Source organism: Methylocystis sp. (genome assembly GCF_046349115.1).
GTDB lineage: Bacteria > Pseudomonadota > Alphaproteobacteria > Rhizobiales > Beijerinckiaceae > Methylocystis.
Genome location: NZ_JAXMCX010000002.1, coordinates 636,442 through 690,811, shown reverse-complemented (window position 1 = coordinate 690,811; position 54,370 = coordinate 636,442). Strand labels below are relative to the sequence as shown.

General features: G+C 61.2%; 56 protein-coding genes, 2 tRNA genes and 2 pseudogenes (2 of these 60 running past the window's edge). 40 read left to right on the top strand and 20 right to left on the bottom strand.

The window, feature by feature from the left end; genetic code table 11:
- On the bottom strand, positions 1-354 hold the beginning of the coding sequence (locus U1E20_RS09245; RefSeq protein ID WP_409980297.1) for a TOBE domain-containing protein. Its footprint begins 438 nt before the window's first position; 354 of the gene's 792 nt are visible here — the first part of the coding sequence; it begins with the start codon at positions 352-354; the stop codon falls past the left edge of the window.
- A gap of 532 nt (positions 355-886) precedes the next feature.
- Between U1E20_RS09245 and U1E20_RS09240 the strand changes: the two genes are divergently transcribed.
- Genes U1E20_RS09240 through U1E20_RS09230 form a run of 3 tightly spaced genes read left to right on the top strand, consistent with a single transcriptional unit; the run spans position 887 to position 5,711 of the window.
- On the top strand, positions 887-2,188 hold the full coding sequence (locus tag U1E20_RS09240) for an ABC transporter substrate-binding protein (protein ID WP_409980296.1): 1,302 nt from the start codon (positions 887-889) through the stop codon (positions 2,186-2,188).
- On the top strand, positions 2,185-3,480 hold the full coding sequence (locus U1E20_RS09235; RefSeq protein WP_409980295.1) for a di-heme oxidoredictase family protein: 1,296 nt from the start codon (positions 2,185-2,187) through the stop codon (positions 3,478-3,480). Before U1E20_RS09240 ends, U1E20_RS09235 begins: the two co-directional genes overlap by 4 nt.
- Positions 3,481-3,497: 17 nt before the next feature.
- A complete protein-coding gene (locus U1E20_RS09230; RefSeq protein ID WP_409980294.1) occupies positions 3,498-5,711 on the top strand; it encodes a TonB-dependent receptor plug domain-containing protein in 2,214 nt (737 codons plus the stop codon).
- Between the two features lie 130 nt (positions 5,712-5,841).
- On the opposite strand, the gene U1E20_RS09225 is transcribed toward U1E20_RS09230, so the two are convergent.
- On the bottom strand, positions 5,842-6,738 hold the full coding sequence (locus tag U1E20_RS09225; protein ID WP_409980293.1) for a hypothetical protein: 897 nt from the start codon (positions 6,736-6,738) through the stop codon (positions 5,842-5,844).
- Positions 6,739-6,840: 102 nt separating this feature from the next.
- Positions 6,841-7,341 carry a hypothetical protein gene (locus U1E20_RS09220; protein ID WP_409980292.1) on the bottom strand — a complete coding sequence of 167 codons (501 nt, stop codon included), beginning with the start codon at positions 7,339-7,341 and terminating at the stop codon, positions 6,841-6,843.
- 157 nt (positions 7,342-7,498) lie between these two features.
- On the opposite strand from U1E20_RS09220, the gene U1E20_RS09215 reads away from it, so the two are divergent.
- Entirely contained in the window at positions 7,499-8,077 is a 579-nt protein-coding gene (locus U1E20_RS09215; RefSeq protein WP_409980291.1) for an HdeD family acid-resistance protein, read from the top strand.
- Positions 8,078-8,430: 353 nt separating this feature from the next.
- Here the strand turns inward: U1E20_RS09215 and U1E20_RS09210 are convergent, their stop codons facing one another.
- The 3 genes from U1E20_RS09210 to U1E20_RS09200 all read right to left on the bottom strand — a co-directional run bounded on the left by U1E20_RS09210 (position 8,431) and on the right by U1E20_RS09200 (position 9,429).
- Positions 8,431-8,637, bottom strand: coding sequence for a hypothetical protein (locus tag U1E20_RS09210; RefSeq protein ID WP_409980290.1), 207 nt, complete (start codon positions 8,635-8,637; stop codon positions 8,431-8,433).
- A 64-nt stretch (positions 8,638-8,701) separates the two neighbouring features.
- Positions 8,702-8,778 (bottom strand) — tRNA-His (locus U1E20_RS09205).
- A gap of 84 nt (positions 8,779-8,862) precedes the next feature.
- Entirely contained in the window at positions 8,863-9,429 is a 567-nt protein-coding gene (locus U1E20_RS09200) for a DUF721 domain-containing protein (RefSeq protein ID WP_409980289.1), read from the bottom strand.
- A 62-nt stretch (positions 9,430-9,491) separates the two neighbouring features.
- On the opposite strand from U1E20_RS09200, the gene U1E20_RS09195 reads away from it, so the two are divergent.
- Entirely contained in the window at positions 9,492-10,553 is a 1,062-nt protein-coding gene (locus U1E20_RS09195; protein ID WP_409980288.1) for an A/G-specific adenine glycosylase, read from the top strand.
- A gap of 26 nt (positions 10,554-10,579) precedes the next feature.
- Positions 10,580-10,846: an Imm74 family immunity protein gene (locus tag U1E20_RS09190; RefSeq protein ID WP_409980287.1), complete on the top strand. Its 267-nt coding sequence runs from the start codon at positions 10,580-10,582 to the stop codon at positions 10,844-10,846.
- Between the two features lie 6 nt (positions 10,847-10,852).
- Here U1E20_RS09190 and glpK read toward each other — a convergent pair whose 3' ends face one another.
- Positions 10,853-12,349: a glycerol kinase GlpK gene (glpK, locus tag U1E20_RS09185; RefSeq protein WP_409980286.1), complete on the bottom strand. Its 1,497-nt coding sequence runs from the start codon at positions 12,347-12,349 to the stop codon at positions 10,853-10,855.
- Positions 12,350-12,445: 96 nt separating this feature from the next.
- Between glpK and U1E20_RS09180 the strand changes: the two genes are divergently transcribed.
- The 3 genes from U1E20_RS09180 (at position 12,446) to bfr (ending at position 13,867) form a co-directional block, all read left to right on the top strand.
- Complete coding sequence (locus tag U1E20_RS09180; RefSeq protein ID WP_409980285.1) at positions 12,446-12,832, top strand: hypothetical protein; 387 nt, start codon at positions 12,446-12,448, stop codon at positions 12,830-12,832.
- 292 nt (positions 12,833-13,124) lie between these two features.
- Positions 13,125-13,361, top strand: a complete 237-nt coding sequence (locus U1E20_RS09175) for a bacterioferritin-associated ferredoxin (protein WP_409980284.1) — start codon at positions 13,125-13,127, stop codon at positions 13,359-13,361.
- A 26-nt stretch (positions 13,362-13,387) separates the two neighbouring features.
- On the top strand, positions 13,388-13,867 hold the full coding sequence (gene bfr, locus U1E20_RS09170; RefSeq protein ID WP_409980283.1) for a bacterioferritin: 480 nt from the start codon (positions 13,388-13,390) through the stop codon (positions 13,865-13,867).
- Positions 13,868-13,921: 54 nt separating this feature from the next.
- On the opposite strand, the gene U1E20_RS09165 is transcribed toward bfr, so the two are convergent.
- Positions 13,922-14,539: a helix-turn-helix domain-containing protein gene (locus tag U1E20_RS09165; RefSeq protein WP_409980376.1), complete on the bottom strand. Its 618-nt coding sequence runs from the start codon at positions 14,537-14,539 to the stop codon at positions 13,922-13,924.
- A gap of 248 nt (positions 14,540-14,787) precedes the next feature.
- Between U1E20_RS09165 and U1E20_RS09160 the strand changes: the two genes are divergently transcribed.
- The 3 genes from U1E20_RS09160 to U1E20_RS09150 all read left to right on the top strand — a co-directional run bounded on the left by U1E20_RS09160 (position 14,788) and on the right by U1E20_RS09150 (position 17,596).
- On the top strand, positions 14,788-15,621 hold the full coding sequence (locus U1E20_RS09160) for a UDP-2,3-diacylglucosamine diphosphatase (protein WP_409980282.1): 834 nt from the start codon (positions 14,788-14,790) through the stop codon (positions 15,619-15,621).
- Complete coding sequence (locus U1E20_RS09155; protein WP_409980281.1) at positions 15,621-16,721, top strand: glycosyltransferase family 4 protein; 1,101 nt, start codon at positions 15,621-15,623, stop codon at positions 16,719-16,721. The genes U1E20_RS09160 and U1E20_RS09155 overlap by 1 nt, the downstream gene beginning before the upstream one ends.
- Positions 16,722-16,816: 95 nt before the next feature.
- The gene (locus U1E20_RS09150; RefSeq protein ID WP_409980280.1) at positions 16,817-17,596 is read left to right on the top strand and encodes a HesA/MoeB/ThiF family protein; all 780 of its coding nucleotides are present in this window, start codon (positions 16,817-16,819) and stop codon (positions 17,594-17,596) included.
- A gap of 64 nt (positions 17,597-17,660) precedes the next feature.
- Here U1E20_RS09150 and U1E20_RS09145 read toward each other — a convergent pair whose 3' ends face one another.
- Complete coding sequence (locus tag U1E20_RS09145) at positions 17,661-18,014, bottom strand: RidA family protein (RefSeq protein ID WP_409980279.1); 354 nt, start codon at positions 18,012-18,014, stop codon at positions 17,661-17,663.
- 299 nt (positions 18,015-18,313) lie between these two features.
- On the opposite strand from U1E20_RS09145, the gene U1E20_RS09140 reads away from it, so the two are divergent.
- Both U1E20_RS09140 and U1E20_RS09135 read left to right on the top strand, forming a co-directional pair.
- Positions 18,314-18,604, top strand: a complete 291-nt coding sequence (locus U1E20_RS09140) for a hypothetical protein (RefSeq protein WP_409980278.1) — start codon at positions 18,314-18,316, stop codon at positions 18,602-18,604.
- Between the two features lie 341 nt (positions 18,605-18,945).
- Positions 18,946-19,021: transfer RNA gene (locus U1E20_RS09135), tRNA-Phe, on the top strand.
- A 121-nt stretch (positions 19,022-19,142) separates the two neighbouring features.
- On the opposite strand, the gene U1E20_RS09130 is transcribed toward U1E20_RS09135, so the two are convergent.
- Entirely contained in the window at positions 19,143-20,399 is a 1,257-nt protein-coding gene (locus U1E20_RS09130) for a tyrosine-type recombinase/integrase (RefSeq protein ID WP_409980277.1), read from the bottom strand.
- A 15-nt stretch (positions 20,400-20,414) separates the two neighbouring features.
- Positions 20,415-20,975, bottom strand: a complete 561-nt coding sequence (locus U1E20_RS09125) for a hypothetical protein (RefSeq protein ID WP_409980276.1) — start codon at positions 20,973-20,975, stop codon at positions 20,415-20,417.
- Positions 20,976-21,101: 126 nt separating this feature from the next.
- Here U1E20_RS09125 and U1E20_RS09120 point away from each other — a divergent pair, with 126 nt between their 5' ends.
- The 3 genes from U1E20_RS09120 to U1E20_RS09110 all read left to right on the top strand — a co-directional run bounded on the left by U1E20_RS09120 (position 21,102) and on the right by U1E20_RS09110 (position 22,684).
- A complete protein-coding gene (locus tag U1E20_RS09120; RefSeq protein WP_409980275.1) occupies positions 21,102-21,341 on the top strand; it encodes a helix-turn-helix domain-containing protein in 240 nt (79 codons plus the stop codon).
- Positions 21,342-21,449: 108 nt separating this feature from the next.
- Positions 21,450-21,863, top strand: coding sequence for a hypothetical protein (locus U1E20_RS09115; protein WP_409980274.1), 414 nt, complete (start codon positions 21,450-21,452; stop codon positions 21,861-21,863).
- Between the two features lie 215 nt (positions 21,864-22,078).
- Positions 22,079-22,684: a hypothetical protein gene (locus tag U1E20_RS09110; protein WP_409980273.1), complete on the top strand. Its 606-nt coding sequence runs from the start codon at positions 22,079-22,081 to the stop codon at positions 22,682-22,684.
- Positions 22,685-22,888: 204 nt separating this feature from the next.
- Here U1E20_RS09110 and U1E20_RS09105 read toward each other — a convergent pair whose 3' ends face one another.
- Complete coding sequence (locus U1E20_RS09105) at positions 22,889-23,617, bottom strand: S8 family peptidase (RefSeq protein ID WP_409980272.1); 729 nt, start codon at positions 23,615-23,617, stop codon at positions 22,889-22,891.
- Positions 23,618-23,632: 15 nt separating this feature from the next.
- Positions 23,633-24,616, bottom strand: a complete 984-nt coding sequence (locus U1E20_RS09100; RefSeq protein WP_409980271.1) for a GH25 family lysozyme — start codon at positions 24,614-24,616, stop codon at positions 23,633-23,635.
- Between the two features lie 537 nt (positions 24,617-25,153).
- Here U1E20_RS09100 and U1E20_RS09095 point away from each other — a divergent pair.
- The 3 genes and pseudogenes from U1E20_RS09095 to U1E20_RS09085 form a co-directional block, all read left to right on the top strand.
- Positions 25,154-25,240, top strand: a pseudogene (locus tag U1E20_RS09095) (hypothetical protein); the annotation flags it as partial.
- A 15-nt stretch (positions 25,241-25,255) separates the two neighbouring features.
- Positions 25,256-25,411, top strand: a complete 156-nt coding sequence (locus U1E20_RS09090) for a hypothetical protein (protein ID WP_409980379.1) — start codon at positions 25,256-25,258, stop codon at positions 25,409-25,411.
- A gap of 271 nt (positions 25,412-25,682) precedes the next feature.
- Positions 25,683-26,315: an N-6 DNA methylase gene (locus tag U1E20_RS09085; RefSeq protein ID WP_409980270.1), complete on the top strand. Its 633-nt coding sequence runs from the start codon at positions 25,683-25,685 to the stop codon at positions 26,313-26,315.
- 104 nt (positions 26,316-26,419) lie between these two features.
- On the opposite strand, the gene istB is transcribed toward U1E20_RS09085, so the two are convergent.
- Both istB and istA read right to left on the bottom strand, forming a co-directional pair.
- Positions 26,420-27,148, bottom strand: coding sequence for an IS21-like element helper ATPase IstB (gene istB / locus U1E20_RS09080; protein ID WP_409978580.1), 729 nt, complete (start codon positions 27,146-27,148; stop codon positions 26,420-26,422).
- A 2-nt stretch (positions 27,149-27,150) separates the two neighbouring features.
- Positions 27,151-28,647, bottom strand: coding sequence for an IS21 family transposase (istA, locus tag U1E20_RS09075; RefSeq protein WP_409980375.1), 1,497 nt, complete (start codon positions 28,645-28,647; stop codon positions 27,151-27,153).
- Between the two features lie 99 nt (positions 28,648-28,746).
- Between istA and U1E20_RS09070 the strand changes: the two genes are divergently transcribed.
- The 5 genes from U1E20_RS09070 (at position 28,747) to U1E20_RS09050 (ending at position 35,500) form a co-directional block, all read left to right on the top strand.
- Positions 28,747-31,014: a TonB-dependent siderophore receptor gene (locus U1E20_RS09070; RefSeq protein ID WP_409980269.1), complete on the top strand. Its 2,268-nt coding sequence runs from the start codon at positions 28,747-28,749 to the stop codon at positions 31,012-31,014.
- A gap of 2 nt (positions 31,015-31,016) precedes the next feature.
- On the top strand, positions 31,017-32,255 hold the full coding sequence (locus U1E20_RS09065; protein ID WP_409980268.1) for a PepSY-associated TM helix domain-containing protein: 1,239 nt from the start codon (positions 31,017-31,019) through the stop codon (positions 32,253-32,255).
- Positions 32,256-32,324: 69 nt separating this feature from the next.
- Positions 32,325-33,539, top strand: coding sequence for an efflux RND transporter periplasmic adaptor subunit (locus U1E20_RS09060; protein ID WP_409980267.1), 1,215 nt, complete (start codon positions 32,325-32,327; stop codon positions 33,537-33,539).
- Between the two features lie 84 nt (positions 33,540-33,623).
- A complete protein-coding gene (locus U1E20_RS09055; protein WP_409980266.1) occupies positions 33,624-34,283 on the top strand; it encodes an ABC transporter ATP-binding protein in 660 nt (219 codons plus the stop codon).
- Positions 34,280-35,500: an ABC transporter permease gene (locus U1E20_RS09050; RefSeq protein WP_409980265.1), complete on the top strand. Its 1,221-nt coding sequence runs from the start codon at positions 34,280-34,282 to the stop codon at positions 35,498-35,500. The genes U1E20_RS09055 and U1E20_RS09050 overlap by 4 nt, the downstream gene beginning before the upstream one ends.
- Positions 35,501-35,551: 51 nt before the next feature.
- Here the strand turns inward: U1E20_RS09050 and U1E20_RS09045 are convergent, their stop codons facing one another.
- Entirely contained in the window at positions 35,552-36,322 is a 771-nt protein-coding gene (locus U1E20_RS09045) for a thioesterase II family protein (protein ID WP_409980264.1), read from the bottom strand.
- The gene (locus U1E20_RS09040) at positions 36,319-38,619 is read right to left on the bottom strand and encodes a penicillin acylase family protein (RefSeq protein ID WP_409980263.1); all 2,301 of its coding nucleotides are present in this window, start codon (positions 38,617-38,619) and stop codon (positions 36,319-36,321) included. The genes U1E20_RS09045 and U1E20_RS09040 overlap by 4 nt, the downstream gene beginning before the upstream one ends.
- 181 nt (positions 38,620-38,800) lie before the next feature.
- Here U1E20_RS09040 and U1E20_RS09035 point away from each other — a divergent pair.
- Positions 38,801-39,823 (top strand): annotated as a pseudogene (locus U1E20_RS09035) (TolC family protein); the annotation flags it as partial.
- 63 nt (positions 39,824-39,886) lie between these two features.
- Here U1E20_RS09035 and U1E20_RS09030 read toward each other — a convergent pair.
- Positions 39,887-40,579: a hypothetical protein gene (locus U1E20_RS09030; RefSeq protein WP_409980262.1), complete on the bottom strand. Its 693-nt coding sequence runs from the start codon at positions 40,577-40,579 to the stop codon at positions 39,887-39,889.
- 57 nt (positions 40,580-40,636) lie between these two features.
- Here U1E20_RS09030 and U1E20_RS09025 point away from each other — a divergent pair, with 57 nt between their 5' ends.
- Positions 40,637-41,404, top strand: a complete 768-nt coding sequence (locus U1E20_RS09025; RefSeq protein ID WP_409980261.1) for a hypothetical protein — start codon at positions 40,637-40,639, stop codon at positions 41,402-41,404.
- Between the two features lie 29 nt (positions 41,405-41,433).
- Here the strand turns inward: U1E20_RS09025 and cysN are convergent, their stop codons facing one another.
- Together cysN and cysD are read right to left on the bottom strand one after the other, a co-directional pair.
- Positions 41,434-43,320, bottom strand: a complete 1,887-nt coding sequence (gene cysN / locus U1E20_RS09020; RefSeq protein WP_409980260.1) for a sulfate adenylyltransferase subunit CysN — start codon at positions 43,318-43,320, stop codon at positions 41,434-41,436.
- Positions 43,320-44,222 carry a sulfate adenylyltransferase subunit CysD gene (gene cysD, locus U1E20_RS09015; RefSeq protein ID WP_409980259.1) on the bottom strand — a complete coding sequence of 301 codons (903 nt, stop codon included), beginning with the start codon at positions 44,220-44,222 and terminating at the stop codon, positions 43,320-43,322. The genes cysN and cysD overlap by 1 nt, the downstream gene beginning before the upstream one ends.
- Positions 44,223-44,407: 185 nt before the next feature.
- Here cysD and U1E20_RS09010 point away from each other — a divergent pair, with 185 nt between their 5' ends.
- From U1E20_RS09010 to U1E20_RS08950, 13 genes are all read left to right on the top strand, one after another.
- The gene (locus U1E20_RS09010; protein ID WP_409980258.1) at positions 44,408-44,644 is read left to right on the top strand and encodes a hypothetical protein; all 237 of its coding nucleotides are present in this window, start codon (positions 44,408-44,410) and stop codon (positions 44,642-44,644) included.
- 454 nt (positions 44,645-45,098) lie between these two features.
- On the top strand, positions 45,099-45,536 hold the full coding sequence (locus U1E20_RS09005) for a hydrogenase accessory protein (RefSeq protein WP_409980257.1): 438 nt from the start codon (positions 45,099-45,101) through the stop codon (positions 45,534-45,536).
- Between the two features lie 3 nt (positions 45,537-45,539).
- Positions 45,540-46,397 (top strand): hydrogenase expression/formation C-terminal domain-containing protein, encoded by an 858-nt coding sequence (locus U1E20_RS09000; protein WP_409980256.1) that lies wholly within the window; start codon positions 45,540-45,542, stop codon positions 46,395-46,397.
- Positions 46,394-46,612 carry a rubredoxin gene (locus U1E20_RS08995; RefSeq protein WP_409980255.1) on the top strand — a complete coding sequence of 73 codons (219 nt, stop codon included), beginning with the start codon at positions 46,394-46,396 and terminating at the stop codon, positions 46,610-46,612. The genes U1E20_RS09000 and U1E20_RS08995 overlap by 4 nt, the downstream gene beginning before the upstream one ends.
- Positions 46,596-47,120 carry a [NiFe]-hydrogenase assembly chaperone HybE gene (gene hybE, locus U1E20_RS08990; RefSeq protein WP_409980254.1) on the top strand — a complete coding sequence of 175 codons (525 nt, stop codon included), beginning with the start codon at positions 46,596-46,598 and terminating at the stop codon, positions 47,118-47,120. Before U1E20_RS08995 ends, hybE begins: the two co-directional genes overlap by 17 nt.
- 77 nt (positions 47,121-47,197) lie before the next feature.
- Complete coding sequence (locus U1E20_RS08985) at positions 47,198-48,202, top strand: nickel-dependent hydrogenase large subunit (RefSeq protein ID WP_409980253.1); 1,005 nt, start codon at positions 47,198-47,200, stop codon at positions 48,200-48,202.
- Complete coding sequence (hypA, locus tag U1E20_RS08980) at positions 48,195-48,536, top strand: hydrogenase maturation nickel metallochaperone HypA (protein WP_409980252.1); 342 nt, start codon at positions 48,195-48,197, stop codon at positions 48,534-48,536. Before U1E20_RS08985 ends, hypA begins: the two co-directional genes overlap by 8 nt.
- A complete protein-coding gene (gene hypB / locus U1E20_RS08975) occupies positions 48,536-49,465 on the top strand; it encodes a hydrogenase nickel incorporation protein HypB (RefSeq protein WP_409980251.1) in 930 nt (309 codons plus the stop codon). Before hypA ends, hypB begins: the two co-directional genes overlap by 1 nt.
- A 5-nt stretch (positions 49,466-49,470) precedes the next feature.
- The gene (hypF, locus tag U1E20_RS08970; RefSeq protein WP_409980250.1) at positions 49,471-51,753 is read left to right on the top strand and encodes a carbamoyltransferase HypF; all 2,283 of its coding nucleotides are present in this window, start codon (positions 49,471-49,473) and stop codon (positions 51,751-51,753) included.
- Positions 51,744-51,974, top strand: a complete 231-nt coding sequence (locus tag U1E20_RS08965; protein ID WP_409980249.1) for a HypC/HybG/HupF family hydrogenase formation chaperone — start codon at positions 51,744-51,746, stop codon at positions 51,972-51,974. Before hypF ends, U1E20_RS08965 begins: the two co-directional genes overlap by 10 nt.
- Entirely contained in the window at positions 51,971-53,116 is a 1,146-nt protein-coding gene (hypD, locus tag U1E20_RS08960; protein WP_409980248.1) for a hydrogenase formation protein HypD, read from the top strand. The genes U1E20_RS08965 and hypD overlap by 4 nt, the downstream gene beginning before the upstream one ends.
- An 8-nt stretch (positions 53,117-53,124) precedes the next feature.
- Positions 53,125-54,165, top strand: a complete 1,041-nt coding sequence (hypE, locus tag U1E20_RS08955; RefSeq protein WP_409980247.1) for a hydrogenase expression/formation protein HypE — start codon at positions 53,125-53,127, stop codon at positions 54,163-54,165.
- A 29-nt stretch (positions 54,166-54,194) separates the two neighbouring features.
- Positions 54,195-54,370, top strand: partial view of a sigma-54-dependent transcriptional regulator gene (locus U1E20_RS08950; RefSeq protein WP_409980246.1) — the 5' end (the start) only. The gene runs 1,267 nt beyond the window's last position; only the first 176 of its 1,443 coding nucleotides appear in the window; it begins with the start codon at positions 54,195-54,197; its stop codon lies beyond the right edge, outside the window.

Sequence of the window (54,370 nt, the reverse complement as noted above, 5' to 3'; positions counted from 1 at the left end):
CAGGAAATCCTCGGCGCCTGCGAGACCTTCCTCGGCGATCGTCTCCGATATGCGCGCCAGCTTTTCTTCGAGGCGGTGGAAGGTGGCGATCAGCCGGCGCCCCTCCTCGGTCACTTCGGCGCCGCCGCCGCTGCGCCCGCCCGCCTTGGTGACGAAGGCTGGCGTCGGCAGCAGATTGTTGATGGCGTTCACCGCGTCCCACGCCGCCTTGTAGCTGAAGCCGGCGGCCTTGGCGGCCTTGGTGATGCTGCCATGGGCCGCGACCGCCTCCAGGAGCTTGACGCGATCGCGGCCGACAAGCAGGCGGCCCTCGCTGCGCAGCGCCAGTGAAGCATCGATCTTGGTTTCCGCCATGTCCGCGCCTCGCCTTCTTGCCCGGATACAGGGTCGGACGGACGGAGGCAACTGGCCGAGGAGGAGGGCTGCTCGGCCAAGCGTTACCTAGGCGGTTAGCGTCTCCTTGCGGGCATCGGGTCGCGATTATTTCGACGGGGCGGCGGCGGTCGCGACCGGCCGTTCCTGCGCCGCAACGGCAAGCGCGCGTCGCGAATTGCGCTGGGATCAGCCGACCGACAAGTCGGCGACAACGCGCCTGTTAGCGTGTTCAATGAATTCGACTATCGGTTTGACTGCGCTCGACAAAATATTTGGAGACGGCCAATCCAAAGCCGATGGCGTTGGAGCATTTTTCTAAAACTAATTGAAAATTCATGAAAAATATCAGCAGTCTCGTAATAAAAGACTATAACATAGCGCTATAACACGATCCCTCAGCAAACAGCCTATATTTGCGCCATTATCTGCATAAAATTCGTAAGTTGACATTTGCGCGACATATACGTAGTCAAACAGTTATGTAGAGAAGATACATAACGATGCCTGGTCAATGATACGCGCTTTCACCGCCGCTGCAATCTCCTGGTTTCTCGTCAGTTTCGCCGCCGTTCCGGCGATGCCGGCGGACCAAGAGACCATCATTGTCGTCACCAGCTTTCCAGAAGAATTGACGACGCGCTATGAGCGCGAGTTCGAGCGCGGCCATCCGCAATTTCATGTCCAATTCGTCTGGAAGCAGTCGCGCGACGCGCTTGCCGAATTGACCAAGCCGGAGCAGGGCGGCGCCGATATTTACTGGGCGCCTTCGCCTGCGAATTTCGCCCTTCTTCGCGACCACGGCGCCTTTCGTAGAATATCGGTCGACCGCGCCGCGCTCCCAAGCCGTCTCGGCGCACAACAATTGGCCGACCCGACAGGCCTTTACGAGGCCTATGACGTTGCGGGCTATGGGATCGTGGCGAATCCCGGCGCATTGGCGGCCGCCGGGCTTTCGGCGCCGCGACGCTGGCGCGACCTCGCCTCTCCCGAATATGCGCGGCGGATGGCCATGCCGGTCGCCGGCAAGGTCGGCTTTTCGCCTGCGCTGTACGACATTTTTCTGCAAAGCGAAGGTTGGACGGAAGGCTGGCGTCTTCTCGGCGAGATGGCGGGCGAGGCGACGCTGCTCGACTCCGGATTCGCGCCGACGGCGACGGTGCGCGAAGGCAAGGCGGCCCTTGCACTGACGATCGATTTCATCGCCGAGATCGCCAGGGCCAATGGCGCGCCGGTCGAGATGATCTATCCCGAGCGCACGGCGTTCCTGCCCGCCCATGTCGCGATGACCGCAGGCGCCAAGCATGTCGCCGGCGCGCAGGCCTTCATCGACTTCCTGCTGTCGAAAGACGGCCAACTTTTGCTGATGGAGCGCGACAGCCGCCGGCATCCGGCGCGACCCGACGCCTATCAGAACGCGCCGGAAGGATTGGTTAATCCCTTCACGCTGCCGGCGTCGACGCTGCTTGATTACGACGCCGAGGTCGGCCGACGACGGCCGCCGCTCATCGCGCTGCTTTTCGATCTCGCGTTTGTCGAAGGCCACGCCGAGAGCGCCGATTTGTGGCGCGGGATTCACGACGCCGAGAAAAAATTCGCCGCCGACGCCAAGACCATGGCGATCATTGGCGAGGCGAAGAAATTCGCCGGCTTTATTCCCGTTTCGGAAAGCGAGTCGCGCGCGACCGCCTTCCTCGAGCGCTTCGGGCGTCGCGACGCCATCGATGCGCAGCTGATCGCCCAATGGCGCGATCAGATCGCGTCGGCGCGGCGACAGGCGCGCGATCTCGTCGCAAGTCTGGAGCCGGCGCCGTGAAACGCTTCGGCATCGTTCTCTGCGCCGCGCTGCTGACTGGAGCGACGCCTTATGAGGCGAGCGGACCTGAGAGCGAAGCCTTCACCCAACCGATCGAAGGGCTGGACGCCGCTCACGCCGCGAGCTTCCGCAAGGGGAGCGGCATATTCCGCCAGGCCTGGGTCATTGGACCTTCGCAGGATCACCCCGACTTTGTCGGTCTCGGTCCGCTTTACAATCGGCTTTCCTGTATCGCCTGCCACGTCAAGAACGGGCGCGGCGCCGCGCCCGACAGCGAAAATGGCGTCGCGCGCACGATGGCGGCGAGGCTGAGCGTCGAAGGACGGGATGCGCATGGCGGACCGCGCGCCCATCCGCTTTACGGCGCTCAGCTCAATCCCGAAGGCGTGTCCGGCGTCGCTGGCGAGGGTCAGGCTGTCGTCGAATTCGCCGAATTCGATGTGACGCTTTCCGACGGCGAAACAATAACGCTTCGCCGCCCGACGCTTTCCTTCCGCCATCTTGCCTATGGCGCGCTTGGGCCACAGACGAAGACCTCGCTGCGCAACGCGCCGCCTGTCTTCGGCCTGGGCTTGCTTGAGGCTGTTAGCGACGCCGAAATTTTCGCGGGCAGGGGAAGGCCGAATTTCGTCTTCAATGTCGAGACCGACAAAAGAACGCTTGGCCGCTTCGGACTGAAGGCCAATCAGCCCAATCTCAAACAGCAAATCGCCAATGCCTTCGTTGAAGACATCGGCATAACCTCGTCGCTTTTTCCTTCCGAGAATTGCGCGGCTCAAAACGAATGTCCGAATGGCGCGCCGAAGCTGGAGCTCGCCGACGCGCAACTCGACGCGGTCGTCACCTATATACGCGCGCTCGCACCGCCGGCGCGACGCGATCTCGACAATCGGCGCGTCACGGATGGCGAAAGCCTGTTTCGCGCCATCGGTTGTTCGGACTGCCATCGCGATACGCTGCATGTCGCGGCGTTTTCGCCGCAGCCGGCGCTCAATGGCGTTGCGATCCATCCCTATAGCGATCTTCTGCTGCACGACATGGGCGAGGGGCTCGCCGATGGCCGCGAGGACTTCGACGCGGGTCCGCGCGATTGGCGAACGCCGCCGCTCTGGGGGCTGGGCCTCGCCGGCAAGGGCGGCGACGGCGCCAATTTTCTGCACGACGGCAGGGCGCGCACGCCCGCCGAGGCGATCCTCTGGCATGGCGGCGAAGCGCAATCCGCCGCCGACGCCTTCCGCAACCTTCCCGAACAACAGCGCCAGGCGCTGCTCGCTTTCCTCAATTCTCTCTGACGACCATGGGGGCAATAATGACCAGACTGCTGATGACGACGGCGATCTCAGGCGGCGCGCTTCTCTTGCTGTCAGCGCCCCTGGGCGCGCAGACGACGTTGCCGCCGATCGAAGTCCATGCGCCGAAAGCCTTCGAACTCGGCCAGATCAAGGTCGGCGCGCGTCGTCTCGCAGTCCCGACAAAAGTCGCCGAGCCCGGCAATGGCAATGGCGATGGCGAATCCCCGTCGACCCAGGCGCAGCCTACCGAGAAAGTCGACAATGGTCCGACGCCAAGGCAGCACACCGACGCTTTCGGCGGCTACACCATCACCAACCGGCAGATGGAGACTTTCGCGCGGCCGACGCTCGACAGCGCGGTCAATATCGCGCCCGGCGTCAACAGTCAGATTTCGGGCAACTCCCGCAATGAACAGAACATCTATGTGCGCGGCTTCGATCGCTGGCAGGTCCCGCTCACCGTCGATGGCGTTCGCGTCTATCTGCCGGTCGATAACAGGCTCGATTTCGCGCGTTTTCTCACCGCCGACATCGCCGAAGTGCAGATCGCCAAGGGCTATGTCTCGGTGCTCGATGGGCCGGGCGGCATGGGCGGCCAGATCAATCTGGTGTCGCGCCGGCCGACGCGCGAGATCGAAGCCGAATGGCGCACCAGATTCGACTTCGGCCGCGACGGAACGTTCCTTGGACCGATGACCTATGGTTTCGCGGGCACCAAGCACGATCTCTGGTACGCGCAGCTCAGCGGCACGTTCCAGAATTCCGACGGCTGGATGCTGCCCGCGAGCTATCGCCCGACGCTGGCGCAGGGATCGGGCATTCGCGGCCAATCCTATACGCAAGACTATAGCGTCAATGCGCGCGTCGCCGTGACGCCCAACGCCACCGACGAATATTCCTTAACCTTCAGCCGTCAGGACGGCCAAAAAGGCGCGCCGCTTCATACGACCGATCCCCTCTCCACCCAGCGTTTTTGGCGATGGCCCTATTGGCGCGTTCAGAACCTCTATTTCCTGTCGAGAACCCAGCTCAATGACGCCGCCTATGTGAAGACGCGCGGCTATTGGAGCAAATTCGACAATTCGCTCGTCGGCTATGACGATCCTTCCTTCTTCAACCAGTCTTTGCCCAAATCGTTCAACAGCGCTTACGCCGATTACGCGCTCGGCGCCGAAGTCGAGGCCGGGACGGAAATCGGCGACATCGACACGCTGAAGGCGCTGTTCTTCTACCGGCTCGACAATCATTCCGAATGGCAGGAGAATTTCGGACAGAATATCCGTGGGACTCGCGCCGGCTGCGTGAGCAATGTTCCCTGCTTCACCCAGCCGATCATTTCGAGCATCGAGGACACTTATTCGGCGGCGGTCGAGAATACCTTCCACCCGAGGTCAGACATCGATATCGTTGGAGGCTTCAGCTGGGATTGGCGGCATCTGCGCCAGGCGCAGGGCTTCGCCGTTCCGCAGGGCGTCATCGACTATCGGCCGATCGACGTGCAGGCGCCTAACTATCAGGGGGCGGCCGTCTGGCGCTATACCGATACCGACCGAATCTACTTCAACGGCTCGAGCCGAACCCGCTATCCGACGCTGTTCGAACGTTTCAGCACGCGCTTTGGCGGCGCGACCTCCAATCCTGCGCTGAGGCCGGAACGGGCCACCAATTTCGACCTCGGCTGGTCGAGTCTCTTTGCGCCCGGAAGCCGCGTCTCGGTCGACGTCTTTTACAGCATCGTCGACAATCTCATTCAAAGCGTGCCGGCGCCGCAGTTCGGCGTCAATGTCACCCAATCGCAGAATGTCGGCAGCGGCAGATTCTGGGGCGCCGAACTCTCGGCCGATTATTTCGTGCGCGAGGATTTCTCGCTCGGCGGCAATCTCACATTGATGCGGCGCCAGGTCCATTCGCCTTCGATCGTCAATTTTCAGCCGATCGGCGTGCCCGACGTCAAGCTCCTCATTTACGCCGGCTACCGTCCGATTCCCGAGCTCACCTTCACGCCGAATATCGAGATGGACGGCGCCCGCTGGACGTCGACGACGAACGGCCAATGGTACTATCGGACCGGCGCCTTTTGCCTGACCAATTTCAACGTCGACTATCAGCCGGGCGACAACATCAAATTTTCCGCCGGCGTGCGCAACGCCTTCGACGATTATTATGTGCTCGCCGACGGCTATCCCTCTCCCGGCCGCAGCTTCTATCTCTCGTCGAAGGTGAATTTCTAGCGACGTCCGACGACACGCCGTCATCGCGAATGAAGCGAAGCAATCTGGAGTCGCGACCACCGTTCTGGATCGCTTCGTTGCTTCGCTGATCGCAATGACGAGCTGGACGCTGGTCGTCGTGAAGGGCGATCTATTTCAGCTTCGCGTCCCATGTCGGCGACTCCGGCGTGCGGAAATCGAAATCCCAGCTGAAGCTTCGGATGACGTTGCAGCCGATCAGCAAAGAAACGTCGCGGCCGAGAGCGGCGCGCAAGCCGCGAAAGTCATAGGAGATCGCGTAGACATCGCGCAGCACGCGGCCTTCGCCCAAGTCGAGCGATTTGATCTTATATATTTTCGAGGCGATCCGGGCGCCGGCGACGCCGCTCGCGCGGGCCTTGGCGTTGACGACTGTGAAAAGCCTTTTGTGCCTGCGGATGAATAGCTGATCGACCGCCGAGACTTCGGCGCCTGAGTCGAACAACCCGACCAAGGCCGTCTTGCCGAAATTCAAGTCGATGCCGATGAGACGCTGGTCGGGTCCCAGCCGCCGAAGCGCCTTAGGCTGACCGCTTGCGATCGCTTCGCCGAAGAAGACAAGCTCGCGGCGATCGACATCCAGGCTAAAACGGGCGCCGCGGAAGAAATCGAGTCCCAACAGGTCATCGCCGGCGTCCGTCGGACAGCGCGTGATCTCATAATTTACCCGCGCGACATTGTTTCCTTCGCTGGCGACGAGTTCGACCTTCGGCGCTTCGACGTCGTCGCAGCGCATCGTCGCGCCCGACGCGCCTGTCGAGACGCTTTCGCCGAGAACCCGCAAATCCTTGTTCCAGGACGCGAGTCTGAGGCGCGTGCTGGAGGCGCCGGTGTCGAGGCGCATCGGCCCCATGACATTGCCGATGCGCGCCTGCAGATAGATGCGCCCGCCGAAATATTCGTCCTCGTTCACGGTCAGCGGAATGACGGAGCGGCTCCTCTCGGCGCCGGCGGCGGCGAGCGAGACGAGCAGGGCGGTGAAAAAGGCCGCCGATCGAATGAATTTCATAAGTGCTTCCCGCTCCCCAAACCGTTCAGCGGCTAAGAAACGCGTCTTGAGCGTCCCGCGCAAGCGCGCAGCGCGAGCGCGAATGCGGCTGGGTTGGACCGCTTACGATGGCGATTCCGGCGACCAGAGCGGCTTTGCGAACAGTTCCCGCGGAAAAAGCCCGATCGCCGGTCGCTTGACGAGAAGTCGTGCGCTCTTGCTGCGACCATGTAGCCAGGCGCGGACCGCGTCTTCGCCCGTCAACTTGTCGGCTGGAATCGAGCGGCCCATCACATCGACGCGCCGCCCCAGATATCCCTCGTCAGCCGGATGGCGGCCGAGGCGGGAAGGGCCGAAATCGACGCTCCATCGCGCCCGCCAGGGAAAGGGCTTCTCGATTCCGCCGCGAAAGAAGGCCCAGACATCGAGGTCTTTGACGCCGGTCACGCCGTCCACATAATGCTGCGCCGCGCCCTGGCAGAGCGCCAGCAATATCAGCCGGTCTTTGTATCGGTGCCCGACGGGCGTTCGAAAAACCCTGTCGCGCAATACGTCCTGCGCGATCGCGCCAAGCCGCGCGAGATCGTCTTTGGTCAGCGGCTCGTAACTGCGCTCGGCTTCCATGTTTTTTTAAGAACGCGATGCTGGGCGCAATCTATTCGAGATTTTGGCTGAGTAGAACGCCGCCGCCGGTGAAATCGTCTCCCTGCAATTATCGGCTTGCTATTTGCCGTCGATCGGCAAAGATCGGGTTTTCGCCACCTTGCCATGGATGACTTAGATGCAGCGACAGTTTGACTCTTTCGTTTCAAGCGCCCCCGACGTTCTCGCCGTCCATTGGGGTTGGGTCATCGCCCTTGGCATATTGGTGGGCGCGCTCGGGATCATCGCGATCCTGCGCGCCAGGATGGCGACCATCATCACGGTCGGCTTCTTTGGCGTCCTGCTCGTCGTCAGCGCCGTGTCCGTGCTCATCTTCGCCTTCACGACGGCCGGCCTGTGGACCGACTTTTTCGTCCATGTGCTGTGGGCGGTCCTTCTGGCGATCGTCGGAATCATGCTCCTGACGCGGCCGGCGATCAGCGCCGAGGCGATCACGCTGCTCATCGGCTTCTATTTCATCGCCGAAGGCGTGCTTGTCATCGGCTTCGCCTTCACCTCGCATATCGAAGGGCTCTGGATGTATCTCATTCAGGGCGGCGTCGCGCTGATTCTCGGCGCGCTGCTGGTGATCGGCTGGCCCTTCACCGGCCTCTGGGCGATCGGCACGTTCCTGGGCGTCGATCTTCTGTTCAAAGGCTGGGGCATCATCGCGCTCGGCTTCGCCCTTCGCGCGATTTCGGAAGGCAATCTGCTGTAGGTCGAAGCCAAGGCTCCGAACTCGGATTAATTTCAGCTCACTCTCAGCCGTCATGGCCGGGCTTGTCCCGGCCACCCACGCCGGGACATTGCGAAACGTCTCGCGCAAGACGGCGCGTTCGGCTCACGTTCTTATATTTGCGGCGCGTCGTCGCGTGGATGGGCGCGACAAGCGCAGCCATGACGCGGTGAGGTGGCGCCTCGTTAACCAGGATTCGGATCCCTGAGATCAATGCGACTCCGTATGGCGCTCCGCGCGTCATTGAGAGCGAAGCGAAGCAATCCAAAGGCGCGAACGCACGCCTGGATCGCTTCGCCTGCGGCTCGCGATGACGGCCTATATGCTGAATCCGCTCAATCCAGCCCGCCGGTGGGATTGGCGAGCCAATAGACCACGCAGAACGCCGCGGTGATCAGGCCGGATCCGAAAAAGGCGCCCGCCAAGCGCTCGTCGGGAATGGCGTAGCTCACGACGGACATCAGCAGTCCGAAGGCCGCGACATAGATCGGCCGCGGATCGCGTTCCGGCGGCCTGTCGAGAAGCCTACGTCGCCAAGTCATCTGTCCCGCCCCATGCGCGGCGGCGGTTCGGACTCCGCCGTTAAAATTGCCGGCGCTAAGAACATGGTACCGCCACCCCGGCTCGAACGGGGGACCCCCAGATCCACAATCTGGTGCTCTAACCAACTGAGCTATGGCGGCATGAAGCGGAGTTTACCTAAAAGCATGCGGGGGCGATTGCAAGCCTTTGCAAGGGGCTTTCGAAGGGCCTTGCAAAGTGCGCGGTCAAGCGTCGCCGGGCGCGCCGGTTGAACCGGAAAGCGCTTGTTCGCCGAGCCTGATCAGCGCCGCGCGCAGGCCCGCTTCGGCGACGCCTTCGGTCGCCTCGACCGCGCGGGCGCGGGCGGCGGCGTCGGCCGGGGGCGGGCGGGTTGAGGCCTGCCGCTGCGAGGCTGGCGCGGGCGCCAGCGCCTCCTGCCGCAGCGCGATCCGCGCGACGCAGCGCCAGCCGAGATGGGCGTTCACCCGGTCGATGATGATCGGGGCGAAATGCTGCGCCTCAAGCCCGAAACCGGGGTCGACCCGCAGCACCAGCGTCGCCGGCTCTCGCGGCGTCTTGTCACGCCGTTTGGGCGTCGACGCGTCGATCGGCTTCGCCTTCGCCCGCACTGGCCATTTCAGAGCGTCCGGCGCGCAGATTCGCGCGATTCGAGCGCCGACGATCTCGCGCCAGCATAAGAGCAGCGAGGCTTCGCCAAAGCCGCGCGCCGCGACCAGCGGGTCGAGTTCGCGCAGCACATAGTCGGCGAGCGGACGCGCTCTTAAACCTTTCGCGCGCGAGGGAGCGCTCATTGGACTTGCGGCCAAGCCGCCTCCTTGCGAGGGCGAGGCTTCGCCCTCTATCAATCGCCCTCATGATAAAGCCTCGCGCGAGATCGACCAAGCCGGCCGAGGCGCTCCTCGCCTGGTATGACGCCGAGCGGCGCGATCTGCCCTGGCGCGCGCGGCTCGGCAAAGCACCGGACGCCTACAGAGTCTGGCTGTCGGAAATCATGCTGCAGCAGACGACCGTCGCCACAGTCAAAGACCGCTATGTCGCCTTCCTGTCGCGCTGGCCGACGGTCGACGATTTGGCGCGCGCGCCGCTCGACGACGTTCTCGCCCAATGGGCCGGGCTCGGCTATTACGCCCGCGCCCGCAATCTGCACGCCTGCGCGCGCGCGGTCGCGGAGTCTTCCGACGGATTTCCACAGGAAGAAGAAGCTCTGCGACGCCTTCCGGGCGTCGGTCCCTATACGGCGGCGGCGATCGCCGCGATCGCTTTCGATCAGCCCTGCGTCGCCGTCGACGGCAACGTCGAACGCGTCGTCGCCCGTCTTCATGCGATCGACAAGCCGCCGCGCCAGGCCGCGCCGCTGATTCGCGAGAAGGCCGCCGCCCTGGCGACGCCTTCGCGCGCGGGCGATTCAGTCCAGGCGCTGATGGAGCTCGGCGCGCTGGTGTGCACGCCGAAAAACCCCGACTGCGCCGCCTGTCCGCTGTCCTCCGTCTGCGCGGCGCGGCGTCTTGGCGCGCCGCTCGACTATCCGGCGCGCCCGCCCAAGCCGCAAAAGCCGAGGCGCCGGGGCGCAATTTTCATCCTGCGGCGCGGCGACGAAGCCCTGTTGCGGCGGCTGCCGCCCAAGGGGCTTTTCGGCGGCATGAACGCTTTTCCGTCGACGCCGCTGACGCAGGATATCCCGGCCGCGGCGTTCGCTGGTTTCGCGCCCTGCGCGGCGCGCTGGCGGGCGCTCGAACAACCGCTGACCCATGTTTTCACGCATTTTGCTTTGGAGGCGACCGTGTTCGTCGCGCAGACGCGGGCCAAATCGGCGCCATCGGATTGCCGCTGGGCGGCGCGCGACAATCTCGATAAAGAGGGATTGCCGACGCTCATGCGCAAGGCCGCCGCTCGCGCCGGGCTTGTCGATGCGTGAATTATCGCGAGGCTGAAGGGGGAGCCATGGCGCGACGCTCAGGCGGCTATCAGGTCGAGGTGACGGAGGGCGCGATTCGCGTGCGCCGCGGCGGGAAAACGCTCACCATTCCCGCCGCGCCGCCCGACGGTGAATCGGAGGAAGACGCCGATTTCGTCGTGCGTCTCGACGATCTCGACCATTGGGACCCGCCCGACGACGAAACCCCGATCGATATCGAGGAACTGCACAAAATCCTCGATGCGGTCGAACAGCAGCTCGAAAAACACGGTTTGAGCGTCGATTTCGATTAGCGAGGGTCAGATCGCCCAGCCCAGCGAACGCTCGACCGCCTTCTCCCACGAGGCGACGAGACGCGCCCGCTCTTGCGGACTCATGTCGGGGGTGAATCGACGCGACTCGCGCAAATGCGCCGCGATGTCGTCCAGGCTTTTGTATACCCCCACCGCGAGCCCCGCCGCATAGGCGGCGCCGATCGCGGTCAATTCGAGCTGTCGCGGCCGAACCACCGGCGCGTCGATGATGTCGGCTTGAAACTGCATCAAGAGGTCGTTCGCCGCCATGCCGCCGTCGACTTTGAGCGCGCCGATTTCGACGCCGGCGTCGGCGACCATCGCCGCCAGCACTTCGCGGGTCTGGAAGGCCGCTGCTTCGAGCGCCGCTCGGGCGATATGGCCTTTGTTGGAGAAACGCGTCAGTCCGGCGATCAGCCCGCGCGCGTCGCCCCGCCAGCGCGGCGCGAACAGCCCGGAGAAGGCCGGCACGAAATAAACGTCGCCATTGTCCGGCACGCTTCGCGCGAGCGACTCGATCTCGCCGCTCTCCCTGATGATCCCGAGATTGTCGCGCAGCCATTGCACCAGAGCGCCGGCGATCGCGATCGACCCTTCGAGCGCGTAACAGGGCCTGGCGTCGCCGAGCTTGTAGGCCAGCGTCGTCAGCAGACCTTGGGTCGAAACGCGCGGCGTCTCGCCGACGTTCATCAAGAGAAAGCAGCCGGTGCCATAGGTGTTCTTGGCGTCGCCGGCCTTGACGCAGGCCTGTCCGAGGAGAGCGGCGTGCTGGTCGCCGAGCGCGCCGGCGAGCGGAACGCCGGCAAGCGCGCCGACACAGTCGCCGTAGACTTCGCTCGAGGAGCATATTGTCGGCAGACAGCCGGGCGGAATGTCAAAAATATGCACAAGCTCGTCGTCCCAGCTCAGCGTGTCGAGATTCATCAACTGCGTGCGCGAGGCGTTGGTCGCGTCGATGATGTGTCGGCCGCCGCCGCGGCCGCCGGTCAAATTCCAGACGATCCAGGAATCGATCGTGCCGAAAAGCGCTTCGCCACGGGCCGCGCGGGCGCGCGCGCCGGGAATTTCATCAAGCAGCCAGCCGAGCTTAAGCGCCGAAAAATAGGTCGCGAGCGGCAGGCCGGTCTTCGCGCGGACAAGGTCGGCCAAGTCCTGCGCCGCGAGCCGGTCGACTGCAGCGTGCGTGCGCGCATCCATCCAGACGATGGCGTTGTGGAGCGGTGCGCCGGTCGCCGCGTCCCACAGAACCGTCGTCTCGCGCTGATTTGTCACGCCGACGGCCGAGAGGTCGCGCGCCGAGACTTTGGCCTTGGCGAGAGTCGCCTCGATCACGGTCTGCGCATTGCGCCAGATTTCGGCGGCGTCATGCTCGACCCAGCCGGGGCGGGGATAGATCTGGCGGTGTTCGCGCTGCGACTGGGCGATGATGTCGCCGCTCGCGTCGATGAGGACAAATCTTGTGCTCGTCGTGCCCTGATCCAGCGCGCCCAAGAGTTTCGTCATGGATAACTTTCTGATGAACGCATGTTTCAGCCCTGGTTCAGCGCATGCGCTTTAGCCTGAAAATGGTTCCAACATTTCCCTTGAGGAGGATGCTCCATGAGATCGGCAGCCGTCAAAAGCCTATCGGCGCCAGTCAAAGCGGCCTTCGCCGGCCTCGTTTTCGTTCTCGCTTCGAGCGCCTTCGCGCCCGAGGCTTCCGCGCTGCCGGGCATTGATCGCGCGCCCGCCGCGCAGACGGCCCAGAGCCTCCAAAAGGCGCGCTGGGTCTGCGGCCCGTTTCGCTGCTGGTGGCGGCCCGGCTATGGCTGGGGCGGCGGTTACGGCGGCTGGGGCGGCGGCTGGGGCGGGGGTTATGGCGGCTGGGGCGGCGGCTGGGGCGGGGGTTATGGCGGCTCCGGCTATGGCGGTTGGGGCCGGGGCTACGGCTATGGCGGCGGCCGCGGCTATGGCGGGGGCGGCGGCTGGCGGCGCGACTATTGGTAAGCCGGGCGACGCCGGAGAGCTTGGAGCCGCGAAATTCATTCGCGGCTCAATTTTTGTTCAGCCCTTGCCGCCAGCCTGATCAATGCAAATAGAATTGGAGTGAAACGGCATGGTCCTTGCCAATCACACCGTGGCGGCGCGCTTTCTGTCGGAAAGCCGACACGCGGGAGTTGGCAAATCAGGGGAGATGTTGTAACTTACTGATAGGAAAGGTAGTTTGCAATCTTTCCAAAGAAGAAAGTTTGCCGCCTTTCCGAAAGTAGTTTGCAATCTTTCCAAACTAGGCTAAGCAATGATCGTCTGTTCGTGCAACGTCCTGTCGGACCGCGATGTGCGCGATACGCTCGGACCACGGAGCGACCGGCCTTCGGTCGCAGCAGTGTTCCGGCACATGGGTTGCGAGGCGAAATGCGGGCGCTGTGTGCGCAGCATCGTCGCCATCGTCGACCAGCACGCCGCGCGAGGACTGGATGAATGCTCCGGGCACGGCGATTGTGAAGGCTGTCGCGCCGACGAACTGGCGGCCTAGGTCTATTTCATGGAAAGGATGCGGACATGCGCGGTGACGCGAAGGTCATCGAGTATCTTAATCGCGGGTTGCGCGCAGAGTTGACGGCGGTCAATCAGTACTGGCTGCACTACCGCATCTTCCACAATTGGGGCTTTCTCGAACTCGCCAAGAAATGGCGCGAAGAGTCGATCGAGGAAATGCATCACGCGGATCATTTCGCCGAGCGCATTCTTTTCCTTGAAGGCTTTCCCAACATGCAGGTGCTCGATCCGTTGCGCATCGGCCAGTCGGTCGAGGAAATCATCAAGGCGGATCTCGCCACCGAACTCGAAGCCCGCAACCTCTATCTCGAAGCCGCGGCCTATAGTCTCTCGATCAATGATCGAGTTTCCGAGCAGCTTTTCGAGGACGTGGTCAAGAGCGAGGAACGGCACATCGACTTCCTCGAGACGCAACTCGAGTTGATCAAGCAGCTCGGCGTGCAGCTCTATTCGCAAAAGCACGTCGGCGAATTGCATTCCTGACGCTCAGGCGCCCACCGCCGCCGCAGGCGCCGATCCGCCCTGCGGCGGCGTCGATCATTCCATCGCCGCCGCTTTTAGAATGCAGACCATCGTCGCCTGCGCCGGGGTCTTGCCGAGATTGCGGATGACATGGGGCTTGTCGCAGCGATAGCGCAGGGTTTCCCCCGCCTTCACGCTCGACTTCGCGCCGGCCACTTCGACCTCGAGTTCGCCCTCGCGAACCGACAGGCTCTCGACCGAACCGCGTTGATGCGCGTCCGATTCGAGCGAGCCGCCGGGGTCGGCGGCGAATTCGTAACACTGCAGCCATTCGACGGTCTTGATCCAGCCGATGATCGCCAGACGGCATTTGCCGTCGTTCGAGACTAGAATCGGCGTGTCCGCCTTGCTTGTCTTTTCGAGGAAAGGTTCCTCTTCAGTCGTCTGCAACACCCGCTCGATCGAGACGTCGAGCGCCTGCGCCAGACGCCAGATCGTGGCGAGCGTCGGATTGGTTTCGTTGCGTTCGATCTGGCTGATGATCGATTTGGCGACGCCGGACTGGTGGGAGAGTTCGGACAGCGACAGATTATAGGCTTTGCGCAGGCGCTGAACGGTCGCGCCGAGCTGACCCGAAAGCGCCAGCGCGCCCGCCTCCAGCATTTTCTGCTTATCCTGACCTTCGACGCCCATCATCCGCCGCGCTTTGGCTGCGCCCGTCCATTCAGAATCGAACCGGCAAGATATCCGCTTTCGTTCGAAATATCGAACGCGGCTATTCAGCCCCGCTGCGGATTTGTCGCCAAAGCCGTCGTGTCATCTCGCTGTGATCCGAATCTGGTCAATCAGCCCATGCGGCGAAGCGAGAGGCGAACAGGCTCATGCTCGACAGAAACGCCAGGGCGAATGTCTCCCAAGCGGCGCGCTCAAATGGAGCGCATATGTCGGATCCAGCAGGCGAACATGCGGTCAAGCGCTACCGGACATTGTTTTTGTCCGATCTGCATCTTGGCGCGAGAGGCGCGCAGGCCGAACTGCTGGTCGATTTTCTCAAATATAATGACGCCGACACCTTCTATCTCGTCGGCGACATTGTTGACGGCTGGCGCTTAAAGAACGGCTGGTACTGGCCTCAGGCCCATAATGACGTGGTCCAGAAACTTTTGCGCAAGGCGCGGAAAGGCGCGCGCGTCATCTATGTGCCGGGCAATCACGACGAATTCGCGCGTGACTATACCGGGCTCAATTTCGGCGGCGTCGAAGTCGTCGAAGACGCGCTGCATGAGACCGCCGACGGCAAGACCATGCTGGTCATCCATGGCGATCAGTTCGACATCGTCGTGCGCAACGCCCGCTGGCTCGCCTTCTTCGGCGACTGGGCCTATGATTTTGCGATCGTCGTCAATACCTGGTTCAACCGTGCGCGCCGCATGTTCGGCGTCGGCTATTGGTCGCTTTCCGCCTGGGCGAAGCTGAAGGTCAAGAACGCCGTCAATTTCATCGGCGATTTCGAGAACGCTTTGGCGTCAGAGGCGGCGCGGCGCAACGTCGACGGCGTCATCTGCGGCCATATCCATCACGCGACGATCAAGACCATCGCCGGCAAGCTCTACGTCAATACCGGAGATTTCGTCGAAAGCTGCACCGCGATCGCCGAACATCAGGATGGCGCGTTCGAGATTTTGCGCTGGCACGACACCGCGGCTGAACGCGAGGCGGCGGAGGCCGCGGAAAGCGCCAAGGCCTTGCAGAACGAGAGAGCAGTGGCGGCCTGATGAGAATATTGGTGGCGACGGACGCTTGGCGTCCGCAGGTGAATGGCGTCGTCAGATCGCTTGAAACCATGGCGCAGTCGGCCCGCGGGCTGGGCGCCGATATCGACTTTCTGACGCCGCGCGATTTCAATTCGCTGCCGATGCCGACCTATCCCGAAATCGGGCTGGCGCTCGCCTCGCCGCGCGCCGTTCGCCGGCGGCTCGAAGAAGGCTATGATCACGTCCATATTGCGACGGAAGGTCCGATCGGACTGGTGACCCGCGCTGTGCTGCTGAAGGCGCGCCGCTGTTTCACGACCAGCTTTCACACGCGCTTTCCAGAATATATTCAGGCGCGCTTCGGGCTGCCGGTCGGAGTCTCCTACGCGGCCTTGCGCCGTTTCCACAACGCCGGCGCCGGCGTCATGGTGTCGACGCCCAGTCTCTCCCGCGAATTGTCGGAGCGCGGATTTCGGCGGATCTTGCGCTGGTCGCGCGGGGTGGACCATGCGCTGTTCACGCCCGACGCAGCGACGCCGCTTCCCTTCGAGCGGCCGATTTTCCTTTATGCGGGGCGACTGGCCGTCGAGAAAAACATCGAGGCCTTCCTGTCGCTCGATCTGCCGGGCACGAAGCTCGTCGCCGGCGACGGGCCGGCCCGCGCCGGGCTCGAAGCGCGATTTCCGCAGGCGCAATTTCTTGGCGTGAAAACCAGCGCCGAACTTGCGGCGCTCTACGCCTCGTCGGACGTGTTCGTCTTTCCGAGCCGCACCGACACATTCGGCATGGTGATGCTCGAAGCCATGGCCTGCGGCCTGCCGGTCGCGGCCTATCCGGTCATGGGTCCGCTCGACGTGATCGGCGCCAGCGGCGCAGGCGCGCTCGACGAGGATTTGCGAACGGCGGCGCTGGCGGCGCTCGACATCAGCCGGGAAGCGGCGCGCGCCCATGCGCTGACCTACACCTGGGAGAATTGCGCCCGGCTGTTCCTCGACAATATCCATTACGCCCGCGGCGCGGCCGCGCTCGGCGGCGTCGGTCTGGCGGCGCTGCGCGCGACAAACCATGATTCGTCCGGCGAGCGACGCTCCGAGAAAAAACGCCAGCCTGTTCAGCCCTGACGCTCTCGGCGCCTGCCGTCGTCAAAACTGGAGGCGGACAGGGGAAGCGGCTATGGTCGGCCCGCCGCAACCTCGCGCGGCGCCGGAGCGCCTTTTTGAATCTTTCGCCTGAAGAGATCGAACGTTACGCGAGGCATCTGGTGCTGCGCGACATCGGCGGGCCGGGCCAGAGCAGGCTCAAACAGGCGCGGGTTCTCGTCATCGGCGCCGGCGGGCTCGGCGCGCCGCTCCTCCAATATCTTGCCGCGGCCGGCGTCGGGGCGCTCGGAATCGTCGACGATGATTCGGTTTCACTGTCGAATCTGCAGCGCCAGGTGATCCATGGCACGCCGGACGTCGCTCGCCTGAAGGTCGAAAGCGCGAAAGACGCCGTCGTCCGCATCAATCCGCATGTCGTCGTCGAGCCGCATGCCCTGCGACTGGACGAGACGAACGCGAGAGCGCTGATCGCGCGCTACGATATTGTGGCCGACGGGTCGGATAATTTCGCGACCCGCTATCTCGTTTCCGACGCCTGCTTTCATGAAAAAAAGCCGCTCGTCACCGGCGCGCTCGGCGGCTTCGACGCATCGCTGACAACGCTACGCCCTTTCGAGCAGGGGCGGGACGGACCGAACCCAACCTATCGCTGCCTTTTTCCGACGCCGCCGCAAGCGGGCGAAATCCCGACCTGCGAAGAGGCGGGCGTTCTCGGCGCGCTCGCCGGCGTCGTCGGCGCGATGATGGCGCTCGAAGTCGTGCGCGAGATCGTCGGCTTCGGCGAGGGGCTGGTCGGCCGCCTGCTGCTCATCGACGCCCGCGACATGCGCTTCGAGACCCTGCGCTACGCTTTTGACCCGCAAAACCCGCTGAGCGGCGCCGGCGCGCATTTGTAAATGCGCGCCGTTTTTTTAGCGCATTTTCTACGCCGAACCGGCGTCCGCTTCGGCGGAAAATGCCCTACAGCGCCGCGATGACCGCGATCTCGACCTTATAGGCCGGCGCGACGAGTTTTGCTTCGACGGTGGCGCGCGCCGGCGGATTGGCCTTGTCGACCCATTCGTCCCAGACGCTATTCATCTCCGCGAAGCTCGAAATATCGGCAAGATAGATCGTCGCCGAGAGAATATTCGCCTTGGCGCTGCCGGCTTCGGCAAGAAGCGCGTCGATCTGCGCGAGAATTTCGCGAGTCTGATCGGCGACCGATCCGCCCTTCGACTTGTCGGCCACCTGGCCGGCCGTATAGACCGCGTTGCCGCGCACCACCGCCTGGCTCATGCGCGGTCCCGCGCCGATTCGTTTAATGTTGCTCATCTCGCCTCCCTCAATGCCGCGCTGGCATAGAGCGCGCAGCGAAAAAATGAAACCGGATTTTAGACGACGCGCGCGATGCGAGCAGGTCCGGCGCGCGGCTGCTGGTCGGCGGAGGCGATTTCGACCGCCGGCCCCGCCCTTGGCCCGGAAATTCGCCACAAAAGGGACTTCAAAGTCGTTGACCCTGCGATAGGGTGGAAAAATCGATTGTGAGGCGTTGCAAGAAAAGATAATTGAAGCGCTCGCGCTGGTCGCCGAACGCATTTCGTTATCTGAATAGTAATTGGGAGGCCTGCCTCGTGCATTTCAATATGACGATCGAATGTCGGACCGTGGCGTTTGATGGCAATTCTGCGTCGCGCAATCAGGAACTCGCCAATATTCTAATCGCCGTCGCCGCCGATCTGTTGGAGCAGCGATTGGCGCCTGGCGGCAAATTGCCGTTACGCGACCGCTACGGTCATTCTGTCGGAATAGCGGAACTGACCGAGGGACTCCGCATGCGCGCTTCCGGCGCGCTCCAAACCGGCCAAGCGCAGCCCTCGCATCTGAAGGTTTTGACGGGCAGACTGTCGCAGCGCGACCAATAGGCGGCGCGGTTTGTGCCGCGCCAATCTCGATCCGCATCCAACACCTGATTTACAAATTCGGCAGATTGTCGCGTTTCGATCGTTCGCCGTAGAATTTCCTGGAGTTCTTTCCTATTGACGCCCGCTCGGGATTTCCCTGCTTGCTTCATAGGTCGCGCGCCAAGCCGCTCCTGAATTCCCACTTTTCCGGGGTTTTTCGATTTTTTCGAGGCCCGCCTTTCCCAATTTTCGGCCATTTGCTCTGTCGCGTTACAGGATCGCCGGCCTCCTTTGCGAGACTCGCGGGTCTGGACAAGAGGCGCCGCGCTTTCTATAAGCCCCGACATATCGCGCCCGCGCGAGCCCAGGTAGCTCAGTTGGTAGAGCATGCGACTGAAAATCGCAGTGTCGGTGGTTCGATTCCGCCCCTGGGCACCACGTAACTGATTGAATGTATTGTAAGATATTGGACTGAGCGGGCGATGGTTTTCGTCCCAGAAATCTCGTTTGTGTAATTCCCGTGTAATTGAGCCGCCAAATTCGGCCGGTGAAATGTCAGCTATCTACGAGGGGGCGACGCACGATTTTTAGAGCGCTGTTTCGTGGAGACAGACGATCCATCTGTCTCGGTATTTCCTGTGAGCCTATATCGCTCATCGAGCTTGTTCATCGCCGCCGCGAGATGTGCTCCCGACTGATGTGCGTAGCGCTCGACCATGGCAAGGGTTTTGTGGCCGCTGATACGTTTTACCGTCGGCAGATCGACGCCCGCCTGCACCAAATGGGTGATCGCAGTGTGGCGGAGCGTGTGTCGCACGACTTGTTTGGTATCGAGGCCAGCTGCGGCCGTCGCGCAGACGAATGCTTTCCGGATGTCAATCGTGTGTCCACCCCGTGCTGCCTCGGACGGAAACAGCCACGGCGTGCCATTGGGTAGCGTCTCCAAATAGCCAGCGAGGAACTCTGCAAGGTCCGAGGTAATCGGCTGAGTGCGATCGCCAGCCTTCGCCTTTGGAACGTAAACTGATCGAGTATCGAGATGAATATGCTCGCGGCGGATGGACAGAATTTCACTTTTTCGCATGCCTGTGCGTAAGCCGATCAAGATAAAAGGATAAATTTGCCGGTTTTGATCTGCTTTGGCTGCTTCAAGCAGCGCATCTGCTTGTTGAGGCGTCAAATAGACGATGCGGCCATTGTTCTCTTTCAGTTTGCGAATTTTTCCGGGAACCCTGTCAATCCATCCCCATTCGACGGCTTTGTTGAGAAGGTGTGACAAGGTCGCCAATTCGCGGTTAACGGTGCCGGGGCGATTTGTCGGCAAAGTCTCTCCAGCCGAAAGCTTTTTGCGGCTCTGAATTGGCTGCGACATCCGTAATTTTTTATAGCGTTCAACGTCGAACGTCGAAAATTGCCCGAGTTGCAGTTCGCCTAAGAATGGAATCAGACATTGTTCCAAGCGCTGGCGCTTTCGATCAATCTCTTTGCCACCCTCTTCTTTAAGGCGTTCCAGATACAACGGCGCAGCGGTAGTTAACGTGAGGGGAATCTTACGGCGTTTCGGGAGGTTAAGCCGCCCTTCGCGCGCGTCTCTGCGGACCTTTGTAATAAACTCCTCTGCGGTGGTTCTGGTCACGCCATCGGATTCTCGTCCGATGTTTCGATGAATGCGTTGACCGTCCACCATTACATTAACAGAGTACACGCCATCCCCATTTTGCAGGCGTTCGAACGTGATGCCCTGTTCGGTGCAGCGCGAGCCCGGCGCCATAGCGCGCATTTTTGCTCGGGTGAGTTTAGTAAATGAACGTGCCACTTCTGCCTCGCGCCCCTAAAAGGGAATGTCGTCCTCCAGCTGATTTGACAAATGACCCGTTCCAACTGGCTGAACCGGTTTTGTCTTTTGCCAAGTCGGTAATTCGGTTCTCGACTTCGATCCGTTCGCGACTGCGCGGAACGTCGGCCAGTGTTCTCGAAGCCGGTCCCAAATCAAATCGGACTTTTGAGTTTTCCAGCTCCACACAGGCGGGTTTCCCGAGTAGCTGCCTTTCCAGAGAAGTCCGTTCTCGCGGATCAGCTTCCAGAGGGTTTGCTCCTCATGCGTTAGAAGGTCAGGGTAGTGGAGGGCGAGTCGGACGATGCGGTCCGGTTCGTCAAGGTCCCACAGTTGATGCGACCGTTCGGCAGATGCGACCGAAACGCTCTCGCCGGAATCTTCTTCCAACACGACCTGACCAAGGCTCTGTTCAACCGCCCATTCGATATAGCTGCTGAGGGGACGCCGCTGTTTTCGCGCGGCTAGCTCGGCCAAATACTTGAGTTTCGGGTCGAAGCGAACAGTCACGATCTCGGACTTTTTTCCGCTATTACCCTCGGAAGGACGCCTCGCCATCCTCAAAAGTCCCCGTGTCAGAAGTTCCCGGAACTACCAAGATGCATATAGCACACGCGTAAGCGATTGCAATACGAGCGTGCTAATGTCATTCTGTTCTCATCTTGTTCATCCCGGAGACTGGCAATGGAACTTGAGGTGGAGAAGGTCAAGGTTGTGGTCTATCCCGATGGCAGGCTGGATACGGAGAATGCCGCGCGTTTTCTCGGGCTGAGCCCTAAGACGCTAGCGATAATGCGCTCGAACGGCAGCGGTCCTCGCTTCGTGAAGCGCGGCAGGGTTTTCTACTTTCTCGACGATCTTCAGGCTTGGGTGACTGAGCAACCGCGCGTGCGTAGCTGTGCTCAGGCTCGTGTAGTGGGCTGAACGAGACGGCGCCGCCCGCGTCAATAGATACGCACGCCCGCGCAACAGGCACCACGTCTCGAGAAACTCAATCTGCGCCAACATCTGTCTTTGTCCAGGTGACGCATCATGCCCCGCCACAACCAGACAGGCCGATCGAAAGGCAACGGCCGGTTTGTTCAACTGCACGAATACATCACACGGTCCTATGCTTGGCGCAGGCTTTCACCGCTCGCGAAGGTCGCTTGGCTCGAAATCGGCTTTATCTACAACGGCTCGAACAATGGACGTATCGCGGTGTCCGCCCGGAAGTTGGCCGAGAGACTGGATGTCGGTCCTTCCGCCGCAGCCAGGGCGCTCCGAGAACTCATAACGTGGGGTTTCCTAGATTGTATGAAGGCCTCGTCCTTTAGCCAGAAAAAGAGAGCAGCTGAATACCGACTTACTCACTTCGCTTGCGACGTTACGGGTCAACAAGCCAGCAAACGCTTCATGAAGATCGGAGCCTTCGACGCCGTACAAGTCGTTCGCGCGGCGGAATGAGCATAGTGTCGCCGGCGGCACGCATAGGCTCATTCACGATACTATGTTGTGCTCCTAAAGGCACTGGCAAGCTTGTATAGTATGATTGCGCGCACTGTACAGGCAAACAAGCCGTGCCTTTCAGTGCGGCTAGCGACACACATGTAATATACCAGTAGGTCCCGAGCGGACACGAAGCGATGGACGACGCCGGTCAAGAAATAATGGGGCTAAGAATGGGCGATAAAAAGCCAGTGAACGCGCCGACTACGGTCGTTGCTGATGATCCGGCGGACCGCAAGGGGCGGCTGAAAGCGATCGGCGGATCGCAATCGGATCACTGGAACAATACGCTCGCCAATCAGGCGGTGCAGGCGTTGTGGGTGAAAAACTCCAACGCCGACGAGCGCGGCAACCAGTTGAGCGCCACGGTCGCCGCTCTGATGGGCATCGCGCCGAAGGACGAACTGGAAGGCATGATGGCGGCGCAGCTGGTCGCCGCCCACAATGCCGCGATGGAATGCTACCGCCGCGCCATGATCGGCGAACAGACCTTCGAGGGGCGGCGCGAGAATCTCGCCCAAGCCAACAAGCTATCCCGGACGTATGCAGCGCTGCTCGAAGCGCTCAACAGACATCGCGGCAAGGGCCAGCAAAAGGTCACCGTTGAGCACGTCCACGTCCATTCGGGCGGGCAGGCTGTCGTCGGCAACGTCGAAGCCGGTGGAGGGGGCAATCCAAAAATGGAGCAACGATCCCATGCAAAGATTGCCTTTGCACATGAGTCGTCGTTGCGGAGCCAAGACGAGAGCCGGGGCGCTATTTCGATTCCAAATGACTAACGGTCGATGCTGGATGAAGGCGGGGACTGATCCGGGTGCGCCGAAGGGTAACCAAATCGCCCTTAAAAACCTGAGCCACTCGGTTGAGGCTAGTCGCCCAGCGCCGGGCTATCGTATCGGTGTTGAGGGATATGCGGGTGCCGATTCACCGTGACAAATGATAAGCCCATGAAAGAGACCCAAATCTGACTCGCCGCTGTAATCTCATTCCAACCGCTGCAGCTGCACGGTGCCGGGTGCAGCGATGTCGCCGGGCCCTCCCCAAGGCGCTTGCACTGTGACGCTGATGAGATTCTTGACGTCGCACGCGGCAGGAAATACGCGCACCTGCGGGCCGCTATTTCCTGCCGCAGCGACGAAGACAATGTCCTTCAAATTCGCAATAGTTTCGCAAAGCTGATCGTTGCCGGGGTCGTCATCGTCCGGGAAGCCCAAGCTTAAATTGACGATCCGCGCCTTTTGCTCGGCCACCCATTTAATGGCAGCGATGACCTTATTACGGTTGGGGACCGCCTTGCCGTCCTTCATACGCGTCACCTTGGCAATGATGAGGGACGACTTGGCCTCCTTTTCTGCGGGTTCAAGCATTGCCTGTCCGTTCGTAGCAATGATTGCGACCACAGTACCGTGGCCGACGCGATCTTCGATGCCTTCGCCGCTGAAATCTTTCGAGGCGGCGATCAGGCCTTTGAGCTGGGGATGCTCGGCTAGCACCCCAGAGTCAATAATTGCGACTCGGATCGGGTTGATAGAAAGCGGCAACGCTTGCTTCGGCGCGTTGGATAGCCCGATCCAAACATCATCTTTGGGATGCAAATTGATGGGCCGATCTTTTGGGCCATCGAGAAGCTCACCAAATTCTGCTGCGTACGCGGAAGGTGATTGTATGGCGCATCCAACAACAAGCAGCGCGAGAAAGCGGAGAATATTCAAGGCACGTTTCCTAACCTATTTTCGTAAAAGAAAGGTTTGTTCAAAATCCTTCGCCGTTCCCTTAAAAACGTTGGTGTCGACACCATCCAAATTGGACTCGTCGGGCATGGACGCCCGATCGCTAAACTGCCACAGCGGTGCCGTGGTCCCTTTTGGAATTCTCGGGTTGACCGTGAGTATCGTTCTCTTGCCGGTTTTGTCGTGTGGAACGTAATCCGCCACCCAAACCGTCACACCGAGCTTCGCAAAATCGTCTTCCCGCCCTATGCGTTCTCTCACCCATGATTTGGCCGTATAGATGAGCGGTTCTCTCCCCGTTAACTCCCTCACCCTCTTCAGCCACGCTGAGACGCGGGAAAGGATTTGATCGGAGGGCACAAGCTCCCAGCAATCTTTGTGGATCATGCCGTCAGAACATGGTGCCGGACGACCGCCACGAATGACTCGATGATCCCATTCCAGATCGACGACGGGCGGTAGGTCGTCCGGCCCCCGCTTTGCCCCAACGGCTGCGAGCCTCTTATCGAGGTTTTCGACGTAGAATTGCGCCTGCATCTCGCCAGCCCCGTCGGCGGAAAGGAAATGATAGGTGCCCTTGTACAGGTGTTTGTCAGCGGGAAGAGCATTTATACCCTTCAAATAGCCCTCCAATTTGCCGTCCGCGCCCCTTCCCTGCGAGGCTTTTGCATAGACGAAGCGCGCGCCGGCGTCATAGACGGCGACCCAGCTGATCTGACAACTGCAATTATCAGTGTTGTGATGCGAAACGTCCACGCCAACCAAGAATTCTTTGCCCGAGGATTTTAAGGTTGCGACGTCTTTAGGAAAATCAAAGTCCCTATCCAGGGAGAGCACTTCCCCACCCTTCGGCGATGCGGGAAGGACATATTTAGCAAAGAGCTGCCCTCGGGAGAAATCATTCTCCAACAGATCTTCTGCGGCGGCGTGACCTGCAAGGATTAACGCAACTACCGTCAGTGCGACTTTTGTTTTCCACATTGAAGCTCTCCAGAGAATTAATAATGATCCGCGGGATCCAATTTCGAGCCTGCAGGCCCAGTCCGGTTGTTTCTTTGGAGGGAAGGTTACACCCATTCGAAATGGTGTGAAGGTCAAAAGTTTTCGCGCCTCTATGCAACAAGCCTTACACCGTCGCCATCGCCATAATCCGCGCAACCTGTGCTGCCTGCCAGTTCGTGCCGCGGTTTGGAGTTGGAATGCCTCTGGCTACGAGGCCACGGGCCAATGCCTGACGACGTATTGACGCCGCGCCGCATCGGACCAAGAGACGCGCGCGACCTTTGCGCTCTTGCCCGCCCGGGCCGCCGCCAAGGTAATAGCCGCGACCGGTGAGCCATGCTTGACGCCGCGCGCCTTGGGCCACGGCGAGAGTGGCCTTTGTGACCATGGGCCAGTCGACTAACATATGCGGCAGCGGCATCGGCTCGCCATGGCAGGCTTCGAGCTGGTGGACAGGCGGTTGTTGTCGTCATCGAGCCTCCGGGGGAGGTAACAGCAAATTTGAGGAACAACCCCATGCAAAGCAAATTCCCCATGCACCTGAGCCCGCGTTGCCATGCCCGGACGCGGGGTGGGACGCCGTGCCGATCGCCTGCGATGGTGAACGGGCGCTGCCGCATGCACGGCGGCAAGGCGCCCGGCGCACCCAAGGGAAATAACCACGCGTTCAAGCACGGACGCTATACTGCCGAAGCCATCGCCGAACGGCGGAACCTTTTGGCGCTTGTGCGCGACATGAAGGGCCTTATCGACAAGGTGGTCGGCGCAGATTGACTCGGTACGCCTTTCCTCTCAGGCCCGCTTGGTTGGGTTCTTTCACTGGCATGCGTTTACGGGCGTCTGCAGGGCAGTCTCGCGTCAGCGTCGGCGTGCGAACGCGGGTTCGCAGATTCGACTCTCTGTATGGACGCTATGGCGCTAACGCCGGGGAAATCGTAGAAGATTCGTGCTTGGCGAGGGTGTGTTCTTTTTGGACATCGGGAAGCCACAATCAGTCCACCGTTGAAAGCAATTGAAGGGCTGCTAGGGAATTATCGCCGACCATATGCAAGGGCTGGAGAAGTTCGAATCCGGTCTTTGGAAGATTGCCGACAATCTGCGGGCAAACTCAAATCTGGCGTCGAACGAGTATTTCATGCCCATCATGGGCCTGATCTTCCTGCGCCATGCCACAAACCGGTTCTACGAGGCGCAAGCTGCGTTAGAAGCCGACAAGAGGGCAGGCAAGATGCCGGATCGCCCGCTGGTCGAAGCGGATTTTACCCGCCGCCGCGCCCTCAAACTCCCGGAAGCCGCCCGCTTTGACGTGATCCTCAAGACGCCGAAGGACGGCAATCTCGGCGCGGCGCTCACGGCGGCAATGGAGGCGATCGAGGCGGCCTTCCCACCTCTGGCGGGTCAGTTACCGAAGGATTACGGGCGCTTCGAGAGCAGCGTCCTTGAAGAAATGATGCGCATGTTCGATTCCGAGGGTCTGCGCAACGCCTCAGGCGATGTGTTCGGGCGCATCTACGAATATTTCCTTGCGGAGTTCTCGAAGCAAGGCGCGCATGATAACGGCGAGTTCTTCACGCCGCCGTCGATCGTGCAAACCATTGTCAATGTCATTGAGCCCGATCACGGCGTGATTCTCGATCCAGCCTGCGGTTCGGGCGGCATGTTTGTCAATCGGCGTTGAAGTTTGACCCCGTATCGGCGTCCAACATTGACCCCTTTGTTTCGCGCGTCGTGACGGAAGGAGGGCGTAGCCCGACCGGAGTTACGACGCACGCGGCGGCATGATCAGGCGCGATTTTTGAAGCGCCAGCTCTCGTTGCCGGTTTCGACGATGTCGCAGTGGTGGGTGAGACGATCGAGCAGCGCTGTCGTCATCTTCGGATCTCCAAAGACGCTCGGCCATTCGCCGAAGGCGAGATTGGTCGTGACGATGATCGATGTTCGCTCATAGAGCCGGCTGATGAGATGGAACAGGAGCTGGCCGCCGGCCTGGGCGAAGGGCAGATAGCCGAGTTCATCGAGAATGACGAAGTCGAGACGAGTCAGATAGTCGGCGAGCCGTCCTTGGCGTCCGGCGCGCGCTTCAGCTTCGAGGCGATTGACGAGATCGACGGTGGTGAAGAAGCGTCCGCGCGAGCCGGCGCGAATGCAACTGCGGGCGATGGCGATCGCGAGATGCGTTTTGCCCGTTCCAGTTCCGCCGACGAGAACGACATTGCGTTGCTGAGCGATGAAGGCGCCGCCGGCGAGATCGCGGACGAGCGCCTCATTGATCGGCGTGTCCTTGAAGGCGAAGTCGTCGACATCTTTAGCGAGCGGTAGTTTGGCGACAGTGAGCTGATACTTGATCGAGCGCGCCTGCTTCTCGGATATCTCTGCCTTGAGCAGATCGCCAACAAAACGCTGGGGTTCGTGTTTACGCTTCACGGCGACGGCGAGCGTCTCGTCATAAGCGCCGCGCATGCCATAGAGCTTGAGTTCGCCCATCATGTCGAGGACTTCGGTTCTTTCCATGGTCACAGGCTCCTGAGCTGATCGTATCTGGCGCAGTCGGCGATCGGCGCATGCCGCAGGCGAAGCGCCTGCGGAGTCGCGATGATTGCCGGCGGTTCAGGATCGCGGCGTCGCGCGAGGATGTTGAGGATGACGTCGGCGGAATGGACGCCGTTTTCGAGCGCTTCAGCGCAGGCGCCGTCGACCGCCGGCAATCCGTCGGTGAGCACCGCGGCGAGAATGGCGACCATCTGACGGTCGCCGTCGTCGGAGCCGGAGAGCTTGCGGCGCACACGCTCCAGCGCTCCGGGCAACACCCAGTCCTTGAACGGCGCCCCGTTCCTCAGCGCGCCCGGCTTTCTGGCCAGAACCGGCACATAGTGCCAGGGGTCGTAGATCGTCTCGCCGCGCCCGAAGCAGCGGGCATGTTCGGCGACGACGCGCCCATCCTGGCGGATGACGATGCGATCGGCATAGGCGTGGATCTCGACCGGGCGTCCGACAACGCCGGCGTTCACCGAGTATTTGTTGTTATCGAAGCGGACCAGGCAGGTCTTCGACACCGAGGCCGGGACAGCGTGGAATCCATCGAAGCGGCCGCGATAGGGAATGAGATTCGGCCGCTCCTCCTCGAAGACCTCCCAGACGGTTCTGTCGGCGCGCTCCGGATGGGCGTGCGCCTTGGCGTAGGCGATGCATTTATCCATCAGCCACGCGTTCAACTCGTCGAAGCTCTTGAACCGCAGGCGCGGCGTGAAGAAGCGCTCGCGCACAAGGCCGACCTGATTTTCGACCTGCCCCTTCTCCCAGCCCGACGCCGGCGTGCAGGCCACAGGCTCGACGAGATGGTGCGAGCACATCTGAAGGAATCGGCGATTATATTGCCGGTCCTTGCCGACGAAGATCGTTTCGACCGCCGTCTTCATGTTGTCGTAGACGCCCCGGCCGCAGGCGCCCTTGAAGAAGGCAAAGGCACGCTCATGCGCGTCGAAAACCATCTCCTGTGTCTCGCGCGGATAGGCTCGGGCGATAAACATCCGGCTGTGACAGAGCCGCAGATGCGCGACCTTCACGGTCATCGTCACGCCGTTCATCAGAACGATCTCGTGGCTCCAGTCGAACTGGTAAGCCTCGCCCGGCGCAAAGCTCAGCGGCACAAAGGCGCTCGCCGTCTCGCTCGCATGCTCGCGCGCCCAGTTCCGGGCGTAACGCCGCACCGCGTCGTAGCCGCCGTCATAGCCAAGCGCCCGCAGCTCTTCGAACACACGGATCAGCGTCAGCCGCTCGCGTGCCGGCTTCGTTGCGTTCGCCGCGAGCACTCGGTCGATCTCAGCCTTCCAGGCGCCGAGTTTGGGACGGGGCTGGACCTCCCGTTCATAGGAAAACGAGGTCTCGCCCGACCGCAGAACCTTGCGAACCGTGTTGCGTGATATCTTCAGATCGCGGGCAATCTCCTTGATCGACTTGCCCTTCTGGAAATGCTCCCGCCGAATCCGGCCAATCGTCTCCACAACAAGCATCCCCCCCACCGTCCGCTCGATGCCAAAGCGGACAGACCTGCAAACACTTCTCAAGGGGGTCAATTTTGGACGCCGATCCCCAGGCTTAGGGGGTCAAATTTGCACGCCAAAACACATCATGCGCCATCCACACGCGGCGGGGGAGCGCCTGATTCGACGCCTGGCGGCTCCGCCGCTGGCCAAGCGGACGCTTCCGATCCAGGGGTCGCATCGCGCTTCTCGAGCGAACCGAAGACGCCCGAAGCGGGCTATATCGTGCGAAACGCCTCGACGGGCACGAAGGCGAATATTCCGATCAAGGAGACGCCTGTCACGATCAATGTCGTTCCCAAGCAGGTCATGATCGACCAGAACGACACCAATATCCAAGATGCTCTCGAAAATGTGCCCAGCGTTCATTCGAACAGCAATGATCTCGAAGGCTATAATTTCACCATTCGCGGATTTAGAAGCCTTTATATCTATCGCAACAACCTCGCGATACCGGCCGGCGAGGGCAATCCAGGCGGGTTCGACACGGCCAACTTGGAGCGCATCGAGGTTCTGAAAGGTCCTGCCTCCGTTCTCTATGGGCGCGCGGAGCCCGGCGGCCTCATAAATCTCATCACCAAGGAACCATTGGCCCATCCGCTCTATCGCGTCGACCAGCAGATCGGCTCTTTCGACTATTACCGCACGCAATGGGATTTTTCGGCCCCGATCGAGGCGGCGCCCGGTCTCGCCTACCGAGTTTCCGGCGCGGCGCAGACCAACCGGTCATTCCGAACGTTCCAGGGCGGGGACCGCGTGCTCATCGCGCCGGTCGTCAGCTACCGTCCGAGCGATTGGACGGATTTTACCATCGACACGCAATTTCTCGGGCAACGCGCCCAAAGCGACACGGGCTTCCCGATCGTCGGCGCCCGTCCTGCGCCCATACCGTTGAGCCGCTCCTTTCAGGAGCCGAACGATCCGCGCGACCGGATCGACAGCTTCAACCTCGGCTACAGATTCAGGCAGAACATTAACGAAGATTGGAAAGTCACGAACCGGTTCAATTACGCGGCGACGCCATATTTCTCCAAGCCCAATGTCGTCGGATTTTGCGTGGATCCGACATTCTGCGTCGATGCGGATGGCCGTACGCTGCAGCGCTACGTGCAATATCAGGCCCTGAACGGCAATGCCTTTTCAACGAACATCGACCTTGAAGGCAAATTTGTCGCGTTGGGCGGCAAGCATATTTTCCTGATGGGGCTCGATTATCTAAACGGCTACTACGACTATTATTTCAGTAATGGCGTAGGAACTTTTCCGATCGATATGTTCTTCCCGGTTTATGGCAGCATTCCCCCTTATGCTTACTTGGACAGCGTGATCGGCTCCGGCTTCAAGAACCATTCGTCCGTGCTTACGCGGCAAAAAGGCTTCTATGTTCAGGACCATGTGACCTGGTTCGATACGGTGCATCTGCTGCTCGGCGCGCGTTATGACGTAGGCGACGTGACCGTCGGCAGCGTTGATGGCGGCTTTGATCCCGTCACGGGCGCGCCTCTTTATAATTCGACCAAGCTGCAGGCGATCGCCGCTCGTCTCGCTGCGCGAACGCTGGTCGATACGGCTTGGAGCCCGCGCGCCGGCATCGTTTACGATGTCTTGCCCCAGGTCAGCGTCTATGGGAGCTATTCGCAATCATTCGGTCTGAACAACGGCATCTCCGCCCAAGGAGATCCGTTTCCGGCGCAGCGCGGCAAGCAATGGGAAGTTGGCCTCAAGTCGGAGCCCCTTCCGGGACTGTCGGCGACGCTCGCCTTCTATCAAATCACCAAGTCCGGCGTTCTGACCCGTAACTTTGCCTCGATCAATCCTGCCGCGGTGACCACGGCCGGCTTGCAACGCAGCCGAGGCATCGAACTCGACGTCGTCGGCACGATCACTGATCGAATGGCGGTGATCGCCAATTACGCCTACATGGACGCCAAGGTGATCTCTGATTCCGCCAAGGATCCCCTAGATCCCTACGGCAGCGGCTTTCTTTACAACCATCTCGTCAACGCGCCGCGCCATGCCGGAAAAGTTTTTCTGACTTACGACTTCGGCGAGAATGGGCTTGGCTTACGCGTCGGCGGCGGCGTCACCGCTTCCACCCATTTTTGGGGCGATCTGCAAAACACTTTCCTTCTGCCCGGATGGGCACGCCTCGACGGCTTTGCCAGCTATGCGACTCTGGTTGAAGGCCACAAGCTCACCGCGCAGCTCAATCTCAAGAACATCAACAATGCGCAATATTTTTCCGGCGTCGACAATTTCTTTAACGCATCGGCCCGCTTCAACGCGCTGCCCGCCCCGCCCTTCACGGCGATCGGGCAGATCAGAGTGGAGTTCTAGCGATGCCCCGAGCGCTTTTCGTCTGGATGCATCGCTGGGCTGGGCTGGCGATGGCGGGCTTTCTCATACTCGTCGGATTGACCGGAAGCCTGCTCGCGTTCTGGCTCGAGATCAATCACTGGCTCACGCCTGAACTCTATCCCGGCCCTCGCGCCGGGATAGAACTCGACGCGGCGGTCCTCGCGCGGCGAGCTGAATCACTCGTTCCGGGGGCGCAAGTGCGCACCGTATATCTCGGCTATCCGGGTTCCGCTCAGATCGGCATGCAGGCGCGCGACGGCGCGCCGCCGCTCGACTTCGAATATATCCATCTCGATCCGATCGACGGCCATGAACTCGGGCGCGTCACATGGCATGGACTGCCGTCGACGAAAAACGACATCATGCCTTTCGTCTACGGCCTGCATATGTATCTCGCGATGAGCGGGATCGGCGAGTGGATTCTCGGCGCGGTAGCGCTGACCTGGACGCTCGATTGTTTCGTCGGCTTTTATCTCACGCTGCCGGCGGGCGGGGAGCGCTCGCGAAAGGGCTTCTTCGCGCGCTGGAAGCCGTCATGGCTCGTCAAGCTCAAAAGCTCCTTCTATCGGATCAATTTCGATCTGCATCGCGCCGCCGGACTGTGGCTCTGGGCGATGCTGCTCGTCTTCGCCTGGTCGAGCGTGTTCTTCACCCTGCCCAATTTCTATACGCGCGCGACCCAGCTCGTTCTTGATTTCGAGGCGCCGTACTGGGCGTGGAAGGCGCCGCCGCGAATCGACGCGCGGGCGCCGATGGAATGGGAGGACGCGCAAAAGACCGGCGAGCGGCTGATGGAAGCGCAGGCGCGCCGACATGGCTTTGCGATCGAACGCCCGCTGGCGCTCTATCATCTGCGCGAGGCGGGCCTTTACGAATATCGCGTGCGCTCGTCGCGCGACATCGGCGACAAGGCGGGCTCGACCTCGATTCTGTTCGATTCCCGCTCCGGCGAGCTGACGACGCTGAGCCTGCCGACCGGCCAGCGCAGCGGAACGACGCTGACCACCTGGCTGGTCGAACTCCATACCGCGAATATTTTCGGCCTGCCCTACCGCATTTTCGTCTGCGCGCTGGGCCTGATCATCGCGATGCTGTCCGTCACCGGCGTGTACATCTGGTGGAAGAAACGCAGCGCGCGAAAACTTCGCAGCAGCGCGGTGACGCTCCAGCCGGCGCTGGCGCGAGAGCGATATCTTTTGCGGAGGAGATCGAGCGCTTGATAGAGTAAGAGCGGCGATGATTGCAAAGGCGGATCATCGTCACTCCGGCGTTCATGGAGCTGCAGTCCTATGAGAGTTGGAGCAACCCGAGCGAGATATGCGGCGGCCGGCGCGCTGGCTCTTTTTATCGGGGCGTTTGCTTTCGGCGTCTGGCGGTTTTTCACCGGCGGCGAGGCCGATGGCGCGCAACTCTATCAAACGCGCGCCATCGACCATGGCGTTGTCGAGCGGAGCGTTACAGCGTCAGGCGCCGTCAAGGCGTTGGTGACGGTTGATGTGGGATCGCAAATCTCCGGACCGATCACCGAGATGAAAGCCGATTTCAACAGCGACGTGAAGCAAGACGATCTTCTGGCGGTGATCGATCGAGCGCCTTTCGAGGCGAAGGTCGCGGCGGCTTCGGCAAATCTGGCGATCGCCACGGCGGAGGTCGTTCGACGGCAAGCCGCTTTCGCTAAGATACAAAGGCAACTGGGGTTGCTCGATCGGGACGTCGGCCGCTACAGGAAACTTGCGGCGTCGGATGGCGTCTCGCGTCAGCAACTCGATCAGGCGGAGACGCAGAGCGGCGCGACACGGCATGAACTTAGCGCCGCGCAGGCGGACCTCGACATCGCCAAAGCGACCGTGGTTTTGCGGCAGGCGGAACTCGACCAGGCGGAGATCAATCTCAATCGCACGCTGATTCGTTCGCCGATCAATGGCGTGGTGATCGACCGGCGCATGCAAAGGGGGCAGACTGTAACAGCGGAATATCAAACGCCCGTGCTGTTTCAAATTGCCCAGGACCTCTCCCAGATCCTCATTCTAGCGCAGGTCGACGAAGCGGATATCGGCGCCATCCGCAAAGGCGACAAGGCGCTTTTTTCCGTCGAGGCGTTTCCTGATGAAATATTTTCCGGCGTCGTCGACCAAATCCGACTGGCCGCAGCGAAGACGAGCGGCGTTGTGACCTATACTGTCGTTGTCCGCGCGCAAAATCCCGACATGCGACTTTTTCCGGACATGACGGCGACGGTTCGAATCGTGACTGCCAGACGCGAAAATGTGCTGAATGTTCCAAACGAGGCTGTCCGCTTTCATCCCTCGACCCCGGCGCATGATGGCGCCGGGCCAATCATGGGGCAAAGTCAGATTTGGATTCTCGACGAGAACAAGTCGATCAAGCCGCGACGCGTGCGCTTGGGCGTTAAGGGCGACTCCGCGACAGAAATTATAGACGGCGAGCTTCAGCCCGAGGACGCGGTGATCCTGCGCGCCAAGCCGGCGCCAGAGGGTAAATGAATGTTCGCTTCGCGCAGCGAAACGTTACGTCATGCCATTGAATGCCTTGGGCTGACCAAGACTTACGACCTTGGAAACGAGAAAGTGCCGGCATTGCGCGGCGTGAGCTTTTCGGTTCGGCAGGGCGAGTTTGTCGCGATCATGGGCGCGTCCGGTTCGGGCAAATCGACCTTGGCGAATCTGATCGGCGCGCTCGACACGCCAACCTCCGGCGAATTAAGGATCGACGGCAGAGCAATCTCTTCAATGTCGAATGACGAGCTCGCTCATTTGCGCAATCAAAGCATTGGTTTCGTTTTTCAGCAATTCAATCTGATGACGCGAATGACCGCGCTTGAGAACGTCATGCTGCCGCTTGTTTATTCGTCAAACTCGGGCATCGACGCCGCCGCGCTTGCGAGGACCCGTCTGCAACAAGTCGGGCTTGGCGAAAGGCTCAACCATCGGCCGAACCAGCTTTCGGGCGGCCAGCAACAACGCGTCGCCATCGCCCGCGCGCTGGTCAACGATCCGAAAATCGTGATCGCCGACGAACCGACCGGCGCGCTCGATACGCATAATTCGCACGAGATCATGACCCTTCTCTCTGAACTCAACGAGAAGGGCCTGACCTTGCTCGTCATCACCCACGAGCCGGATATAGCGGCATATGCCGACCGCCTGCTCAGGTTTCGCGACGGTCAGATCGTCGAAGACACGCGCCAGAGCCATGACGAGGCGCGCGTGAAGGAGGCGACCGCGTGACTCTTCAGGCGCTGTTCCGAGAGGCGATCACCGCGCTGCGACTAAATCTGCTGCGAAGCGCCTTGACGGCGATTGGCGTCATCATCGGCGTCGGAAGCCTGGTCGTCATGAGCGCAGCAGGTTCGGGCGCGAATAAGATGATTGAGCGGCAGATCGCCGACCAGGGCACGGATGTGCTTATCATCCGCGCGGTAAAAATAGAGAATGCGCTCCGGCGCGGCGCCGCCATCGTCTTGACGGATCAGGACATGAGAGCGGTCAAGGAGCTTGTGCCGAACGTTCAGTTCATCTCCAGGGAGGTATACAGCAACGTCACGCTTGTTTCCGGCAATGCAAGTTGGATCACGGAATATTGGGGCGTCGACGCCTCATACGCCGACGTTTTCAACGTCAAGCTCTCCCAAGGGCGATTCTTTGACGAAGGCGAGGTCCGTTCCGGCGCGAAGCTGATCGTTCTGGGCGCGACGGTCGCAAAAAAACTGTTCGGAAATCAGTCTCCGCTGGATCAGACATTGCGCATGGGGGGCGTGCCGGTTCGAGTGATCGGGGTTCGGGCCAAGCGCGGATCCGTCGGCGGGCGAGACGAAGACAACTTTATCATTCTACCGATCACCACGGCGCGCGCTCACCTGCCGAATGCGGAAATGTCGAATCCTCGGCAACTCAGCTTGTTCGAATTGAAAGTCGCCTCCGGGGCCGACCGCGAGGAGGTCAAACGGGACGTGCTTGCGCTGCTACGGGAGCGCAAACATCTTCGCGGTGTCCAGGAGGACAAGCTAGATATTATTGACATGACTCAGTTCATTCAAATGCTGAACACGACGCAATCAGCGCTGACGTGGCTTCTCTCGGTGACGGCGGCGATTTCGCTGCTCGTCGGCGGCATTGGCATAATGAACATTATGCTCGTGTCGGTCACCGAACGCACGCAGGAGATTGGGCTCCGAATCGCAATCGGCGCGCGCAAGCGCGATATCCTCCACCAGTTCCTCGCAGAGGCCGTCACCCTCTGCGTGCTGGCGGGGCTCGTCGGCGTTGGCCTTGGAGTGGCGGGCGGGGCGATTTTCGCGCGCGCGTCGGACTGGCCCTTGATCATTCCGCCGTTGAGCATCGTCGCGGCGTTTGCCGTTTCTGTCGGCGTCGGCGTGCTCTTCGGCTATCTTCCGGCGCGCCGAGCCGCGGCGATGAACCCAATCGAAGCGCTGAAAAGAGAATAGCGCCGACGCCTTGATGCGCTGCCGCCGGCGCGCCGCGCAGGCTGGTTCCGCTCAAGGAGCCTCGCCAGCCTCGGCAAATTCAAGCAAGCGCTCCGCTAGGAAATCGAGAAACTCCGATTCTTTTTCCTTGAAGAAGAAATGGCCGCCCTCGAACCTCGTGATCGTGGCGCCATGGAGGCCTTCATCGCGCCATCCGGCGAGAGCGGTCGGCGCGATCGAATCATTCTTTCCGCCGACGACAATCAGCCGAGAGGGGAGCAACGGCCGCACGCGATATTTGAAACTGGCGCAAACGGCGAAATCGGCGGCGAGAACGTCTAGCGTCAACCGCAAAAGCTCCTCGTGTTCGAAAACTTCTTTTGGCGTTCCTCCAAGTCGACGCATTTCCTCAATGAGCGCCGCATCGCCCTTAAGCGCGGAGAGGCGCGCATCGCTCCGTCTCGACGGCGCGGCGCTGCAGGCTGCTATCAAGGCGGAGGGAGGCGTTCCGCAGCGATCCATGATCGAATGGGCGCATCCATACGCAAGCAGCGCGCCCATGCTGTGGCCGAAAAAAGCGTAGCGGCCGAGCTCCTCGCAAAGCAGACGTTGCGACAAGTCGTCGATGATTTGATCGAAGTCGCGAAGAAGCGCTTCTTTCATTCGGACGCCACGGCCCGGCAATTCGACCGGTCGCACCAGAACCGAAGGAGAAAGCGCACGACGCCAATGAGCATAAGTCGACGCGCTCGCGCCTGCGCAGGAAAAACAATAGAGCGTCACGGCGTCGGCGTGATCTCTTCTCCCGACGCCATTCCGTTCAGCCAATGCCGCCCGGATCATGGGACTGCAGCCGGCAAAAGCGTGAGCTCGGTTTGCATGTCGGTCGCGCGGAAAGGTTCGAATCGACCCGAAACCCAGTCATCTTCCCGATCGGCGTAATGGGGCGATCCAAACTGTCCCGATTGTCCGCCCGCCATCTGGATGAGCCCCTCCGATTCCTGTCCGGGCGAAAGCGCCATTCGCATATTTGCTCCGACGCTGGCGCTGCTCTCAACCGCATATAGACGCACGCATTGAGGACATCCGCCGAGAGGATCGGCGGGCAGGTTGAGAATGTGCGCCGCTAGAGGCAATGCGCCTGATAATGGATGGGCGATATTCGCCCGGTTGATTTCTCCCCAGCTCAATTGATCGATTGGTCGAGCATACGACCGTTCAAGTTCATCCGCGCTTTCGATGACGACGCCCAGCAGGTAGTCTCGCCAACCGCCGTTCGCTTGATGTTTCGGGGCAAGGCGCGTGTCGCCGCTCTTGATAATCGCCTGGAGCGGCAGATCGACGTTCGCCCATTCGAATTTGAAATTCGAATCCTGCCGACGGCATTTCTCCAGTATCGGGGCCAGGACCTCCTCGATCAGTTTGCTACGAAAGGAAACGATGAGCGGCAGGCCTAGACTGCTCGGCTCGGCTCGCTCGTCCCAAGACTCAAGCGCCGTGACGATTTGATCGACCTTCGCCGAGCGGGCGCCGGCGCTTCCGCGCAACGCGTCAAGCGCCAGCTGTTGATAGAAGCGATAAAATTCGCCGCTCGAATCGAGCTGGAAAGCCGCCGCGTCCATCAGATCGATCTTGTCGGACGCGGCGATAAGACCATGGATGCGCGAGGCGCGAAAGCCGCCGGGGAAATCCTGGCTCAATTTGTGGTGAAACTGGTCTGCCGAAATCATGCGATGATTGGCGCTGACAAGAAAGCCCTGCGGCGGATTGACGATCGAAGGCATTTCTTCGGAAGAAAGGTAGCCGTCCCAACCGACTGCGCCGTCTCCCCAATATTCCGCGTATAGGCCGTCAAAACCACGACGCTTTGGAATCTTGCCCATCAACGTCCATGCGATCGCTCCCTTGTTGTCAGCAAGCAGACCATTGAGAGGCGGCACGCCGGCGCCGCGCAACACCGGCAGTGCGTCACTCACGCTACGAACCCGTTCCATATCGATCAGATTTAGATTTGTCGCATCGGGGTCGAGCATCGTCCAGCGCACGGCGACCTCATCGCCAAGAAGGGCGTCGCTGAGCACCGGACCCCAAATCGTTTCTTTGACAGTCAAAACGACGTCGGCGCCGCCACGGACCGCAATAGTTTCGATTCGAGATGAGAACGGAAGCGCGCCAGAGGGCGAGAGATATTTGTCGCCGGTCGGTCCGGTCTTGTGAAGACGAATCAGGTCGGCAAAGTCGCCGTCGACGCTGGTCATGCCCCAAGCGACGCGGCCATTCGAACCGGCTACGACCATTGGCAAGCCGGGCAAAGTCACGCCCTCCAGCCGATTTTCTCCAAAAGCCAAGTCCGCCTGGTACCAGATATTGGGCACTGAAAGCGAGAGATGCATGTCGTTCGCGATGATCGCGCGCCCGCTTTTTGTTTTGGCTGGTGCTATGACCCAAGCGTTTGATCCTTTCGCGACCGCGCGCGACATCGTCAATCCGTTGGGTCGTGGCGAAAAATCTGAGACCAGGCCCGCAAGAGAGTCGACCGGCGCCTTTGATGCGCAGCGAACCGCGTCTCCCGACGCCGCGAGCATCTCGTTGAAACAGTCGCTGTCGGGCGTGAGGAATCTAAAAACATCCTCGGGCAAGCTCGCGCGCATCGCGGTTGTCATGCGCTCTTGTCCTTCGGTATAGGACAATCCCGCAAGATTGAAGGCTACGAGGATGCAATCCTCTACGGTCCATGGCTCCGGCCGATAGCCCAAAACAATGAATTCCCATGGCGGCGCCCAGGCGTCGCGCATTGCATGATTCACGCCTTCGGCATAAGCGGAGACCGCGTTTCTATGCTCCTGGGGTAGACGCGAAAAAACCAGTTGGGCCAGGCGCGGGAAGCCCATCGTTCGCGCCCAGCGATCGTCGTTGATCAACGCAGCGCCGAATATCTCCGACAGGCGTCCTGCGGATTTTCGCCGCAGCAAATCCAACTGAAACAGTCGATCGCGGCCGGTGACGTAGCCGAGGGCGACGAAAGCGTCGTTTCGGTCGCGCGCGACAATGTGCGGAACGCCAAAATTGTCGAATTTTACAGAGACCGGCGATCCGAGCGACGACAGGATATGCGTTCCGCTCCGGTCCGGAAGCATCATAAGGAGCAAGCCCAGCGCCATCGCCAGCGCGCTGCAAACCGCAGCGCCTAACCCAACCGTCAAGCGACGGGCTGTCCGGCTCATTTAGATAATTCCGCCGCATAACGGGACCGAAGCGAGCGCTCAGAGGCGGTGCGTTCAATCCGACCATAATTCAGTGTGACGATCTCGTCGGCAGGACGCCTCCAGCGCCGCGCGACTTCTGGCCAACGCCAGCCGGTTTCAGCGCGACGTCGTGGAAATCGCCACAGTCGCCGCAGTGTTGAACTCATATTTTCAGGTGCTGGCGGCCCAGGACCGTCTTCGTATCGCGCGAGGCAATGTCAGGATTGCGAATGACGTATACGAGACGGTAAAGTTGAGATTCGATGTCGGGACGGCGTCGGGGCTGGACCTCCAGCAGCAGGAGGCGGTGCTTGCGGATCAGCGCGCCGCTATTCCGCCGTTAGAACAAAATTTGCGTCAAACCGAGAATCTGCTCGCCGTGCTCCTCGGCCGCACGCCGGACGCGCTCGATCTGGAAGGCGGTTCGCTGGTGTCAATCGCCATTCCGCCGGTGGCGCCCGGACTGCCTTCCGAGGTGCTGCTGCGTCGGCCGGACGTCGCCGAAGCCGAAGCCAGGCTCGCGTCGCAGGAATTCTCGGTGCTGCAGGCCCGCGCGTCTTTTTTCCCGTCGATTACGCTCACCGGCCTCTATGGCGTGCAAAGCGCGCTTCTAAAGAATCTGCTGCAACCCGAGGCGATCGCCTGGCAGTTTGCGTCCAAAATGGCGCAGCCGCTGGTCGATGGCTATAGTTTGCAAGGACAGTATGATTTGCAAAAGGGAAGATACGAGGAGCTTGCGACTCTCTATCGAAAGCAGATCCTAAATGCGCTCTACGATGTGGAGAACGCTTTAGTCGCGGTGCGAGAGACCGCTCGACAGGTAAAGTTGCAGTCGAGCGCCGCGGCGGCGTGGCGGCGCACCTATGAAACGGCGGCGGCGAGGCTGCGCGAGGGAACGATCGACATGGTGACTCTCGCCACGACCGAAACCTCGCTTTTCCAGGCCCAGGATCGCCTTGCGCTGGCCCGTCTGGCGCGTGTGCGCGCGGTGACCAGCCTCTATCAGGCGCTTGGCGGCGGATGGTCGCCAACGACCCGCGAAATCGAGATCGCTCGCGCCAATGCAGTCTATGAGTCCGAAAAAGGTCCCTGGCCGTGAGAACGAGAGCGATCGGCGCGGCAGGGAATGTTCGCACGCTCTGGGCGTCACGGCGCACCGGGGTCAAAACCTTGAGTTCAAGGCGATCGTTTTTCGCCAGGATATCGCCCAGAAGTTCGACCGGAATGAAAAAATCGGCTTTGCGATACCCCTGTCCGCGCACGCATTGCCGATCGTTACGGCAAGACGCTCACCGGCGGCGATATCGAGATCGCCGCGCCGCCGCCGCGTCGAAGGCGCAAGCATTGCGCGGCTTTTCTTCATCTCCAGAAGACCGCCGGAACGGCGCTGAAGACAGCCCTTACGGCGCGTTTGCCCCGGAGTTCCGTCTGCCTGTTCTATCCGGGCACTGCGATCGGGCTCGACTGGGATGAACTCAATACGCTGCCGGAACACCAGTGTCAGGCCTTCGAACTCCTCATCGGGCATTTTTTCTTCGGTCTCGATCAGTTTCTCCGACGGCCTGCCAAATATTATACGTTCTTGCGAGAGCCGTTGGCGAGGGTCAGATCGCATTATTGGCATTACCGCACCAACAACATCGACGCGTTGGAGGTCAATGGAGAGGCGGCGCCGCTGCATGTCATCGTCAACGAAGGCCTTGGCGACGAATTCGACAATCTGCAAACGCGCATGATTTCGGGCGCCGGCAACGTTCTTCATGGATCGATGTCCGATTCCATTTTGGAGATGGCCCTTCAGAATATTACGAATGACTTCGGTTTCATTGGACTGACGGAAAAGCTCGACAGCCATGCGACGCAATTTTTCAAATGACTCCGGCTTGAGCCCGTTGCGGTTGCGCGAGAAAATGTGACCAATCGCTCACTAATGGACGAAAATAACGAATTCTATCGGCTGATCGACTGGGAAAAAGTTGCGCAGCGCCGCCGATTTGATTCCGAACTTTATCGGATCCTGTCCGAGCGCCCGTTTAGGACGCTGATACGTGAGCGCCGCGCGCAAGGCCATACGCAGTCGCAAAGGGTGATGCAGCAGGGTTTTGTAGACCTGACGACGCAATATCATGTCGTGGGCCGGGCGATGGAATGGGGCGATCCGGCGTCGTTGGATATTTTCGTCAACGATTGCAAGGTGGCGCGGGTCAAATGCGAATTACCCCGTCCGGAGTTGACAAAATATAACATTCCCGCGGAATCAGGCTTTTTCTTTGCGTTTCCTTCGCCATTGACTGCGGCCGATGAAGTTTCAGTCCGGTTCCAGGACGGAACTCATCTTAAGAATTCTCCGACGCATCCCAAGATGATCGAGGCAAACACGGGACGCGACGGCTTCGTGGACGTATGCATGCAATCCCATATTTTAGGGTGGGCGATCGAAAATGACCGACCAGCCACTCTCGAAATTTTCGTCAACCAGCGCAAGGTCGGTCAAGTCGAGTGTGATCTTCACCGCCCGGAGTTGACGCAGTTCAATATTCCCGAGCGGTCGGGTTTTTTCTTGCCGTTTCCCTCGCCGCTGGCGGCGAGCGACCAAGTGTCGGTGCGTTTCCGGAACGGAAAACATCTCGAGAATTCGCCAGCGCGCCCGCAAAGCCAGATGAATGTAAATGGGGATTAGCGACGGCGTCGGTTCACGCTGAAGCTGAATCAAACATGGATGACGTTTCGCGTCTTGAGCTCCTCGATGATCCTATCCGCAATCTCTTCTGGCTTCTCATTCATGAAGCGGATATGCAGCTCTGGCGACGTAGGAAGTTCATACGTCTGATCGACGCCGGTGAAATTCTTGATCTCGCCTGCGAACGCCTTCTTATAAAGGCCCTTGGGGTCACGCGAGATACAGATCTCAAGCGGCGTATCGAGGAAAATTTCGATAAATTCGCCCTCCTCGACGAGCGAGCGGGCCATTTGACGCTCGGCTCGGAAGGGCGAAATGAACGCGCAAAGCACGATGAGCCCGGCGTCGACCATCAATTTCGCAACCTCGCCGATACGTCGGATATTCTCGACGCGATCGACGTCGGTGAACCCCAAATCCTTGTTCAGGCCATGGCGGATATTGTCGCCGTCGAGCATGGCGGTGTGCGCATGACGCTCCAACAATTTCTTTTCGACAATATTTGCGATCGTCGATTTGCCGGCGCCGGAGAGGCCGGTGAACCACAGAACAGCGGGCCGTTGATGTTTGATATGGGACCGCGCCCCCTTTGAGACCAGCTGCGCCTGCAAATGAATGTTTTTTGCGCGGCGCAGCGGAAAGGCGATCAAGCCCGCGCCGGCCGTCGTATTGGTGAATCGATCAATCAGAATGAATCCGCCCATTGTGCGATTGGCGTCGTAAGACTCCACCGCAATCGACGAGCCGAGCGCGATATTGCAAAATCCGATTTCGTTGAGGCTCAATGTCTTGGTCGCGATATGCGCGTTATTGTCCACGTCGAGCTTGTATTTGATCTCGGTTACGCTGCCCGTGAGGGATCGGCCATTGATCTTCATGAAGTATGAGCGTCCCGGCAGCAGCTTCTCGTCGCTCATCCAAATGATGTGCGCCGCGAATTGATCGGCCACGTCGGGACGTTGTTTGGGATGGCAGAGGACATCGCCCCGCGAAATGTCGATTTCATCGGCGAGCGTCAGCATGACCGAATCGAACGCTGCGGCGCTTGTCAAATCGCCGTCCATCGCGACAATGCGCTCAACCCGCGACGTGCGGCCGGAAGCGGCGACGACGATTTCATCGCCTACAGTCACACGACCGGAAACGAGCATTCCCGCATAACCGCGAAAATCCTGCTGCAGACGATTGACCCATTGTACGGGGAAGCGCATCGCCTGATCGGCGACCGCGTTTTCGACGTCGACCGTTTCGAGATAGGCGAGGAGATGCGGTCCCGAATACCATGGCATTTTGTCGGATAGCGAAATGACATTGTCGCCGTAGCGCGCCGAAATCGGAATCGCGGCGATGGAGGCGAAATGCAGTTCTGACGCGGCATGAGTGAAATCCGCCACGATCTGATCGAATGTGGCCTGACTGTAGTCCATCAGATCCATTTTGTTGATCGCCAACACGACATGGCGGATGCCGAGCAGTGACGCAATGGTGGCGTGGCGACGCGTTTGCGTCAGAAGCCCTTTCCGCGCGTCGACCAGCAGAATGGCGAGGTCGGCGTTTGAGGCGCCGGTCGCCATGTTGCGGGTATATTGCTCGTGGCCTGGCGAGTCGGCGACGATAAAGGCGCGCGCCTCCGTCGAAAAATAGCGATAGGCGACGTCAATGGTGATGCCTTGCTCGCGCTCCGCCTCAAGTCCGTCAACGAGTAGCGCGAAATCGATTTCCTCGCCGACCGCGCCGTGCTTCTTGGAATCCTTCTCCAGCGTCGCCAATTGATCGTCGAAGATCAGTTTGCGTTCATAGAGCAGGCGCCCGACCAGCGTCGACTTTCCGTCGTCGACGGAACCGCAAGTAAGGAAGCGCAGAGTTGGGCGCACCTTTTTGATTTCGACCGACGCGTCTCGATTTATGGCGGACATCAGAAATAGCCCTCGCGTTTTTTCCTTTCCATGGAAGCCGCTTCGTCAAAGTCGATCAGTCGGCCCTGTCGCTCCGACGTCGATGAGAGGCGCATCTCTTCAATGATCGCGTCGAGCGTGTCGGCCTCCGACTCGATCGCGCCAGAGAGCGGATAGCAGCCGAGCGTTCGAAAGCGCACGCATCGCATCTCGGCGACCTCGCCGGCATGTAACGGCAAGCGCGCGTCATCGACCATGATAAGCGCGCCGTCTCGCTGCACGACCGGCCGATTGCGGGCAAAATAGAGCGGCACGACGGGGATGTTTTCCGCCGCAATGTAGTCCCATACGTCTCGCTCGGTCCAATTGGACAGCGGAAAAACGCGCATCGACTCGCCGGGTCTGATCCGTGTGTTGAAAGCGCGCCACAGCTCCGGCCGCTGATTTTTTGGATCCCAGGCATGCGCAATGGTGCGGTGTGAAAAAATGCGCTCCTTGGCGCGCGATCTCTCCTCATCTCGCCGCGCGCCGCCGAAGGCCGCATCAAACTTATATTTGTCGAGCGCCTGACGCAGTCCTTCCGTCTTCATCACCTGTGTGTAGGCCGATGAGCCATAGGTGAAAGGCGAAACGCCGCGCGCTAACCCGTCTTCGTTGATGTGCACGATCAAATCCAAGCCGAGGCGCGCCGCGGTTTCGTCCCGGAAGGCGATCATTTCGCGAAATTTCCAGGTCGTATCGACGTGAAGCAGCGGAAATGGCGGTTTGGCTGGATAAAACGCCTTCATCGCCAGATGAAGCATGACGCTCGAATCCTTGCCGATCGAATAAAGCATGACCGGATTTTTGAATTCCGCGACGACCTCCCGCAAAATATAGACCCCTTCGGACTCGAGACTTCGAAGGTGCGACGGCAGCCCCATTCTTTTCCTCCACGCCAGTCCCTTGGACGCCTTTCATCGCAAGGCGATCCGCCGATTTCGCCAGCACGGGACGCCCGAATCTATCCCGCCGTCACCGGAGCGGCTCATGCACTGGGCCGTGAAGACCGCGAAGTCCAACGAAGCCGCTCGGCTGTAACGGGATCATTCCGCGCATGATTCCTGCAATGATGTCGCCCACCATAAACCAATGGAAACGCCCGGTCGACGAAGCGCGCTGGCCGATCGATTTTGTCTCACTGGCGATGATGTCTGGTCAAGCCGTCCTGCTTCGTTTGCCGCGTTCGTGGCATGATTTCGGCGGAAAGCTCGGCGCCCAGGCATGGGTGAACAAGGAGATCGAGCATCGCAGCGGCGCAGGCAAGTTCGCCTATGACTTCAGGCCAAGCATCCAGAGGAATTGACGACCCAGAAGCGACGAGCGAGGGCGATATCGCGCCGCGAGAGTTTTTCAGGAGATTTGGAACATGCGCTCGCGTCGATTGGTTCGAATCGATTGTCGCAGGCCTATCAGTCCCGGGAATATCGAAACTCGCGTCGATCATTCGATCAAAGGCGCGAGCCGGGTAAACATCGGATCGCGACGATTCGCGCCCAAGCGCCTTTTGGCGCTCCCCTGTCGGGAACGACGCTAGCCGAAGCAGCTTGAACGCTGTTCGCATTATTCCGATGGAATCGCGCTAATTTCGGAAATCTTCTTATCACATAAAGAAAGAAAGATTCCAATTTAGAAGCGGCGCACAATATCTTGGTCCAAGAAAAGTGCGTTATTTCAATAGTATGAACTGCGTGCGCAGCCGGTCGGGCCTTGGCGCCATCATTGCAATTTCTCCAAAAAACAATGGGGAGGAGTCGCCTATGTCGCCCTTGCTGCGGCGCCTGATCGAACTGGCGCGACTGCCGATCGTCGACGACATCACTCTCGACGATTTTCTCGACAACGCCTCCAAAGAGCGCGTCCAGGTTCTCCTGTTCCTGTCCGGCGATGGCGCCAACCGGCCCGAGTCCGGCGATGTCGCCGTCGTGCTGCCGGAGCTGCTCGCGCATTTTTCCGGTCGCCTGCGCGGCGCGTTGATCGCGCCGGAAGCCGAAGAAAGATTGCGCGCGCGGCTCCACGCCTATGTGTCGCCGAGCCTCGTCGTCATGCGCGGGCGCGAACCGGTTGGCGTCCTTCCGAAAATCTGGGACTGGGCCGACTACATCGCAAAGATCGAAAGCTTCCTCGATCTCGAAGCGCCCGTGATTTCCGGCCCGAAAAGGCCGCAGGTCGAGATCGTTTTCAGCCGCGGAGCCTGACGCTTGAAAGCAGGATTTTGGATGGCGCCCGAAGGCGCCGAAGAGGCAATGACGATCATGCCGATTGGCCTCGACGACGGGCTTGCCGCCGGCGCAAGACTGGGTCTCGGCCAGCTCGCGCATAAGTCCACGGAAGACCTCATTCGCCGTTGCGCCGGCGTTGGCGATCTGCTTCTCGAACTCGCCGATGCGCTCGCGGGCCAGAACGCCGGAGCGCCGGGCCGCCTCTTCGACATTACCGATCACGCCGCCGATGAACGCGAACTCCTCGACCAGGCGCTCGGCGCGGGCGAGGTGAGCGGCGTCGTCGCGCTGCCCGACGGCGTCACGGCGCAGATTTCGGAATCGAGGATGGCGGGCCTGTGGCGTGTGCGCTTTTGCGACGCGCAAGATCGGCTTGTCGGCGATTATCTCGAAATCGGCGCCATTCCCGAGGTCGTGAGGCGCGCGGCGATCGTCAATGCGCGCGACGTTTCCTTCGGCGAAGCGCCCGAAGGCGCAATGAACGTCATGCCGCTGCTGGCGGAAATTCGCGCGCGAGTCGCCGCCTTCGCGCCGGGAGACAAGTCTCACATCGTCAATTTCTCGCTGTTTCCGATGACGGCGGCGGACATGGGCTTTCTGCAGGCGTCGCTCGGCGATGGTCCTGTCGGCCTCCTGTCGCGCGGCTATGGCAAATGCCGCATCCACGCGACGGCGACGCGCCATGTCTGGTCGGTGCAATATTTCAACGCCATGGACGAGATCATTCTCGACACGCTCGAAATTGGCGGCGTGCCCGTCGTCGCTTTGGCGGCGACCGAGGATTTCCGCGATTCAAGCGAGCGGCTCCGTGAAATTCACGAGGCCTATTTCCAATGAGCTTCGAGAATTTCGACGCGCCTCGCGACGCCGTCGCCAGCGCCAAAATGGAATGTGGCGTGTGTTGGCATGTCTACGATCCCGCGGTTGGCGATGAAGTCTGGCAGATTCCGCCGGGCGTATCCTTCAGCGCATTGCCGGCGGACTGGCGCTGTCCCAATTGCGACGCGCCGCAAGCGAAATTCATGAGGCTCGCCGATGAGCGCGACGACTGAGCCGGCGCGCGAAGCGGCGGCGGTCCTCGCCGGCGCGCGGCTCGCCGATCACTACCGGCGCGTCTATGATGCGATGCGCGATCTGCCGATCTGCAATCCACTACTGGACATAGAGGCAATCGGTTTCCGGCCCTATGGCGATCATGCGCTCGGCGTCATTCTCACGCCCTGGTTCATGAATCTTGCGGTCTGCGCCGCAGGCGCCGAGGAGCTTCCGCTGAGACCTCTCGGCGAGACCGCGCATTGGCCGCTGCCCGCCGGGCGGGTAAGCTTCATCGTCGGACGACTTGATGGCTTCGGCCGCGTCGACTCTTGCTCGCTCTTTTCTCCGATGAACGACTTTGCCGATCCCGCCGCCGCGCGCGCTGTCGCCGTCGCCGCGCTCGACGAATTGTTTAACCCCGTTTCGGCGGATCGCCGAGAAGCCGCAGGTCGAAGTCCTGCCGGTTTGGATCGGCGCTCGCTTATTTTTGGCGCGAGGCGCGGCGCGGCGAATGTCGCGCCATGAGCGATCCAGGAAAGATGTCGACGAGCATCGGTGTCGAGGTGACGCGTATCGCTGATAGGGTGGGAGAGGCGAAGATCATGCCGCGACAACGAGTCGACGCCACGCGGCTGCTTCATCGGAAAGCGGCGAATGAAGCGCCGCGTGTGGTCGGCTCGGTCTTCACCCTTTGCGCCGCAGCGCAGCGCATCGCTAGCGAAGCCGCCGCGGCGGCGGCGCTATCGCAATCCACGCCAGACGCCTTGCGTTGGCGCTGGAGGCGCAGGCTCTATGCCGAGCGCGTCGCGGAGCATTTGCGCGCGAGCCTGCTTGATTGGCCCGGCGAGAAAAATGACCCGCGACGCCTTGTGCATCTGCCGGCCTTGCGCCAGGCGTTGGCGGTCTCCAACGCAGCCGACAGGGAAGACGACGCGTCTCTTCACGCCACGTTGAAAGCGGCGGCCGCCGACATCGGCGCGCCGCTCGACGCGGATCGGCGCTCGCAAGGGTGGTTCGCAGAAATGTGGCGCGATGCGACCCAATATTCGCAACTCGCGCCTTTGCGAAACGGCGACGGCTTTCTTGCGCTTGGCGACGCAGAGGCAATACATGGCGCACTGCGCGAGCGAAACGCGGATTTCCTGAGCGCCCCGCATCTGCCGGGACGCATTGTCGAGACAGGCGCTTTCGCGCGGCGTTTTACCTTCCTGCGCCGCAACGTCGGATTGTTGGCCGCCAGGCTTCAGGCGCGCCTTTTTGACATCGCTGACGCCTTGGACGCCTTGGCGAGCAAGGAGCCCGTGCCGGGCGAGGAAGCGCTCGTCGTCACGCGTTCGAGCCGGCCCGGCGAGGGCTTCGCCATGGTGGATTCACCGCGCGGCTATCTGTTTCATCGCGTCGAACTCGACGCTTCAGGCACCGTGAAGACGTATGAGATTCTCGCGCCGACGGAGTGGAATTTCCATCCCGCCGGCCCCTTCGCTCAGGCGCTTGCGGCGGCGAAGCTCAACGTCGCCGATCCGCGGCGGTTTGTCGCAACGCTTGCGGCGCTGTTCGATCCCTGCGCATCCTGCGACATCAACCTTCGGGAGGCGCAGCATGCATGAAATGTCGCTGATGGAAGCGCTGGTCAACCTCGCCGAGGAGGAAGCCTCCAAGGCTGAAGCGCAAAGCGTGTCGGTGCTGCGCGTCGCCGTCGGCGCGCTGAGCAATGTCGATCCGCACGCCTTGCGATTCTGCTTCGACGCCGTGGTTCGCGGCTCCATCTGCGAAGGCGCAGCGTTGGATCTGATCGATGTTCCTGGCGCCGGCTGGTGTCTCGATTGCGGCAAGGAAGTCGCATTGACCGAGCGGTTCGGCGCTTGTCCGGAATGCGGTCGCCATCGCGTTCAAATGACCCGCGGCGACGATTTTCGCCTCGTCGAACTGGAGGTCGCCTGATGTGCACGGTCTGTGGATGTGGAACGAGCGCCATCGAGAATCCAGAAAAGGCTCAAGAGCGCGGCGGGCATACCCATGCACACGCGCATGCTGGTCGTGACCATCATCACGATCACCATCATGAACATGATGATCACGATCATCATCACGACCACGACCACGACCACGACCACGATCATCATCATCATCATGACGACCATGGCGTCGACTCGATCCATTATGGCGCTGGGCTTGCCGGTGTTCATGCGCCCGGTCTGAGCCAGGAGCGCATCGTCAGGATCGAGCGCGACATTCTGTCGAAGAATGACGCCTATGCGCGCGAGAACCGTCATCGTCTCGCGGCGAACGGCAATTTCGCACTGAATTTCGTCTCCAGCCCCGGCTCGGGCAAGACCACCTTGCTCGTGCGCGCGATCGAGGATTTGCAGGCGCGACGCGAGATCGTGGTGATCGAGGGCGATCAGCAGACCTCGAACGACGCCGAACGCATCCGCGCGAGTGGCGCGCGCGCCTTGCAGATCAATACCGGCAAGGGCTGCCACCTCGACGCGCATATGGTCGGCCATGCGATCGACACGCTCGCGCCGGAAAAGAACGCGCTGCTCTTCATCGAGAATGTCGGCAACCTCGTCTGTCCGTCCGCCTTCGATCTCGGCGAAGCGCATAAGGTCGTAGTGCTGTCGGTGACGGAAGGCGAAGACAAGCCGCTCAAATATCCCGACATGTTCGCCGCCGCCGACCTGATGCTGCTCAACAAGGCCGATCTTCTGCCGCATCTCGATTTTGACGTCGGCGCCTGTATCGCGGCCGCGCTCACCGTCAATCCCGACCTGCAGACGCTGGTGGTTTCGGCCCGCACGGGAGAAGGTATGCAGGCCTTCTACGCTTGGACCGAAGCGCGCGCCGCGCGCCTGGCGGTCGCGGAGTAAAGCGAATGGCTTATGCGGACGCCGCCCAGACAGCGCCACAGCGCCTGCGGGTGCGCGTGCGCGGCGCCGTGCAGGGCGTCGGCTTCCGCCCGTTCGTCCATGATCTTGCAACACGCCTGCGGCTCGACGGCTTCGTCAAGAATGACGCCGCTGGAGTGCTGCTCGAGGTGCAGGGCGAGCGCGTTAACGCCTTCCTCGATGCGCTGTCACGCCGTCCGCCGCCGCTTGCGCGCGTCGAGGCGATCGAAGTCGAGGAACTTCCTTCGCGTGAATCTTCAAGCTTCGTCATTCTCGACTCGGTTAGTGGCGCAAGCGAGACGCGCATCATTCCCGACGCGGCGGTTTGCGACGACTGTCTCGATGAGCTTTTCGATCCGGCCAGCCGCTTTCATCTCTATCCTTTTGTCACGTGTACGCATTGCGGCCCGCGCTATACGCTGACGCGGCGGCTCCCTTATGACCGGGCGCAGACTTCGATGGCGCCTTTCGCGATGTGCCGAGACTGCGCGCGCGACTATCGCGAACCGGCGAACCGGCGCTTCCACGCCGAGCCCATCTGCTGTCCGCAATGCGGACCAAAGCTTTCCGCTTCGCCGGCGGATATCGTAATGGCGCTGCGGGCCGGCAAGATCGTCGCGACGAAGGGCGTGGGCGGCTTTCATTTGATTTGCGACGCCCGTAACCGTGCGGCGGTGGAGAAATTGCGCCGCCGCAAGGCGCGGGACGCGAAACCCTTCGCGGTCATGGCGGCTAACGTCTCCTCCGTCGCATCGATCGCGCGCGCCACCGACCAAGAACTCGATTTGCTCCAAGGCGTGGCGCGGCCCATCGTGCTGATGCAGAGCAGGGGCGTCCTCGCCGAAGCCGTCGCGCCGCGCTTGAATCGTCTCGGCGTCATGCTGCCCTATGCGCCGCTGCACCATCTCATTTTCCATGCAGCGGCAGGCGCGCCCACGACGAAATCTTGGCTCGCCGCGCCGCAGGAATTGGTCCTCGTCGCGACGAGCGCCAATCTCGGCGGCGATGCGCTGGTAAAGGACAATGACGAGGCGCAGGCGCGCCTCGCCGCTATCGCCGATCTGATCGTGACGCATGACCGCGAGATCGTGACTCGGCTTGACGATTCGGTGATGAGCGTCGTCGCCGGCGCGCCAGCCTTTCTGCGTCGTGCGCGTGGCTTCACGCCCGAGCCGATCGAACTAGCGGCGGACGGCCCCAGCGTTATCGCCGCCGGCGCGCATCTCAAGGCGACGATCACCGTGACGCGCGGGCGCGAGGCTTTCGTCTCGCAACATGTCGGCGATCTCTCAAACGCCGCGACGGCGCGCTTCTATCGGGAGACCGCGCAGCGGCTCATCGAACTTCTCGACGTCAAGCCGGAGTTTGTCGCCTGCGATCTCCATCCCGACTATTATTCGACGCGCTGGGCCGAGGAGCAGGGCCTCCCGCTAATGCGCGTTCAGCACCATGCGGCGCATCTCGCCGCCATTCTCGCCGAACATCGCGTCGAAGGATCGGCGCTTGGTCTTGCGCTCGACGGGCATGGACTTGGCGACGCGGGGCAGTCCTGGGGCGGCGAATTGATGCGTCTTGACAGCGCCTCATGGCGCCGGCTTGGCGGTCTTGCGCCGCTGCCGGCGCCGGGCGGCGACCGCGCCGCGCGCGAGCCCTGGCGGATGGGCGTCGGCGCGCTCGCAAAGCTTGGCCGCTTCGACGCGTCGGAGCGGCTTTTCGCGCTTGAGCCGCGTGCGATCGAGACGGCGCGGCTCATCGGGCAGGGATATGCGCCGCCTGTGACGAGCAGCATGGGCCGGCTTTTCGACGCCGCCGCGGCGCTTCTCGGACTCTCGACGCGCCAGCATTATGAAGCGCAGGCGGCGATGGAGATGGAGGCGCTCGTCGTCACGCCGCGCGCGATGGAAGTAGCTTTCCGCCATCTCGACGGAGAACTCGATTTCTCGCCGCTTCTCGGCGTGCTTGCCGAAGGGCGGCTGAGCTCGCGCGAAGGCGCGGAGCTGTTTCACGGCGCGCTCATCGAGGGGCTTTCACAATTGGTCGTGCGGGCGGCGACCGCACAGGGACTCGATCGTGTCGCGCTCGGCGGCGGCTGCATGTTGAACCGGATTCTCGCCGAAGGGCTGACAGAGCGTCTGCAAGGCCTCGGCTTGCGGCCGCTGCTCGCGCGAAAGCTCCCGCCGAGCGACGGTGGCCTTTCGCTTGGCCAAGCGGCGATGGCCCGCGCTCTCGCGCAATCTGGCAATTCGCAGGATTTCGTACCATGTGTCTAGCAATCCCCGCGCAGGTGACGGAACTTCTCGAGGACGGCATGGCCCGCATCGACATGGGCGGCGTGTCGAAGGCGATCAGCATCGCGCTTGTGGAGGACGTCGAGGTCGGCGACTTCGTCGTCGTGCACGTCGGCTATGCGCTATCGAAGATCGACGCCGAGGAGGCCGAGCGCACCCTGGCGCTGTTGCGCGAAGCCGCGGCGATGGAGACGCCGTCATGAAATATGTTGATGAATATCGCGATCCTGAACTTGCGAAGGGCGTCGCCGCGACGATCGCCGCCGAAGTCGATCCCGGCAGAACATACCGTTTCATGGAATTTTGCGGTGGGCACACGCATGCCATTTCGCGCTATGGCGTCGAAGACATGCTGCCGAGAAATGTGGCGATGATCCACGGTCCCGGATGCCCGGTCTGCGTCCTGCCGGTAGGGCGGATCGACGACGCCATCATGCTCGCCTCCGATCCGCGCGTGACGCTGTGCACTTACGCCGATCTGATGCGCGTGCCGGCGTCTCGCGGGGCGAGCCTGCTGAAAGCGCGCGCGGCGGGCGCCGATATCCGCATGGTCTATTCGACTCTCGACGCGCTGCGCATCTCCGAGGCGGAGCCCGACCGCGAAGTGGTTTTCCTCGCCATCGGTTTCGAGACCACCACGCCTCCGACGGCGCTCGCGATCAAACAGGCGAAGGCGAAGGGACTGGGTAATTTCTCCGTTTTCTGCAATCATGTGCTGACGCCCATCGCCATGCGCGCCATATTGGCGGGGGAGGGCGAAGAGGCGACGCTGCTCGACGGGATCGTCGGTCCCGCTCATGTCAGCACGGTGATCGGGGCGCAGCCCTATGAATTCGTCGCGCGCGACTATAGGAAGCCCGTCGTCATCTCAGGCTTCGAACCGCTCGACGTGATGCAATCGATCCTGATGCTGATCCGCCAGATCAATGACGGCCGCTGCGCGATCGAAAACCAATATGTGCGCGCCGTGACGCGCGACGGCAACGCCAAAGCACAAGAGGAAATGGCGGAGGTCTTCGACTTGCGCGAGAGCTTCGAGTGGCGTGGGCTTGGCGTCGTGCCGCATAGCGCGCTTCGCCTCGCCGACGCTTTCGCCGATTTCGACGCGGAAAGGCGTTTCGACATTCACACCGTCGCCGCCGCCGACAATCCGGCTTGCGAATGCGGCGCGATGCTTCGCGGCGCGAAGAAGCCGACGGACTGCAAACTCTTCGGCTCGCTCTGCACGCCGGAGACGCCCATGGGGTCCTGTATGGTGTCGTCGGAAGGCTCCTGCGCGGCGCATTACGCCTATGGGCGGTTTCGCGACCGCAGCCGCGCGCGCGTCGAACGGGCGGCGTCATGAATCTCGTCATGAAACCGATTCGGCGCAAACTCGACATGCGCAACGGCCGCGTCGATCTTTCGCATGGCTCTGGCGGGCGCGCCATGGCGCAGCTCATCGCCGATATTTTTCACGACGCCTTCGATAATGACTGGCTACGCCGCAACGACGATCAGGCGTCGCTCGACGCGCTGGCTGGCCGGCTGGTGATGACGACCGACGGCTATGTCGTTTCGCCGCTGTTTTTCCCTGGCGGCGACATCGGCTCATTGTCCGTTCATGGCACGATCAATGACATCGCCATGGCTGGCGCGACGCCGAAATATCTTTCCGCGAGCTTCATCATCGAGGAAGGATTCGCTTTCGCTGACTTGCAGCGCATCGCCCAAAGCATGGGCGAGGCGTCGCGCGCCGCCGGCGTGCCGATCGTCACGGGCGACACCAAGGTTGTCGAGCGCGGCAAGGCGGATGGCGTCTTCATCTCGACCGCCGGCGTCGGCGTCTTGCCGGATGGCCTGTCACTGTCGAGCGACAAAGCGCGTCCGGGCGACGCCGTTCTTGTTTCGGGCTCGATGGGCGATCATGGCGTCGCCATCATGTCGCGTCGCGAAAATCTCGAATTCGGCGTCGAGATTCTTTCCGATTCAGCGGCGCTGCACGGCCTCACCGCCGCTATGATCGCTGCAGCGGGCGACGCCCTGCGCGTGATGCGCGATCCAACGCGCGGCGGCCTGGCAGCAGCGCTCAACGAAATCGCGCACCAATCGAACGTAGGCTTTACCATCGCCGAGGAATCAGTCCCGGTGAAGCCGCAAGTCGCCGCCGCCTGCGAATTCCTGGGCCTCGATCCGCTCTATGTCGCCAATGAGGGAAAGCTGATGGCGATTTGCGCGCCCGAGTCCGCAGATACGCTACTCGACGCGATGCGCGCCCATCCACTCGGACGTGACGCGGCGCTGATCGGATATGTCGTCGAAGACGAGCGCAATTTCGTCGAGATGACGACGCGCTTTGGCGGCGGGCGTATCGTCGACTGGCTGTCGGGAGAACAGCTGCCCCGTATATGTTAAGCCGCGGGAGCCGCGGACCGGATGACGCGATGACTGCTTCTTCGACCGTGCTGGTGATCGACGACGAGCTTCGCTCGCGCGAGGCGCTGCAACGGGTCCTGTCCGACGAATTCGACGTGATCTGCGTCTCGAAAGCGAAGGAGGCGGAAAGCGTCCTTGACGGCGAACTCGTGCAGGTCATCCTCTGCGATCACCGAATGGCGGG

What these genes read in the sequence shown, in the direction of transcription:
- U1E20_RS09090 (WP_409980379.1), top strand. Translation starts at nt 25,256, where the DNA reads ATGCACGGCGGCAAGGCGCCCGGCGCACCCAAGGGAAATAACCACGCG.
- hybE (WP_409980254.1), top strand. Translation starts at nt 46,596, where the DNA reads ATGAGCGCGACGACTGAGCCGGCGCGCGAAGCGGCGGCGGTCCTCGCC.
- U1E20_RS09085 (WP_409980270.1), top strand. Translation starts at nt 25,683, where the DNA reads ATGCAAGGGCTGGAGAAGTTCGAATCCGGTCTTTGGAAGATTGCCGAC.
- U1E20_RS09190 (WP_409980287.1), top strand. Translation starts at nt 10,580, where the DNA reads ATGGCGCGACGCTCAGGCGGCTATCAGGTCGAGGTGACGGAGGGCGCG.
- U1E20_RS09215 (WP_409980291.1), top strand. Translation starts at nt 7,499, where the DNA reads ATGCAGCGACAGTTTGACTCTTTCGTTTCAAGCGCCCCCGACGTTCTC.
- U1E20_RS09065 (WP_409980268.1), top strand. Translation starts at nt 31,017, where the DNA reads ATGCCCCGAGCGCTTTTCGTCTGGATGCATCGCTGGGCTGGGCTGGCG.
- U1E20_RS09175 (WP_409980284.1), top strand. Translation starts at nt 13,125, where the DNA reads ATGATCGTCTGTTCGTGCAACGTCCTGTCGGACCGCGATGTGCGCGAT.
- U1E20_RS09040 (WP_409980263.1), bottom strand. Translation starts at nt 38,619, where the DNA reads ATGATGCTTCCGGACCGGAGCGGAACGCATATCCTGTCGTCGCTCGGA.
- U1E20_RS09010 (WP_409980258.1), top strand. Translation starts at nt 44,408, where the DNA reads ATGATGTCGCCCACCATAAACCAATGGAAACGCCCGGTCGACGAAGCG.
- U1E20_RS08985 (WP_409980253.1), top strand. Translation starts at nt 47,198, where the DNA reads ATGCCGCGACAACGAGTCGACGCCACGCGGCTGCTTCATCGGAAAGCG.
- U1E20_RS09045 (WP_409980264.1), bottom strand. Translation starts at nt 36,322, where the DNA reads ATGATCCGGGCGGCATTGGCTGAACGGAATGGCGTCGGGAGAAGAGAT.
- U1E20_RS09115 (WP_409980274.1), top strand. Translation starts at nt 21,450, where the DNA reads ATGCCCCGCCACAACCAGACAGGCCGATCGAAAGGCAACGGCCGGTTT.
- U1E20_RS09240 (WP_409980296.1), top strand. Translation starts at nt 887, where the DNA reads ATGATACGCGCTTTCACCGCCGCTGCAATCTCCTGGTTTCTCGTCAGT.
- hypD (WP_409980248.1), top strand. Translation starts at nt 51,971, where the DNA reads ATGAAATATGTTGATGAATATCGCGATCCTGAACTTGCGAAGGGCGTC.
- U1E20_RS08965 (WP_409980249.1), top strand. Translation starts at nt 51,744, where the DNA reads ATGTGTCTAGCAATCCCCGCGCAGGTGACGGAACTTCTCGAGGACGGC.
- U1E20_RS08995 (WP_409980255.1), top strand. Translation starts at nt 46,394, where the DNA reads ATGAGCTTCGAGAATTTCGACGCGCCTCGCGACGCCGTCGCCAGCGCC.
- U1E20_RS09165 (WP_409980376.1), bottom strand. Translation starts at nt 14,539, where the DNA reads ATGGGCGTCGAAGGTCAGGATAAGCAGAAAATGCTGGAGGCGGGCGCG.
- U1E20_RS09225 (WP_409980293.1), bottom strand. Translation starts at nt 6,738, where the DNA reads ATGAAATTCATTCGATCGGCGGCCTTTTTCACCGCCCTGCTCGTCTCG.
- U1E20_RS09120 (WP_409980275.1), top strand. Translation starts at nt 21,102, where the DNA reads ATGGAACTTGAGGTGGAGAAGGTCAAGGTTGTGGTCTATCCCGATGGC.
- bfr (WP_409980283.1), top strand. Translation starts at nt 13,388, where the DNA reads ATGCGCGGTGACGCGAAGGTCATCGAGTATCTTAATCGCGGGTTGCGC.
- cysD (WP_409980259.1), bottom strand. Translation starts at nt 44,222, where the DNA reads ATGGGGCTGCCGTCGCACCTTCGAAGTCTCGAGTCCGAAGGGGTCTAT.
- istB (WP_409978580.1), bottom strand. Translation starts at nt 27,148, where the DNA reads ATGGAAAGAACCGAAGTCCTCGACATGATGGGCGAACTCAAGCTCTAT.
- hypE (WP_409980247.1), top strand. Translation starts at nt 53,125, where the DNA reads ATGAAACCGATTCGGCGCAAACTCGACATGCGCAACGGCCGCGTCGAT.
- hypF (WP_409980250.1), top strand. Translation starts at nt 49,471, where the DNA reads ATGGCTTATGCGGACGCCGCCCAGACAGCGCCACAGCGCCTGCGGGTG.
- U1E20_RS09210 (WP_409980290.1), bottom strand. Translation starts at nt 8,637, where the DNA reads ATGACTTGGCGACGTAGGCTTCTCGACAGGCCGCCGGAACGCGATCCG.
- U1E20_RS09180 (WP_409980285.1), top strand. Translation starts at nt 12,446, where the DNA reads ATGAGATCGGCAGCCGTCAAAAGCCTATCGGCGCCAGTCAAAGCGGCC.
- hypA (WP_409980252.1), top strand. Translation starts at nt 48,195, where the DNA reads ATGCATGAAATGTCGCTGATGGAAGCGCTGGTCAACCTCGCCGAGGAG.
- U1E20_RS09125 (WP_409980276.1), bottom strand. Translation starts at nt 20,975, where the DNA reads ATGGCGAGGCGTCCTTCCGAGGGTAATAGCGGAAAAAAGTCCGAGATC.
- U1E20_RS09230 (WP_409980294.1), top strand. Translation starts at nt 3,498, where the DNA reads ATGACCAGACTGCTGATGACGACGGCGATCTCAGGCGGCGCGCTTCTC.
- istA (WP_409980375.1), bottom strand. Translation starts at nt 28,647, where the DNA reads ATGCTTGTTGTGGAGACGATTGGCCGGATTCGGCGGGAGCATTTCCAG.
- U1E20_RS09005 (WP_409980257.1), top strand. Translation starts at nt 45,099, where the DNA reads ATGTCGCCCTTGCTGCGGCGCCTGATCGAACTGGCGCGACTGCCGATC.
- U1E20_RS09110 (WP_409980273.1), top strand. Translation starts at nt 22,079, where the DNA reads ATGGGCGATAAAAAGCCAGTGAACGCGCCGACTACGGTCGTTGCTGAT.
- U1E20_RS09145 (WP_409980279.1), bottom strand. Translation starts at nt 18,014, where the DNA reads ATGAGCAACATTAAACGAATCGGCGCGGGACCGCGCATGAGCCAGGCG.
- U1E20_RS09155 (WP_409980281.1), top strand. Translation starts at nt 15,621, where the DNA reads ATGAGAATATTGGTGGCGACGGACGCTTGGCGTCCGCAGGTGAATGGC.
- U1E20_RS09160 (WP_409980282.1), top strand. Translation starts at nt 14,788, where the DNA reads ATGTCGGATCCAGCAGGCGAACATGCGGTCAAGCGCTACCGGACATTG.
- U1E20_RS09195 (WP_409980288.1), top strand. Translation starts at nt 9,492, where the DNA reads ATGATAAAGCCTCGCGCGAGATCGACCAAGCCGGCCGAGGCGCTCCTC.
- U1E20_RS09200 (WP_409980289.1), bottom strand. Translation starts at nt 9,429, where the DNA reads ATGAGCGCTCCCTCGCGCGCGAAAGGTTTAAGAGCGCGTCCGCTCGCC.
- U1E20_RS09100 (WP_409980271.1), bottom strand. Translation starts at nt 24,616, where the DNA reads ATGTGGAAAACAAAAGTCGCACTGACGGTAGTTGCGTTAATCCTTGCA.
- U1E20_RS09030 (WP_409980262.1), bottom strand. Translation starts at nt 40,579, where the DNA reads ATGGCTGTCGAGCTTTTCCGTCAGTCCAATGAAACCGAAGTCATTCGT.
- U1E20_RS09060 (WP_409980267.1), top strand. Translation starts at nt 32,325, where the DNA reads ATGAGAGTTGGAGCAACCCGAGCGAGATATGCGGCGGCCGGCGCGCTG.
- glpK (WP_409980286.1), bottom strand. Translation starts at nt 12,349, where the DNA reads ATGACGAAACTCTTGGGCGCGCTGGATCAGGGCACGACGAGCACAAGA.
- cysN (WP_409980260.1), bottom strand. Translation starts at nt 43,320, where the DNA reads ATGTCCGCCATAAATCGAGACGCGTCGGTCGAAATCAAAAAGGTGCGC.
- U1E20_RS09220 (WP_409980292.1), bottom strand. Translation starts at nt 7,341, where the DNA reads ATGGAAGCCGAGCGCAGTTACGAGCCGCTGACCAAAGACGATCTCGCG.
- hypB (WP_409980251.1), top strand. Translation starts at nt 48,536, where the DNA reads ATGTGCACGGTCTGTGGATGTGGAACGAGCGCCATCGAGAATCCAGAA.